We start from the raw sequence: 57,671 nt of genomic DNA on the forward strand, positions 1-57,671 counted from the left end.
TGAAGAGCCGGAGCAAAATAAGTTGCAACATTTTGTGGCAGTTCCGTTGGAGATCACCGAGGGCCTGGAGGCTTATTATAGTTTTGATAATGGTGCTATTGATTACAGTATCAATGGGTTTAATGGGAAGGACGTTGGTGTGCATTACCAGAACGATCCTCGGCGTGGTATGGTATCTGTCTTCGAGCGTGAAAGCTACATTGAGCTTCCCAAAGCTGAAGATCTCAAGCTTCGGGATCATGATTTTACCGTTTCGGCTTGGGTGAAAGTGGGGGCATACGACAAAGATAATCGAGATATCAGTATTATCGGAACCAAGGGGAGTTCGTATCAGCAATCCATTCACTTGGTGCTTCGTAACCGGAAACCTTATTTCGGATTTTATTCCAATGACCTGGAAGGTAAGACCATTATTGAAGCAGGGCGATGGTATCATTTGGTGTGGAGGTACAATAAGTTAACCGGAGAGCAGGCTATTTTTGTCGATGGGAAATTGGATAGTCGGTCGTTGGGACATCCTACTTACAAAGGCCGCGAAAATATCTATTTGGGAATGGCTGGTTATGCTGCCAGTGCTCATATGGATGGTGAAATAGATGATTTGGTGATTTGGTCGCGGACGCTTGGCGAGGAGGAAATTTGGAGTCTGAGTAAAGACTTGGTCGATTTGGCCCAAAGCCGGAACTTGTTTTTGCGTTATCCTTTGTTATCTAAAGTTGGGATAATTATTCTTGCTCTGATCGCCTTGCTGTTGGTTTATTTGAAGCTGCCTGCACGATTGGGGCGCAAACGCTTCTTGCCATTGGATAAACTCAAGGAACTCGATGATACCCAGTATGATTACCCGGATAAGAATTTCATTCAGCTTTTTGGTGACTTTCAGGTAGTTGATGCTGACGGGGCTGATATTACAGGGCAGTTTACTCCAAAGATTAAGCAGCTATTTTTGCTTATCCTTCTTTATTCGCAGCATAATCGCAAGGGCATATCGACGAAAGAGTTATCGCGTATTCTTTGGCCTGATTTAAGCTATCAGAATGCAAAAAATAGTCGTGGGGTGACAATCCGTAAGTTACGGATCATTTTAGAGCGCTTGGATATGGTGGAGGTTGTCTTTAATGTCGATCGTTGGACCATTCAATTCAGTAAGGCTGTTTATTGCGATTATGTGCAATGCTTGAAGTTGCTCAATGAAAATAAGGATAAGGATCCGGATTTTTACCTGGACTTTTACAAAATCATTCGCGGAGGGGAAGTATTTAAAGATGAATCGCACGATTGGCTCGATGACTATAAAGGCAATGTAGGGAATAATATTGTCGATAATCTGTTGAAATTTATTCATCTCTTAGAGCCTGATAATGATCATGAGTTGATTTTGAAACTGGCGGATCGGATATTGGTTACCGACCCAGTTAATGATCAGGCGTTATCTTATAAACTTCGTGCTTTGGTCATTCAGGATAACCTGAACACCGCAAAATACACCTACGAAAAGTTTGCATCGCTCTATGAAGAGCTTTATGGAGAGAAATTAGAGCTTACTTTTGATGATCTTCTCAAATCATGATCTCAATTTTATTTAATCGGGTTAATTTTTTTTATTAATCCTTTAAGTGTCTTGTTTTATGTAAGATGTATTCTTCATCTTTTGTGTGAAACGTTGAAATTAACCCACTTATTAACCCACGAGTAACCATTGTCTAAGTCTGGGTTAAAAGGTGGGTAACTGCATTCGTTTAGATTCGGTTCACTGATTTTACCAAAAAACTATAATCGAACCTGAATGAAATTGAAGTTTAAAAAGATGTGGAGTGGCAAGAGGATTTATGTCGGTTTCATATTCATAGGCATTCTTGCATGTCTTGTCGTTATTAATTTAGGAAACAAGGCAATAGAGTATACTGAAACTGATGATTATTGTATGTCTTGTCATGTTCATCCGCATGCTGAGCAGAGTTGGAAACTTTCAACGCATTATAATAACAGTGCGGGGGTAATTGTACATTGTGTCGAATGTCATCTTCCTCCTAAAGGGCACGGGCATCTGGCCGCCAAAGCCAAGCATGGTTTTAAAGATGTCTATGGTTTACTGTTTAAGGACAGCGCCGATTATCAATGGGAAGAAAAGCGAAAGCTTGAAAACGCAAAAAGCTTTGTTTATAAAGATGCTTGTCTGAAATGTCACCAGAACTTATTTCCCACCACACTTTCGCCTGAAGGCGATGATGCGCACTTGTACTACGTAACAAGCAAGGAGGAATTGCGTTGCATTAACTGTCACCTGCATGTGGGACACTACGATCCGAATGCGAAACACGAGCACAACTTAAGTTTTGGCAAGATTGCTGATGCCGATACCGAAATTTATCAAGAGCCAACTCCGGTTAGTTCGTTTGAGAATTTCACTGAGAAAATTCCGGGTACCAGTGTGTCGTTTGCGATGGTTGCCGTGCCGGGAGGAACTTTTCAGATGGGTAGCCCCAAGGATGAGCCTTTGCGCGACAAGGATGAAGGGCCTGTCTTTACTGCTAAGGTGTCTAACTTCTGGATGGGGAAAGTAGAGGTGAGTTGGGATGAATACCTGGCCTTTTTCAATGCCACTTCATCGCAAGGACGGAAAGAAGCCGTTGATGTTGATGAAGAAGTAGATGGCATTACGGGGCCGACGCCTCCATGGGGTGCGCCGGATCAAGGCTGGGGGCGTGGCTCAAAACCAGCAATTACCATGAGTTGGAAAGCAGCAAACACGTATTGCCGATGGCTGAGCCAGGTGACGGGTAAAAAATATCGTCTTCCTACTGAAGCCGAGTGGGAATATGCCTGCCGTGCTGGAAAAGAAACGCCCTATTCCTTTGAGGGAAGTCCGAAAGATTATTCGAAAACTGGAATTTTCAGAAAGATCTTTTCGCCCGACACAGCGATCATCAACTCCTATGTTGCTTATGAGCTGAACAGCGATGGAAAGACTAAAGATCCGGAGGCCGTTTGGCCCAATGCCTTTGGACTGAAAAACCTTTCGGGAAATGTGGCGGAATTCTGCCTGGATTATTACGATCCGACGATTTACCAGGAATATGCCAAAGAGAAACTTGTGGTTAATCCCGTAGGGCCTAAGAAAGGTCGGGAGCATGTGGTGCGTGGCGGATCATTTAAGAGTGATGCGAAAGACGTGCGGAGTGCTGCCCGCGACTTTACGAAAACCAAAGCGTGGTTGATGACTGACCCACAGATGCCAAAATCAATTTGGTGGTACTCTGATGTCGTTGAAGTTGGGTTCCGCGTAGTGTGTGAAGTAGATGAAATAATTGAGCAATAAAATACAATTGAACCATGACTAATAAATCAAAAAATATTAATCGGCGTCGGTTTTTGGAAGCCACAGCATTCGCAGGAATTGGCGTAATTGGAGCCGGAGCAGTTTTGTCTTCATGTAAAAACACCAAAGATATTCGGACCTTAGGGTTGCCGCCAATTCTGAAGGCGGCTCCGGCAGGCAAAAAGCTACGTGCTGGCCTGGTTGGTGTTGGGAATCGGGGCACCGGTGCTGCCATAAACTTTATAAGCGCAGGTCCCGACCTGGAGATTGTTGCGTTGGCCGATGTTTTTCAGGATAAAATTGATGCCTGTCGGGAACGATTTGCTGGCTTTAAAAGACCCATTCCGGAGGAAAATTGTTTTGTGGGATTTGATGCTTACAAAAAACTGATGGTTTTGGAAGAAGTGGATGTAGTATTGCTGGCCACGCCACCGCAATTTCGACCTGAGCATTTCAAAGAAGCGGTGAAGCAGCAGAAGCATGCTTTTCTTGAGAAACCAATGGCTGTCGATCCGGTGGGCATTCGTTCGGTAATTGCTACGGCTAAAAAGGCTGAAGCTATTGGCTTGAATGTGGTTACTGGCACACAGCGTCGTCATCAGGAAGATTATATTGAGACTTTTAAACAGGTGGCTAACGGAGCCATCGGAAAAATCACATCAGCCAAAGCGTTCTGGAATCAAAACCACGTTTGGTTTCGCACCCGCGAAGAGGGCTGGGATGATATGACTTACATGATCCGAAACTGGAATAACTTCTGCTGGCTGTGTGGCGATCATATTCTGGATACGCACGTGCACAACATCGATGTTATTAACTGGTTTGTTGGGAAGGAGCCCGAAAGCGCGATTGGTTATGGTGGCCGTGCCCGCCGTTTGACTGGGGATCAGTACGATTTTTTCAGCATTGACTTTGATTACGGAAACGGTGTGTGTTCACACAGTATGAGCCGTCAGATTGATAATTGTGCCAATGGAACCGGCGAAATGGTTATGGGCACCGAAGGATATACTAATTGCCAAAATACCATTTGGAATCTAGACGGAACGGTGAAGTGGCAATTCGAATATCCGGAAGGAGAGGATGGTCAGCCAATGACGAAGGTGAAAATTCCACCCTATGTGCAGGAGCATATGCATTTGGTTCATGCTATTCGTACGGGTGAGTATGTGAATGAAGCGGAGCAAACCGCCAATTCAACCTTGACCGCAATTATGGGGCGTACGGCGGCCTATACTGGTCAGAAAGTGACTTGGGATGAGATTTTTAAATCAGATATGGATTTGGGACCAAAGGAAATGAAATTTGGTCCGGTAGACATGGAATTTCCTGTTCCTGAACCAGGAACAGCACACAAAGCTTGATATTACCTAAGCCAATTAAACCACTATTTACCAAGATAGGGGAGGCAAATTGCTTCCCCTATCAACCTAAAAAAGTGGTATGAATTGTGTAAACTAAAAAATAGCCTATGGTCTCACTAGTCATTCCAATTTTCAATGAAGAAGAGCTTATTGATGAATTAGTTCCCCGGACAATTAAAGCGCTGGAGCAAATCCCGGATGACTTTGAGTTGATCCTGGTTGATGATGGAAGTGCGGACAGCAGTTTGCAGAAACTGGTGAGTCATCAGCAAAAAGACCGAAGGATAAAGGTCATCCAGCTGTCCAAAAATTTTGGTCATCAGGCCGCTTTTACGGCCGGGCTCGAAAATGCTTCGGGCGCATATGTTGCTATGATGGATGGTGATCTGCAGGATCCTCCCGAGTTGCTGCTGCAGATGTATCAAAAGCTTGTTCATGATCAGTACGATATTGTGAATGGCCGGCGTTTGGCCCGCAAAGGGAATAGGGCAAAAAACTGGATGACCGGGGTGTTTCATCGCTTGTTTAAGGTAATGACTCATATGGAAGTGTTGGAGAATGCCGGCAACTTTTCAATGATGAATCGCAAAGCATTGACGGCCCTCTTGTCGATGGAAGAGCGGGTTCGGTATTTGCCTGGCTTGCGCAGTTTTGTTGGGTTTAAACAGGGATTTGTTGACTATGTTCGTGAAGATCGGTTGCAGGGTGAACCCAAAATGACGCTCGGCAAACTTTTTCTGCTGGCTGCCGATGCCATTTTCTCATTTTCCAAATTCCCGATTCGCTTGTGCCTTATTTTAGGTTTGATAGGAACCGTTGTGTTTTTGTTGGCTGGGATTTATGTGCTGGTCGCTAAGTTTATGGGATTTGCACTGTTAGGATGGTCTTCTACCGTGCTAAGCATTTATTTCTTAGGTTCTATTCAGCTGATCTTTTTAGGGGTTGTTGGCGAATATGTTTATCGGATTTATAAGGAATCGCAGAAACGACCACTCTATTTTATCAAAACAATTTATTCATCTGAAGACTAATAAGCATGCGTGAACGTCACCTGAAAATAGTGTTTTATGTTTCGGCTTTTGTTATGCTGGTGAGCTTGTTGTTCATCAGCCGCGATGCCGGTATTTCAGGTGATGAGGAGGTTCATTATTTGCATTCGGAAGAGGTGTACGAGTACTTTGCCACCTTCGGCAAAGACCGTGATGCCTTGAATACACCCCAAACGCATCTTCAGTATTACGGGCAGGCTCCCGACAATATGGCGACCATTTTAATTCACTGGTTGGGTATTGAAGATGTTTATGGCTTTCGCCATCTGTTCAGCAGTTTTATTGGTTGGCTGTGTATCATGGTGGCGGCCGTGTTTGCGGTTTGGCTCAAGGGCTACCGTGCCGGAGTCATTACCTTGTTGCTTTTTGCAGTTTCGCCCCGTTTTCTGGGGCATTTACAAAATAATTTAAAAGACATTCCTTTTGCTCTGGCCTATATTGCCGGTGTATTTTTTACACTGAAATTAACCTATGCCAGTTTTAAGCCACGCTCAACGATTTCGATTTCACTTTTAATTGCGAGTATTGCTTTTTCCGTCAGTATCAGGGCAGGAGGAATCTTATTAGCCTTTTATCTGCTCTTCGCCGGAGTGCTCTTCTATTTGATTGAGTTCTTCGACCGGAGGCAGGTAAAATGGGCTGACATTCAGCGGACTTTTATAAAATTGGTGGTGTTCTCTGCCGCCGGTTATTTGCTTGGGCTTCTACTTTGGCCTTATGCTCTTCAAAATCCGTTGGTCAACCCATGGGAATCGTATCAGGTGATGACCGATTTTCCGACCACCATTCGTCAGATCTTTGGTGGTCAATTTATTTGGTCTGATTTTAAGCCGTGGTATTATTTGCCTAAATACTTGTTAATCACCATTCCCTTGGTGATTTTTGGAGGCTTGATTTTATTTGCGATTTATGGTAAGTCCATCATTCGCGAGAAGCACCGGTTGACGTATGTATTTTTGATCTTTACAAGCGGATTTCCTGTTTTATGGGTGTTGCTGCTAGATTCAAATTTGTATGGCGCCTGGCGCCATTTTCAGTTTATCTATCCTGGCTTGGTGATTTTGGCGGCAGTTGGCTTGAATGAGGCGCTAGTGCGGATGAAGTTGAAATGGGTGAAACGGCTTGTGTTGCTTCTTTTTGTGGTAGCGTTGGTGCACCCTGTTCGGTTTATGGTTAAGGCGCATCCTTATTATTATTTGTATTACAATCAGCTGGTGGGCGGCTTGAAAGGAGCGTATGGCGAGTATGAATCCGACTACTATTATCATTCTATGCGCAGTGGGGCCGAATGGTTGGGAAATTATCTGGATCGAAATAAGTTAAAGGGAAGGGTTGTTGTTGGGAGCAACTTTCCGGTGAAGTGGTATTTGAAAGATCATCCGAATCTGCGGTTTGACTATTTTCAATATCAATTTCGGAGTGATAAGAATTGGGATTATGCCATAGTAGGAAATAGCTATATTCGACCGGAGCAATTGCGCAATGGCAATTTTCCGCCCGAAGGAACCATTCATGTGGTTAAGGTAGATGATGTGCCTGTTTGTGCCGTTGTAAGGCGCAAGTCAAAAGCTTCGTATTTTGGGGTGGAAGCGTTTTGGGGTAGGGATTATCTTCAGGCTGAAGAGCGGTTTAAGGAAGCCTTGATACACTATAAAAAAGACGAGCATATTTACTATCGATTAGGAAAAAGTTTAAGTTTGCAGGGAAAAGACGACGAGGCTAAAGAAGCCTTTGTGAGGTCCTTGAATGTGAATCCAAACTATGAGCCTGCCTTGAAGATGATGGGGCAGCTGGCTTTCCAGGAAGACGACATGGTGGTTGCGAGGCATTATTTTGAGCACTTGCTCGACGTTAATCCGAAGTATTTTAGTGCTTACGTTGAGTTGGCTAAGGTTTACGATCAGGTGCAGCCAGAGAAAGCTCGAGAGTTGCTAAAAACATGCTTGCGGCTAAACCCCCGTTATAAACCAGCTATTCGAGCATTGGCTGAAACGTATCAGGAGTCGCATCCGGAGATTGTCGATAAATATTGGGAGTATCTCAATAGCATGGAATAGAAACAAAGAGAAAAGGAGAGGATGGCAATCAGTGCGATCTGCCGAATCTTTAACGAAGAGATTGATTAGTATCTAAAACGATAATAACTAAAAAGTAGAATAAGATGAAACGATTACTATTGATTTTAGCTTTGTTCGGTATGATGGCCGTTGGAGCATTTAGTCCTGTGGTAGCACAGGCGCAGGAAGAAGACTTGTTTGAAATGGAGGATACCCTGTCGATTGATGATATGGATCCGGTGTTTTATGAAGCCGAAGAAGAGACTAGTGGCAGCAATACTACAGCTATTGTTGGTATAGCTGCTGTGATTGTTCTTGGCGCAGGTGTTTATTTTGTGATTAAGAAGAAGAAAAAGTAATTGCAGGATTATTGACCTTGCAAACTCAAAGCTCCATGATGACTCATGGGGCTTTTTTTGTCATTGTGAGATAAAATAGGGGGAAATGCTTTTAGATTGTAGTTTTGGGCTTGCGAGGTGAACAATATATGTGTCGTGTGCTTCGTGTCGTGTCATTTGTATTGTTGAGATCGATGTTTTGGCTTTCAAATTGAAAGTTGTTTTCTTCTCTTGCTTGAAACCTGAAATTCATTTGGCTTTTTTCTTGTGTTTTTGCTTTAAAAAAGCTTTTGTATATCCCTTTAATAAAGAGAACGTGTTCTAGAGCATATTTTTTGAAAACTATAAGGTTTTTGGCTTGTCCTCTTGCTGTAGCTCATTTAAGTTTCCTTTTTTGTCAATTTTTGTATTTATTGAATGAGTTTTTGCTTTCAATTTGAAAGTTGATTCTTTTTAACAAAAATGAAACATGTGATTTGTCAGGTTTTTGGGTGTTTGCCCTTCCTATTTTTGCCGGTGTTAAACAATCACTATTTAAAACAATTTGTCATGAAAAGGATTAACAGAATTATCGGCTTCTTATTTGTTGCTTTGTTTGTATGTTCTTTAAATGTTATGGCTAGCGGCGAATCAACTTTTGTTGATGATTATAGAATTTCCTCTAAAGAAAACTTTGAACCAAGCAAGACTTTCCAGCAAAGTTGGGAAATCACTTATGGAGAATCGAAAAGACCTGTTCAGGTTTTGTTGAGAGAAACCAAAAAAGGAGAAGAATATATTATCCGGACCAATTACTTCGAAGTGAAGTATGTAAACACGGGAAAGGGTTTCGGCGCACGTTCGATGAAAACAGGTGAAATGCTTGTTCCTGAGAGCCTGAACGCACAGGTTGTTAATGCCAGCCAATTGCACAATCAGGAAATTATCTCCATGTCTCGTGTTGAGCGGGAGAAGGTTTTGGGTTTGATCGCCGGATTCCTTCCGGAGTTGGTCAACGAAAAGTATAAGAACATTCTGAACTAGACCTCATTGAAATAAATTAACAGCAGAAATCAAAAAGCCGCTTCCCCCCAGAAGCGGCTTTTCTATTGCTTTAAGAGTGGGTGGAAATCTCCGGAAAGTCCCTTAATTTGGCTGTTGCGGATGTGGTGTCCCAGTTCGATGCAGGCCCTTGCGTCGTCTAATCCAAAGCCCTGTCCGTTCAGGAGGTGCCGGTAAGCTTGGGTGTGTAAATCGGTGAAGCCACCACTGAATTCAATTTCTTCATTCTCAACGGTTATTGATCGATAGGTGCGCATGCCTTTGTCTTTCGCTTCCTGAGGGATATCTTCGAAATCGAGGCTCAGAAGCCAGCGTACGCGAGCCTTCTTGAGGTGTAGAAAGCCAGCGGCCTTATTCGCTTCGTGCATGTGTACGGTGCTTTGCTCCATCTTGCCAAAAATCCACTGAAGCATGTCAAAAAAGTGAATCCCGATATTGGTGGTAATTCCGCCTGATTTTGACGGGTCTCCTTTCCAACTTTCGTAGTACCATTTTCCGCGCGAAGTGATGTAGGTTAAGTCGATGTCGTAGATTTTATCAGCCGGAGCCTGATTGATTTTTTCACGCAGATCAATAATGGCTGGGTGCAATCTTAGCTGAAGTATGTTGTAGATCCGTTGATTGGTGTCTTTTTCTAGTTGTTGTAAGGCATCCACATTCCATGGATTTAATACTAGTGGTTTCTCGCAGATGGCATCCGATCCGTTGCGCAGTGCCATTCGGATGTGTGCATCATGCAGGTAGTTGGGCGAGCAGATCGACACAAAGTCAAGCGGCTGACCGTTACGCTGCCGTTTATACAGATAACGATCAAAGCGTTCGGGTTCCGTAAAAAAATCGGCCTCGGAGAAGTAGCGATCCAGAATGCCAACACTGTCGAATTTATCCAGAGCTGCACACAGTTGTCCGTTATTTTCCTTGATGGCATTGATGTGCCTGGGGGCGATGTAGCCGGCAGCGCCAATTAATCCAAATGTTTTTCGTGTATTCATTTTATTCTTTTAGGGGGAATCTTAAACTTAGTTGCTCGTTCTTAAGTTGATAGTGTTCTCCTGTTTCAGGACAAATTAGTTTTTCATTCAGGATAGCTCCCGCGCGGCTCACCCAGCCTTTCTGAATTGCCGGAACACCAACCATCAGGGCGTATGGCTTAATATCTTTTGTGACCACTGCGCCTGCGCCTATGAAGGCATATTCTCCAATGGTAATTCCGCAGACTAAAGTAGCATTGGCCCCGATTGAAACGCCCTTCTTTACTCGGGTTTCCATGTATTCCGTTTTGCGTTCGACAAACGAGCGCGGGTTGATGACATTGGTAAATACGCAGCTTGGGCCGCAAAATACATCGTCTTCCAGAATTACCGAGTCGTAAATACTTACATTGTTCTGTATTTTTACCCGGTTGCCAATTCGAGCTTTCCCGCCGACAAAAACGTTTTGGCCTAAAATGCAGTCTTCTCCAATTTGGGCTTGAGGCATGACATGGCAGAAATGCCAGATTTTGGTGCCTGATCCAATAATTGCACCTTGATCAATATGGGCTGTTTTGTGTGCAAAGTAGTTTGTCATCCTTGTATTTTTTGCGTTTTACCGCCTCTGCGGTTATTTTTAATCACCAAAAAATTGCAGATTCTTTTCTGCTTATTGGTTTTCCTGTAGAGCTTCTATTAATGTTTGGGCGACGAATTCAATTTCTTCGTTTGTAATAAGACCATGAATAGGCAAGGAAAGAACGGTTTCTGCCAGTAATTCGGCCACTTCATATTTTTCATCTGTCAGTACATCGTCGCGGAAAGCTTCTTGCTTAGGAAGAATAACCGGATAGTGCACTGCAGTTGGAATATTTTTTTCAGCCAGCTTTTCACGCACTTGATTACGATTTTCAAGCATAACGGTAAACTGGGCCCAAACGTTTCTACGGCCTTCAGCTTCTTCCGGCAGTAATACGTGGCCTTTCAGTAGTTGAGAGTAGCGATAGGCAGCTTTTTGGCGGGTTGCTATTTCACGTTCGAAGTAGTTTAGTTTCACCCGAAGAATGGCTGCCTGAAGGGTGTCTATTCGACCGTTAATTCCTATTTGTTTATGAATGTAGCGTTTTTCCTGTCCGTGTGAACGCAGCATTTTTAAGTTTATAGCCATGTCTTCGTTGTTGGTGAAGATGGCTCCTCCATCGCCATAGCATCCTAGGGGTTTGGCCGGAAAAAAGCTGGTTGTTGCCACGTCAGTTAGCGAGCCAGAGCGTTTGCCGTTGTAAATTGCTCCAAACGATTGAGCACCGTCTTCAATTACCCAAAGACCGTATTTCTTCGCAATAGCATTGATCGGATCGAAATCGGCACATTGGCCATAAAGCGAAACTGTAATAATTCCTTTGGTTCGGGGCGTGATCTTGGCTTCAATTTTTGCCGGATCAATATTAAAGTCAATGGGTGAAACATCAACAAAAACCGGGCGGGCTTTGTAAAAGCTAGCCATCGAGGCGGAGGCAATGAAGCTAAAGGCCGGGCAGATAATTTCATCACCGGGTTGAACATTCAAGGCCATGAGCGATAATAGCAAGGCATCGGTGCCGGAGCTGCAGGCAATGGCGTGTTCTACACCTGCAAAATTGGCCAGCTCCTTCTCAAGTAGTTGAACTTCTTGACCGTTGATGAATGATGACGAATCAATAACTCCTTGAATAGCGGCATCAATCTCAGATTGGTATGCTTTGTATTGTTTGTTGAGGTCGTTGAATTGCATAGGATTTTGAATAGTTTTACAAAAATAATGGAATTCAGGTAAGATTATTACATTTGCTCAACAAAGTGATCCATGAAGAAAGTCCTCATTATAACTTATTATTGGCCACCCAGTGGGGGAGCCGGTGTGCAACGCTGGCTGAAATTCACCAAATATTTATCGTCGTTTGGAATTCAGCCCATTGTGCTGACTGTTGATCCGGGGCGGGCAAGCTATGCTCAGCGCGATGAGAGTCTAAAAGATGAGGTGGCAGACGAGCTGTTGGTTTATACAACCAAAACCGTTGAGCTATATGATTTATACAAAAAGCTGATTGGTAAAGGTGAAATTCCTTATGGTGGATTTTCGAACCAGCAAGAAGAGTCCGTTTTGCAGAAAGTGGCCAAAGTAGTTCGCGGAAACTTTTTTATTCCCGACCCTCGAAAAGGCTGGAATCGATTCGCTTATCAGAAAGCTGTACAGCTGATTCGGGAGCATCAGATTGATACGGTTATTACCACCAGCCCGCCGCATTCGACTCAGATGATAGGATTGAAGCTGAAAAGACAACTTGGTATTCGTTGGATAGCTGATTTGCGCGATCCCTGGACGGATATTTATTATTATGGCGAACTTTATCGAAGCTCTTGGGCAAAGAGAAGGGATCAGGTGCTGGAGTTGAAAGTACTTCAGGCGGCAGACCAGATTGTAACGGTAAGTAAGGCATTAAAGCGTTTGTTCGATGAAAAACTAGGAGGCACAACTGGTTCTAAAATATTAGTGGTTCCTAATGGCTATGACGAAGATGACTTTGACGTAAAAGTGCCGGTAAGTGATGACAAGTTTGTGATAACCTATACCGGAACGATTTCCACAGCCTATGACATGGACGGTTTGTTGAGAGCTCTTCGTGAATTGGATGAACAACAGCAAAAGGGCATCTTATTTCGTTTGGTTGGAAATATACCTCCGGTAATTATAGATCGAATTCGGCACGAACTTCCGTTGATTGAGTTGGATCTGGTCGGTTATGTCGATCATGCCAAGTCTGTTAGCTATTTGCTGAAATCTTCAATTCAGTTACTGATCATTCCCAAAATCGAGAATAATAAGGGGATTGTTACCGGTAAGTTTTATGAATACCTGGCTTCTGGGAAACCGGTGCTAGCCATTGGGCCGATGGGGGGTGACCTGGGGGAAGTGATCATGGAGACGGCATGTGGCCTGTTGTTTGATTATAGCGATTCGGAAGGCATAAAAAAGATGTTGACGCAAAATTTGCAAGGAAGCTTTGAGATCAACCGGGATCGAGCTACAAAATATTCCCGAAGGGAGCTTACCCAAAAATTAGTACAGGAGATTGTTCTATGAAAATATTGATGTTGCTGGAAAATAATTTTCCACCGGATACCCGAGTTGAGAATGAGATTCATTCGCTGCAGGAAGATGGGCACGAAGTACATATTGCATGCCTGAAAACAAAAGGAAATAAAAAAACAAATAGCTTTGGTTCAACGGTTATTCATCGGTTTGAGATTAGCGAATTTGTGCGCAAATCAAGTGTCGGGGCTTTGGCTTTTCCGTTCTATTTTTATTTCTGGAATAAACGTGTTTGTCGTTTGTTCGCTGATTATAAGTATGATGCTATTCATGTGCATGATTTGCCTTTAGCTGCCGTTGGTTTCAAAATTAAAAAGCGCTTTGGTGCGCGGTTCGTATTGGACTTGCATGAAAACTGGCCTGCATTACTGAAAATTTCAGAACATACTAAAACATTTTTGGGCAAGTTACTGTTTTCGGTCAGGCAATGGAAAGCCTATGAAAAAAAATACCTTTTTCGTGCAGATGAGGTGATTGTGGTGGTTGACGAAGCCAAAGAGCGGGTAGTTGCTTTGGGGGTGGATGAAGTAAAGGTGCACGTTGTTTCGAATACACAAAACCTGGAGGAGTTTGCTTTTGAATCGCATCTTAAGCCTGATTCTAAAATCCGATTTGTTTATGGAGGCGGAGTGACTTATCATCGTGGCTTGCAGTATGTGCTTCAGGCTGCAGCGCGAGTACAGTCGGGGAATTTTGAGATACGGATTGTAGGAGCCGGGCGTTACTTGAGAAAATTACAGGAGCTGACCAGGGAGCTGAATATTGAGAATAACGTATGCTTTTATGGGTGGCGCGATCGACAGGAATTATTGAAATTGATTGCCGAATCTGATGTGGCGCTTATACCGCATGTCAAGAGTGATCATACCGACACGACCATTCCACATAAACTATTTCAGTACCTCTATACTGAAAAACCAATTTTGGCATCCAACTGCCGACCCATTGAGAGGATAATAAAAGAGACGTGCGGCGGATGGATTTATCCGTTTTCGGATATCAATCAGTTAGCTGGGGTGATGCAGCAGATTATTGATGGAGGCTATGATTTGGATGCATTTGCAAAGGGGCGTCCGTTGGTTGTTGAGAAATACAATTGGGATAAAGACAAACTTAAATTGCAAGCGATTTACCATGAATAAACTCAAGTTATTTCGGTTTGAGAAAACCGAGGCATTTCTGAATAAACACCTTTCGAAAGAGCTTCGGATTTTGGATTTAGGTACCCCGAATGAATTATCTGACTACATATCCGCTCATGATTATCAAACTCAAAGTGGACATGGTTTCGATTTTGATTTAGAGCCCGAGAAGGTGAATGATTATGACTACGAGGTGCTCACTGCCTTTGAGGTGCTGGAGCATCTGGTTTCGCCCTTTTCCATCATGCAGCAAACAAAAGCCCGAAAATTGGTGGTCACTGTTCCCTTGAAGCTATGGTTTGCAAAAGCGTATCGAAATGCCTCTGATCCTTACGATCAGCATTATCACGAGTTTGAGAGCTGGCAGCTGGACATGATGCTGGAAAAAGCAGGCTGGGAAATTAAAGCGCGTGAAAAGTGGGTTCCTCCTTTTCAATTCAACGGTCTGCGCTCAATCTTAAGAGCGGTGACACCGCGTTTTTATGCGGTGTATGCCGAACGAAAGATGTAACTGGCTACAACGCGTTTCCAGTTGAATTAGCGCATTCGCATTTTAAAGAGCTTATTTCCCATGTTGCTGATGTCGGGCGATACCGGAACCAGATAAATGAATATGGCTGTGCCGAGTGTTATCAATCCTCCCCGAAGGATAATGTCCCAGAGGAGAACTTGCTGAGGGATAAGAATTTGTGTCAGGTAGATGGCTGTGTAGTAGGTGGCAATTAAGAGAAACTTGCTGTTGAAAGGCTGATATTTATACTTCTTAAACAGAAAGGCAAACCGCATCAGGTTGTTCAAGAGCAGGGCTGCAGCCACGGCCATGCCAGCTCCGGTAATGCCCCAGATTGGAATTAGAAGAAAAAGCAGGCTGATCACCAGTACGATCAGAATGATAATAAAAACCAAGGCTACTCGGTAGTAGTTCGAGTAGGCAATTACTTGTGCATTGGCGCCGGTTAGCATGTCGAACAGATAGCCCAATCCGATGAAAAAGATGACCCACTTCGATTGGAGGTAGTCTTCACCTAAAATAGCCAGGATGTTGTCGATATTGGCCCAGATCCCAAGAAATAGAAAACCGCCAATAATGAATTGGTTGATACAGCTTTTGTAGTATATGTCTTTGATTTGATTCAGGTCATTGCGTTTCCAGGCATCGGCAATCAGCGTCCCCGATATTTTGAGTAGTGGCCGGGAAGGAATAACCACCAAGGTTCCGAAGTAAAAAGCAATGGTGTAAACTCCTGTGTTCGATAGGTCGAGCAACTGGTTTACAGCAATCTTATCAATATTGAAAACAAAGATAGAGCCCAGGCTGGCGAGAATACTGTAGACTGCTACGCTTCTGATTTCCTTTTTCAGTTTTGATGTGATGAAGTTAAGCTGTGAGTGCAGATTAATCTCTCCTTTTTGCCATAGAAACAGAAAGAGAAACAGACCTTTCAAACAGACGACAGCCGAGTAAGACCAAATTAATGTATTCAGGCTGATGAGGTTGGTGGCAAACAAAACAACGATGGCAAATAGCAAAAGGCGTTGCACGAATTCCTGCAAGAATGTTCCGGTGACAGCATCGTAAAGCATTCGGTTGTACGAATCCAAAAACACGAAGGCCATAGTGAAAAAGGTTAGCGGAATAAGCAGGTGGACATACTTGGCAAAAAGCATTGATTTCTCCAGATTACTTTCAACTAGCAAGGGTTTGAGCCAATAATAGGCGACCAGAAAAACGGCAAATCCGATGATGAAAACCAGCGAGGCTAGAAAGAGAAAACCATTATGTCCGGAGTTTCGATCTCGAAAATAGGGAAACAAGCGAGAGGTTACACCTTGAAAACCCAAAAGGAAAAATTGGCCGGTCAGGGCTGCGTAGGCTGCCAGTAGTCCAAAAAGCCCAACCAGCTCGGTGTTAAGGTATTCGGTGTATAGGTAGGTTGTGGTTACAAACCCAATGGCGACGCCTAAATACGACCAGATACTTCCCCTGATGGATTGTTTTATGATAATGCCCATTCGTGCCGGATTCAGTAATTATTTCCTTACTTTTGTTTCAATTTGAAACCAAATAAGCTTGAATTCATGATGACAAAGATAAAAGCCAATCGCAATATTTTCATTGGTTTTGGAATTATCCTCCTATTTATTTTAATCTCGTTTACATATTTCTCGCCCCAGCTCGAAGGGAAGCAGCTTGATGCACATGACTTGAGCACTTTTAGAGGGGGATCAAAGGAATTAAACGACTACCGGCAAGAAACCGGAGATGAAGCGCTCTGGACCAACAGTATGTTTGGCGGAATGCCGTCTTTCCTGTTATCGACCAAATATCCCGGAAACTTACTAGCAAAGGTTCAAAGCCTGGTCGATGCAATTCCACGTCCGGCACGCTACCTGATTTTGATGTTTAGCATGTTTTTCGCCTTGCTTCTTATTTTGGAGGTAAAACTTTGGGTCAGCGCAGTTGGAGCGCTCGCCTATGGTCTGTTTTCGTTCTTTTTTGTCATCATAGACGCGGGGCATATGACTAAGGCTCATACCCTGACGTATATGGCTTTGGTGGTTGGCGGTGTGTTGTTGGCCTATAAACGAAATGCCTTTTGGGGGAGTTTGCTGGCCGCGTTTTCGTTGTCTTGGATGCTGAGTGCCAATCATCCGCAGATGACGTATTATACGGGAATAATGGTGGTCATCATTGGTCTGACTTATTTGGTTGCAGCGATCAAAGAAAAAAAACTTCCTTCTTTTCTGAAAACTTCTGCACTATTGTTGTTAGCGGCTTTGTTGGCTGTTGGGACTAATTTCTCGCGTTTGTCTACCACTTATGAATATGGGAAATATTCTATGCGTGGTGAGTCGGAATTAACGTCAACCGATGACAACCAAACTTCAGGGCTTGATAAAAGTTATATCCTGGATTATAGCTATGATTTTGGAGAAGCGATGACCGCTTTCATTCCTCGTTTTAAAGGCGGTGGAATGGCTGAACCTTTGGGCGAAGAGTCGGAGGTGTATCAGTTCTTCGCTAAGAATCAGGGCAAAGCGCAAGCCCGGCAAATTAGTCAAAACCTACCTTTGTACTGGGGAACGCAACCCATCTCGAGTGCTCCGTTTTATTACGGCGCGGTGCTTTGCTTTTTGTTTGTGCTGGGTTTGTTTGTGTTGAAGGGAAAAGATAAATGGTGGATTGTTGCGGTGGTCGTGGTTTCTTTTCTGTTATCGTTGGGGAAAAACTTCGGTTTCTTGAGTCACTTTATGGTCGACTACTTTCCATGGTACAACAAGTTTCGCGATGTGAAAAATATTATTGTCATTCAGCAATTTGCCATGGCGCTGATGGGTGTTTTAGCGGTGAAGGAGCTGTATCTGAATCGTCAGAATCAAAAAGAGTTAACTCAGAAATTGAAATATGCCTGGTTTATTGTGGGAGGTTTGGCGTTGGTGTTTGCGGTACTTCCCGGTTTGGCCGGCGATTTTCGCACGCCCTCTGATCTCCGATTGGTGCAGGCAGGCTGGCCCGATCAGCTCATGGAGGCATTGCGTGCCGACCGACGCATGGTTTTACGGACCGATGCATTTAAAACCTTCCTTTTTGTTACTATTGCTGCCGGTGTGATTTGGCTGTACCTCAAACAAAAAATTAAAGCAACTTATGCTTTGCTTATTTGGGCCTTATTGATTTTCGTTGACCTATGGCCGGTGAATAAACGTTATTTGAACAGCGATGATTTCATTGCTGCACGAAAAGCCGAAGTTCCGTTTACGCCAAGTGTGGCTGATCAGGAAATTTTGAAGGACAAAAGCCAGGAATACCGGGTGCTAAACATTGCTGTCAGTCCGTTTAACGATGCTTCAACTTCCTATTTCCATCATTCCATTGGTGGTTATCATGGGGCCAAAATGCAGCGTTATCAGGAATTGATTGAATCTCAGATCTCTCCGGAAATACAAGCACTCGGTTCGCGTTTGCAAAAAGCGGAAACACAAGCAGATGTCGAAGCTGTTTTTGACGGGCTTGATGTACTCAATATGTTGAACACCAGATATGTCATTTACAATCCGAAAGCCGGACCATTATTTAATTCACAAGCTTTGGGCAATGCTTGGTTTGTGGAGGATATCAGCTTGGTAGAAAATGCCGATGAAGAAATTGCTGCGCTGGATGCTTTTGATCCGGCAACTGAAGCCATCATTGATGGACGCTTCTCGGATGCGCTTACCGGAGTGAGTCTTGACTCGGGCGAGCAACCTACGATTGAGTTGAAAGAATATCAGCCCAACTATTTGAAGTACGAAGCCACTGTTGCCAAGGGAACGCCGCTGGCTGTGTTTTCCGAAATTTATTATCCTAAAGGCTGGAATGCCTACTTGGATGGTGAGTTGGTAGATTACGTGCGGGCCAATTATGTGCTGCGGGCCATGCCGGTTCCGCAGGGCGTTCATCAAATTGAGTTTAAATTTGAGCCCCAATCTTATGTCTTCGGTAATAAGGTGTCTCTGGCGAGTTCATTGATTCTTATTTTTGCCTTGTTGGCTATTGGCTTTGTCGAATTTAAAAAGAAGACGAGAAATGAAGAAGAAACGTCCAGCGAGGCTTAAACGTCGATTAATCAAATCTTATCTGACGTCAACCATCAGCATTACCTTGGTTTTGTTTTTGGTGGGCATGATGTCTTTGCTTATCCTGAATGCGGAGCGCTTGTCGGATTATGTACGCGAGCATGTTGGGTTTACCTTGGTGCTGAATGATGATGTGCGTGAAGCGGAGATCTTGCGCCTTCAAAAAATACTAAGTGCCACCGACTATGTGAAAGCGACTAAGTATGTCGATAAGGAAGAGGCTGCCCAACAATTGACCAAGGAGCTGGGCGAAGATTTCGTTGGTTTTTTAGGCTTCAATCCATTATTTTCATCGGTTGATGTGAAGTTGCATGCCGACTATATGCAGCAGGATAGTTTAGCTATTTTGGAGAATAGTTTTCTGGCTTATCCGCAAGTTAAAGAAGTCTACTATCAGCGCGATTTGGTGCGAATTATCAACGAAAATGTAAAGCGTATTAGTTTTTTCCTGTTGGTTTTTTCTGTTCTGTTGCTGTTTATTTTTTCAACACTGATAAATAACACCATCCGGATTGCGATCTACTCGCAACGCTTTATTATTCATACCATGAAGTTAGTGGGAGCCACACGTCCTTTTATTCGTCGACCCTTTATTCTGAAAAATATTTTTTACGGGTTATTGGGTGCTTTGTTGGCTAATCTCAGCATTGCTGGATTGGTGTTTTCCTATCGGCAGGACTTTGAAGGGATTCTGGATTCGCAACAATTTGACACCATGGGGCTTGTGTTTTTAATCGTCCTGGTATTTGGCGTGTTGATCTCCTGGCTGTCGACTTATTTCTCCGTGAATAAGTATCTTCGCATCCGGTATGATGAACTTTTTTACACGTAAGTTGTCCGGGACAAGTAGTGAAAAAATAATATTTGCGGGCTTCATCAGCAATAATTGACTGGCTCAGACCGATTATTAGAAATAGATTTTCTACTTTCGTACGAGCAAAAATACGTAGCTATGTTAAAGGAAAAAGAGGAAACGAAAAATCAAACTTTCGCCTTAGGGAAAGAAAATTATAAATTGCTTTTGATTGGCTTTGCAATCATCGTCTTCGGTTTTATTTTAATGGTTGGAGGTAAAAGTGAGGACCCTTCGGTATTTAATCCTGAAATTTTTAGTTTCAGAAGAATTACCCTGGCTCCACTCATCGTATTGTTTGGCTTCCTGTTTGAAATTTATGCTATTATGAAACGCTCCAAAACCGGAAACTAATCAATGAATGTTTTTCAGGCTTTCTTATTAGGGATTATTCAAGGATTGACTGAATTTTTACCCGTCAGTTCCAGTGGTCATCTGGAAATTGGTCATCATTTGTTAGGCGTAAAAGGGCACAATAATTTGGTGTTTGCTGTGGTAGTGCACGGAGCTACCGTATTGAGTACGCTGGTTGTTTTCCGGCGCGATATTTTAGCTCTTTTTAAGGGCTTGTTTGCTCTTCGGTGGAATGAGGAAACGCAGTATGTTTCACTCCTGTTTCTTTCGGCCGTTCCGGTTGCTGTTTTGGGGCTTTTCTTCCGCGAGCAAATTGAAGAGCTGTTTACTGGGAACCTGGTTTTTGTAGGGAGCATGCTGATTGCAACGGCTAGCTTGCTGGCTTTTACTTATTTTGCCAAATCAAAAGGAACGTCTATTGGTTGGCTCGATTCTTTAACTATTGGCGTTTCACAGGCAATGGCTGTTATGCCGGGTATTTCGAGAAGTGGATCAACCATTGCTGTTGGCTTGCTGCTAGGCAAGAAGAAAGAGGACATGGCCCGCTTTTCATTTCTGATGGTACTGATTCCGATTATTAGTGCCAATTGTATCGATCTTTTTAGCCATAATTCAAGCCCCGAAAGTGCGGTTGGCGCTTTGCCACTTGCTGTTGGCTTTATTGCTGCTTTTGTTTCAGGTCTGCTGGCTTGTAAGTGGATGATTAAAATTGTGAAGCAAGGCAAATTGATTTATTTTGCGGCTTATTGTCTGGTTATCGGCTTAATTGCTATCTTTGCGGGCTGAAAAATAGACTTCCAAATTCGGAGTAATACTAATTAAATTTATTTTCGCAATGGGGGAGGAACCCAAAAAATTTGACTTCATCAAAGGTGAAGTATTGCTTTTTGATAAAGCCTTGGACTGGACTTCGTTTGATTTGGTACAGAAGGTACGCAATAACCTTTGCCGAGCCATGAAAATTAAAAAATTGAAGGTCGGGCATGCGGGAACCTTGGATCCCAAAGCCACTGGACTTATGATTTTGTGTACCGGAAAAGCGACAAAGCAAATTGAGAGTTTTCAAGCTGGAGAGAAAGAGTATCTGGCCACGTTGAAGCTTGGAGCTACAACACCCTCTTTTGATTTGGAAACTGAAGAAGATGTTCAGTTTGAAACAAACCATATTACGAAAGAGTTGGTCGACACGGTTGTAAAACAATTTGTGGGTGATATTGAGCAGGTTCCACCGATTTTCAGTGCGGTAAAAATTGATGGTCAGCGGGCCTATACTCATGCTCGTAAGGGTGAAGATGTAAAAATGAGGTCCCGAATGATCCAAATACGGGAATTGGAAGTGTTGGATTTTTCGAATGAAAAGCTGGAAATCCGGGTGGTGTGCAGTAAAGGCACTTACATTCGATCACTGGCTCGTGATATTGGGAAAGCGCTGAATAGCGGAGCATATCTTGTCGGGTTGAAACGGACCAAAATTGGCGATTTCAACCTGGAAGAAGCCTATTCGGTCGACGACTTTCTGAAAAATATTGACAATTTTGTAACAAATTGAAGATCGCCCCGTAAAAGGGGGTTCTGAATTATCGAATAAATTTTCATCTATGAAGTTATCTAAGTTCAAGTATAAACTGCCTGAAGAACAGATTGCCTTGCATCCATCTGATAATCGTGACGAGTCGAAACTGATGGTTTTACACCGTGATAGTCGAAAGATTGAGCACAAGTTATTTAAAGATATTACGGAATACTTTGACGACAAAGATGTCATGGTATTCAATGATACGAAGGTTTTTCCGGCACGTTTATATGGAAACAAGGAAAAGACTGGTGCAGAAATTGAAGTGTTTTTGCTTCGGGAACTGAACCGCGAGCAGCGGCTTTGGGATGTGTTGGTTGATCCGGCGCGTAAAATCCGTATTGGTAATAAACTTTACTTTGGTGAAGATGACATGTTAGTGGCTGAGGTGATTGACAATACCACTTCGCGCGGACGTACTTTGCGTTTCTTGTTTGACGGGCCTTATGATGAATTCAAGAAAACACTTTACAGCTTAGGTGAAACACCGCTTCCAAAGTTTATCCAACGACCTGTTGAAGCTGAAGATAAAGAGCGTTATCAGACGATCTTTGCGAAGCATGAAGGAGCTGTTGCAGCGCCAACAGCTGGACTTCATTTTAGCCGCGAGCTGTTGAAACGCCTGGAAATTATCGGTGTTGATTTTAGCTATGTGACGTTGCATGTTGGATTAGGAAACTTCCGGAGTGTTGATGTGGAAGATCTGACTAAGCATAAGATGGATTCAGAGCAAATCTGGATTAAAGAAGAAGCCTGTGATGTCGTGAATAATGCCAAATTGGAGAAGCGTAACATTTGCGCGGTGGGAACCACAGTTATGCGGACACTGGAAAGTTCCGTGTCGACTCAAGGCCATTTAAAACCGTTTGAGGGATGGACCAACAAGTTTATCTTTCCTCCATATGAGTTTAGTGTTGCGGACCGAATGATTACCAACTTCCACTTGCCGATGTCGACTCTGTTGATGATGGTTGCTGCTTTTGGTGGATACGATTTTGTGATGGATGCCTACCAACAGGCCATCAAAGAAGGTTATCGATTCGGAACATATGGCGATGCCATGTTGATTCTGTAAACGAAAAGAGCACAATATTTTCCGAAAGGCTGTCAAGTAATTGATGGCCTTTCTTGTTTTCCTAGTCTTGTTATTGGCGGTTTTTCCATCTTCAATATTTTTGTACCTTGAAAAGCCATTAAACATCCTGATTTATTTTTCAGAATTAGCTTGTTATGAAAAAGCGTATTGTCTTTGCTCTTGTTGTTGCTGGTTTATTCGGTGCTGTTTATTTTCTGAATTTGCTACTGCCTGTTGTTACCGGTTACGCGGCAAAGAACCTTGCATCAGGTGTTTTTGTTTCTGGCAGGAATCAGGATGCGCTGGAAAACGAGGATCTCAATTTTTCGGTAATTGCCTTCACAAACAATACGGTTGATTTTGAAAAGCGCGAAGTTGTCAGCCGTTTTTTGTGGGGTGAATCAAAAGCGATTTATATTGATGGTTATGGATGTATCTTGGTACAAGATTTCTCGGAAGATGAAATTCGAAACAGGTCGTATCAGGCGGTACAGCCACTTTCTGCCCGGGGCGATACGTTACCTTGGCCTGCGGGGGATTTATTTGCTGACAGCCTTCCCAAGGGGCTGGATCGGGCAAAGCTGAATGAGGCGGTAGAGCAGGCCATGGCTGACACCATCCCTTTTAAGGGCAGCTTTGCCGTGATGGTGGTTTATAAAGGGCAACCGGTAGCAGAAGTTTATCGGGATGATTTTTCTGCCAAGACCCGCTTTCTGAGCTGGTCGATGGCCAAAAGTATGACCAATGCGTTGGTTGGTTTGCGCGTTAAAGATGGTGCGCTGGATATTCATCAGCCTCTGCCGATTGAGGCATGGCAGGAGGATAACCGAAGTGCCATAACACTGAATAACTTGATGCAGATGAACAGTGGGCTAGCCTGGAATGAAGGGTATGGCAGTCTTTCCGATGTAACTGTTATGTTGCACAAGGTGGGTGATATGGGTTTATACACGCAAGAGAAAGCCTATGAGTTTCCTGCTGATTCCGTTTGGGAATATTCTTCCGGATCCACCAATTTGGTATGTCGTGAGCTGCGTCGTTCGTTTAATAGCGATGAAGCTTATTTGGCCTTTCCGCGTCAGCGGCTGTTCAATCCGCTGGCGATGACTAGTGCGGTGTTTGAAGTAGATGCCTCCGGAACTTTTGTTGGCTCATCGTATGTGTATGCTACTATGCGCGATTACGCGCGCTTTGCTATGTTGTATTTAACTGATGGCAAATGGCTGGGCAAGCAGATTTTGCCTGAGGGCTGGGTTGGTTATACGACTGAGGTGGCTAATGGCTCCGATGGTCGTTATGGTTCTTCTTTTTGGCTCAACCAGTCGGGTGAATTTCCGGATGCACCTCGTGACCTATTTCTATGTAGGGGGCACGATGGTCAGTTTATCTGTATCATTCCCTCTAAAGAGGTGATCGTTATTCGTACCGGTTATTCCAAGAAAGGCGAATTCGATCTGAATCTATTGCTGAAAGGCGTGCTGGAAAGTCTGGAATAATGAAGGATATATCAGGTTAGGATGTAGCCTGTTTATTTGATTCTGATCTAAATTCTTTTCGCCTTTGAGCAGCCTTTGGCTATTCCACCTGATAGTTGTAAAAACTATTGTCTTGGTTTCCAACAACAAGGTTGAAATAAGAATTGGAGCTATTAAAGTAGCCAATGGTGAAATCGGTATTGCCATGCAGAGGGAAGCCTTCATATAGGCTGCCATCGGAGTTTACCAGGTACACCCTGTTTTCGGCCTGACAGACAACGCCAATTTTTCGGTCGTTGTTGGCAAAGGTGTAGCTGTTGGGTTTGCTCGAAATTGGGCTGTTAAACTCTCGTTTCAAGATTTCTTCCCCTCGATCATTGAGTACCCATAGCTGATTGCCGTCAGCAAAAATGAAATCCGTTTTGCCATCAGCGTTCAGGTCTGCTGCTTCAAAGAAATGATCCTTTCCAAACTTCTCGGTTTCAATTGCTTTGTGTTCACCGTTAAAATATTGCAGGTGCACTAATCCGTTTACATCGGTAGTTGCAATGGCTGCCTGCCCGGCTTGTACCAGAAATAGATCATTCCCCGAGTGTTCAAAATTGGCAGCGGTCTTTACGCGAGTATTGCCTCTCCGATCCAGAATGTAGGTTTTGTACTGATCGGCACAAACAAGGTAGTCTTTGGCTCCTACTCGGAAGTGCTTTATCGGGTTGGTCACCAGTCCATCGGTTCCTTTAAAATCCCAGCCTTTCACCAGCTTGCCTTCATGGTTGTAAGCATAGATTTGTTTATTGTCACTGGCTACGAAAAACCGGTAGTTGCGGTTGTTGTCGTAGTCGAAAACAGCGACTCCGTTGGTGGCAGGAGCCCGAAGGTTGATGGGGTAACGTGCTACATTATTACCTTCTCGGTCAATGATGTGCAGTTTGTTTTTTGTATTGAAGAGGTATTGCAACTTACCGTTTTTGTAGTAATCGATCTGGAAAATCTCGCTCATGATTTTGCCGGGAAGCTGTACTTTCCACAAGCTTACTCCTTCTTTATTGATCAGGTAGAGTTGGTTTTTATTATCCTGAATGATAACTTCTTTGTTGGCTTTATCCGTGTGATTAGTGACTAGTTGTGGTTTTATGGCAACGGTGGATTCCAGCTTGCTTTGCCAAACCGTTTGCGGTTCTTCTTTCAAAACCGGGTCGTATTTCAGATACAGGTTATTAAGAAATTGTCCAGAGTTCTCCGAAAATTGCCAGCTTAGCGCATGAAACTTTCGGATGGATTGTTCATTGTCGGTAAGTGATTGGGCTGCTTCTTCATTCAAATAATAGTTGCCCAGATAAAAGGCTTTTGAAAAGTTGAGGTAGCTGTTAAGCGTTGACCGGCTGGCCAGTTGTTCGCTAAATTTCTGGAACTGGATATCATTTTCCAGGGTTTCTGAAAGAACCAGGTTGTGCAGGTAATTTTTCAGCGCAGTACTGTTGTCGGCAAAAATGAGGTAGTTGTCGTAAAAGCTTAAGAAATGACTTTCGGTACCTGAAAAGACCTCTCCAAAGAGTAGCTCTGGCAGGTTGACAAAGGGAAATTCATAAATGGAAAACGAATGGGCATTCTGAATTTTATACTCGCTTTGTATTTCCGACAAGGTTTTTTTGTTCGCTTTGGCATAATTCTCGAGCACCGGGAGTAGTTTTTCACGGGCAAGTGACTGGCCTTTTACCTCGGCAATAAAAAAGCGGTTGTTGGCCGGATCATTTTGGGTCACCGTTCCGAAGGTCAGCGCAAATTCATTTTTGGCAATCTCTGTAAACAGTTTCTGAAAGGGAACCTTGCTGTAGCGTTCAATCTTTTTTAGTTGGGTTTCGCGCGCGTAAAACAAACCTTGTTTCTTCAGGTATTCTTCGTAGTTGATGTAGAAGGTATTCAGGTCGTCTAGTGCCAGATTAATAAACAGACAGGTGTTGGCCGAAATGGCCTTGGTGATGCCGGATCGGATGGGCTTTTGTCCGCGAAGGGCCGACAAATAGTTGTGGTTGTTCTGATTGGAGAAGCTGAAGCCATTGAGCAGGAGCTCGGTATTTTTGATGTTTACGTCCAGTTCCGTCCAGTCGGAAAAACTACCAAACAATTGCAGCTGTTTTCTGAAAGCACGTGGTGCAAGCTTGGAAATCAAGCCCGGCAAGCGATTGTGTTGAATGTAAAGGTTAAAATCTGAATTGGAGCTTACGGTAGCATAAAGGTCTTGCAACTGCTGGTTGTGGGTGAGGTTCTCCACCGTCATTTGGCGGATGGCTTCTTCCACAAACAGTGCATAGCGGCTAAGCAGCAGCACGCCGTCTTTGAATGCGAAATTCAGCGTGGTTTTACCGGTTTTTAATTGATAGATTTGCTCCTGGTCGTATTCGCGCGAGCTGATCTTGCCACTTTTGGCGGTCGGCAGGCTGTTAAAATAATCATGTATTGTTGCTTTCTCTTTGCGGTCGTTCAAACTGGCGACAAACAGGCAGCCCACATTATTTTTCCCTTCAGCATTAAAAGCGACCAATGCTGATTTGCCGGCTAAGACTTTCCGAAACGGAGCATTTGTTTCAAATTGATTTTTTAGCTCCTTAATGTCTGCAAAAAAAGCGTCCAACTCCCTGAACTGTTGCAATTCGGCAACTAGCGGGCTTGTCGGATCCATTTTATCAAGCAAGGCATCCAGTTCCGGGACTTCGATGATCAAGGGTGTTTTGACCGGGATGGCACGAAAGGCGGAATTGTCGTTGTAGCTTTTGGATTGACTTTCCATTAAAATGAAGGCGGCTCCGGCTATCAGGACTAAAATAAGCAGGATCGGGATGATGAGCTTGCGCATAATCTGATTTTTTATCAAAAATAACAAGAAAGTCAGGCAGCGACGAAATATTTAGGCCTTGAATTTCGAATGACTTATTAACGATGCATTCTTAATTTTCTTGTAATGATCAATTTATTTTCGCTGGTGAACTTCACTGGCTGGAACAATTTTGTATAATTTATCGGAACGGCGAATGGTTTGGTCCAGTTTGATGGAGAACCGTTCGCCTCGTTTGGTTTCCTCAACAGGCTTTAAATCAACACGTATTTCTTTTACTGTAGCTTCCACCACGCCGGAGGTTGGGCCGGTAATCAGAATTTCGTCGCCCACCTGAAGTTTGCCGGTTTCCATTTTAAATTCGGCCACGCCCAACTTCGAGAAATAGTTCATACCCTTACCCAAATATAATTTGCGCTTGGTGGCTACCGATCCGTAGTTTTTGCTCCATTCGCCCAGGCGTTGCCCCAGGTAATAGCCATCCCAAAATCCGCGGTTGAAAACCGTTTGCAGGCGTGCGTCCCAAGTACTGATTTTTTCATCGGTAAACGAGTCGTCAAAATAGGCGTCCACCGCTTCGCGATAGCATTCCACAACTGTTTTTACATATTCGGGAGAGCGTGCCCGCCCTTCAATCTTCAGAACCGAAACGCCGGCATCGAGCAATTTATTCAGGAAATGAATGGTTTTTAAATCCTTGGGCGACATGATGTATTCGTTGTCGATATCAAGTTCGGCACCGGTTTCCTTATCCTTTACGGTGTAGGCCCTGCGGCAGGTTTGCATGCAACTGCCACGGTTGGCCGACGAATTCATTTCGTTGAGGCTGAGGTAGCATTTGCCCGAAACAGCCATGCATAAGGCACCGTGCACGAACATTTCAATTTGAATGAGTTTGCCTGCCGGCCCTGTTATATTTTGTTCTTTGATTTGCTTGCTGATTTCCCATATACGTCCCACGTTCATCTCGCGCGCTAGCACCACCACATCGGCATATTGCGCATAAAATTTTACCGCTTCAATGTTGGTGATGTTCAGTTGAGTGGAAATATGGACTTCTACGCCAACGCTGCGAGCATAGGTAATAGCGGCAATGTCGCTGGCAATAATCGCCGTAATACCGGCAGCCTTGGCTGCATCAATTATTTCGTGCAATTTGTCCAATTCATTGTCGAACACAATGATGTTGACGGTGAGGTAGGTTTTGACGCCATGTTTGGTGGCGGTTTCTACAATCTTTTTCAGGTCCTCGAGGGTAAAGTTGTTGGATGAGCGCGAACGCATGTTGAGCTTCTCCACTCCAAAATAAACCGATCCAGCGCCTCCCTGAATGGCCGCTGCCAATGATTCGTAGGAACCTACTGGCGCCATAATTTCAATATCTTTTCTTTCCATCCCGCGTGTTTAATTGATGGGCAAAAGTACTAAAAATTAGCTTCAGAAGGAGAAGAATCAAGAGGTTGACTTTAAAGATGTTTTAGTAATTAGTACTTTTTGTTTGACGTTTCATGAAGAGTATGCGATTTAATAGCAAAAAGGAAAGAATACGTGAAACTGGGAAGGTTTTCCTGATTCGCTAGATGGAGTGGAATGGATCGGCTTGTTTTTTGGTTTGGTTTGGTTTGATTTGCCAATGAAAGTCCGCAATCGCAAACAATCTATTTGCCCTTTTATTTGGGCAGAAGATAATCGAAGCAAGAAAAATTTGATAGCTGAAACTTCTCTATATCACCATGCAGGTGCTGCGGAGTTATCGTAATCTTTTAACAAGGCAGTTTGTTGCTCAGGTTTCTTGACGAAAGAGCTAATAATAATGACGTTTCTGTTTCGTATAAAATAGAACCAAGCCTCATTTGTGTTCGTATATATTATTGAAAGTTCCTTGATCGTTAAAGACTGAAAGTCTGGTGACATGAACCGTGTTCATTTCCTTTTTCTGAAAAGGATACTACTGCATCTCCTGCTTTAATTACTTTTTACATGCTTCGATTCTCCGATTGATTACAAATGAAAAACCAAAAGTTATGGAAGTCAAGAAATATCCATCTTGTGATTTAAATTGTTATCGAAATCTGTTGGTTGAGATCGGTCTGGTATTGGCACTGGGAATTATTCTGCTGGCTTTTGAATTTAAGACCAATGTGAAGAAAGCGGAGTTTTCAGGAACCATGACCATGGAGGATGTTGAGAATGAGATTATTCCGATTACAAGGCAAGAAGCCGTGAAACCTCCGGAACCACCACCTCCTCCTTTGGTTGTGGAAGTGCTTAATATTGTATCCAATGATGTTGAGATTGAGGATGAGTTGGAAATTATGGATAGCGAAGCGGATGAGGAAACGGAGATTGATGTGAGTCCAATTGTTGTTGATTATGCTCAAGAAGAGCGAGAGAAGGTAGAAGAACAAGTCTTTTATATTGTGGAGGAAATGCCCGAATTTCCGGGTGGTGAGTTGGCTTTGCGCAAATTTATTGCCGATGCGATTAAGTATCCGGTAGTTGCTCAGGAAAATGGTGTGCAAGGAAAAGTATATGTTTCGTTTGTTGTGGGCAAAGATGGCCGGGTGACGGATGCCAGAATTATTCGGAGTGTAGACCCATCTCTGGATAAAGAAGCCTTACGAGTGGTTAATAGCCTGCCCGTTTGGAAGCCTGGTAAACAACGAAACGAACCAGTGCGAGTGGCCTTTAGTGTACCAATTAGTTTTGTTCTGCAGTAGTTTATGTTGCTTGGAAGCGTATTTGAAAATCAGGGTTTGCCATTTGGATAGATCCTGATTTTTATTTGCTGGGTGCGTGGAAAATATTCGTCAGGCAGATTCCCTATCTTTGATTTTTATAGGAAAATAGCTTTGTTTGTCACGATGGCAAAATACAAATAGGAGCAAAATCGATAGCGCTTCGGTTGGGAGCTGGTCAGTCGATGGCTATTATCAACGCATCGGGAAATGATACAACAAGGCGAGTACAGATCGAATTAAGCTCAAGTGTTTGGTTTCTGTCGAGCTGGGAAAGCCAGATGAAGGAATCTTTGACTAAAAGAATAATCAAAAAAGGAACGAAATATGGAATTGAATCAACAGCAGACAGACGCCTGGCATCGGGCAGCGGCACTTTGTAGCCGGGCCGAAAAATGCTCAGGAGATATGCTGAGAAAACTAATGGAGTGGGGGTTGGCAGAGGATGAGGCGGCGAGGGTGATCGATTTGTTGGTTGAAGAAAAATACATTGACGATGAACGGTATGCAAGAAGTTTTGTAAAAGATAAATTTCGGTTTAATAAATGGGGGAGGGTAAAGATTATTTATCAGCTTCGTGCTAAGCAGGTTCATGCCGGAATAATAGAGTCGGCTTTGGAGGAGATTGATGAGGATGTTTATCGGGAACGACTGACTGATTTATTGAGGGAAAAGAATAAGAGTGTAAAAGCAGCGACCGATTACGACCGGAAAGCTAAGTTGATTCGTTTTGCGCAAGGACGTGGATTCGAGCTGGATTCTATTTACCCGGTGTTGGATAGCTTGTTAAAAGAGTGTTAAGGCAAAACTTTGAGGAGCTAATTGATGCGAGGTGATTTTCTTGCATCTTGCCTTTTTGAGCTTCTTTCAAGCAGCGGTTGAAAGATCGTGATGGAAAATTCACGATTCATTTTTAGAGCAACGGCACATCTTTTTCCCTTTTTTCATGTTTTATCAACAGGGGTTTCATGAGCAGAATGAAAAACGTAATTTTAGCTCTCTGAATTTTCAGAGGGCGATGAAATAGAAGACAGACAAAACGAATTGAAAATGATTCCTTTCACACATTTACACGTACACTCACAATATTCAATATTAGACGGAGCCGCTAGCGTAAAAGGGCTTGTGGCCAAAGCCAAAGGCGACGGGATGAAGGCGCTTGCTCTAACCGATCACGGAATGATGTTCGGGATCAAGGAGTTTTATGATGTCTGCAAACGAGAAGGGGTTAAGCCGATTCTAGGCTGCGAAACCTACGTGGCTTCGAGGACCATCGAAAATAAAAGCGACAAGGTGGACCGATCGGGTGATCACCTGATTTTGTTGGCCAAAAATCTGAAAGGATACCGCAACCTGATCAAATTAATTTCCATAGCCAGCAACGAAGGGTTTTACTACAAGCCGCGTATCGACAAAAAGGTGTTGGAGAAGTACAGCGAAGGTCTGGTCGTTTCTTCGGCCTGCTTGGGAGGTGAGGTTTCACAACATATTATGAAAGCATCGGTTGCTGATGCGGAAGAAACCATCAAATGGTATAAATCGGTTTTTGGTGACGATTATTACCTCGAATTGCAACGTCACCAGTCTGATGATCCGCAGCGTAATGAGGATGTATATAAAAATCAGGTGCTGGTCAATAAGGCGATTCTGGAGTTGGCAGAGAAGTATCAGGTTAAAGTGATTGCCACCAATGATGTACACTTTATCAATGCAGAGGATGCGGATGCGCATGATTTGCTGATTTGCCTGAACACGGGCAAAGATATTGATGATCCTAATCGGATGCGCTACACCAAGCAGGAGTGGTTTAAGACTACGGCCGAGATGAACCAGCTGTTTGCTGATGTGCCGGAATCGTTGTTCAATACCCAGGAAATTGCCGACAAGATTGAAGAGTATGAGTTGAACTCTTCACCCATTATGCCTGAATTTCCCATTCCAGAGGATTTTGGAACAGAAGAGGGGTATGCCGAGAAATATACGGAAGATCAATTAAAAGAAGAGTTTAAAGATGGAGCCTTTGAGCGATTGGGAGGATTCAAAAGTGTTCTTCGGATTAAGTTGGAAGCTGATTATCTGAAGCACTTGGCTTACTTGGGAGCTCAAGAAGATTACCGCTATGGAAATCCGATTCCGCCGAGTGTGTTGGAACGATTGGATTTTGAGCTGGAAACCATTAAAACCATGGGTTTTCCTGGCTACTTCTTGATTACGCAGGACTTTATTAATGCAGCCCGCGATATGGGTGTTTTGGTTGGCCCGGGACGTGGATCGGCCGCTGGTGCTGCGGTTTCATTTTGTGTCGGAATCACCAATATCGACCCGATTAAGCACGATTTGCTATTTGAACGTTTTCTGAATCCCGACCGGATTTCCATGCCCGATGTGGATATTGACTTTGATGATGATGGACGACAGTTGGTGCTGGATTGGGTGACTGAAAAATATGGTCGCGATCGCGTGGCTCACATCTGTACCTTTGGTACGATGGCAACGAAGCTGGCCATTCGCGATGTGTCGCGGGTGTTAAAACTACCGCTGCCTGAAGCTGACCGGCTGGCAAAACTGGTGCCCGAAGCACCCAAAATGAGTTTTGTCAAGGCCTATAAGGAAAGTCCGGAACTTCGGAATGAGAAAAAATCGGATAACCCACTGATTGCTTCTACCTTGAAGTTTGCGGAGACTTTGGAAGGTTCGGTTCGACAAACTGGTGTGCATGCCTGCGGGATACTGATTGGGCGCGATCCGCTCGATGAGCATATTCCGCTGATGCCAACCAAGGAAGAAGATTTATTTACCACCCAATACGATGGACGTTATGTAGAAGATATTGGTTTGCTGAAGATGGACTTTCTGGGACTGAAAACCCTATCTATCATTAAGGAAACCTTAGAGAATATCCGATTGTCCAGGAAGCTGGAGGTCGATATTGATGCTATTCCGGGCGATGATGAAAAGACATTCGAGCTTTTTAGCCGGGGCGAAACAACAGCGATCTTTCAGTTTGAATCTCCTGGGATGAAAAAACACTTGCGCAATCTGAAACCCAACAGGTTTGAAGATTTGGTGGCCATGAATGCGCTTTATCGTCCGGGACCAATGGAATACATCCCAGACTTTATTGACCGGAAGCATGGGCGCAAGAAAGTGGAGTATGACCATCCCATGATGGAAAAATACCTGAAAGATACCTACGGTATTACGGTCTTTCAGGAACAGGTGATGTTATTGTCACGCCACCTGGCCAACTTTACCCGAGGCGACTCCGATTCTCTGCGGAAAGCGATGGGTAAAAAGATTAAGGCCATGATGGATAAACTGAAGGTGAAATTTATTGATGGCTGTAAGGCAAATCCTAAGTTTGTTGAAGGCTGTGAGGAGATGAAGAAGGAGCCTGACGTGATCATCGAAAAAATATGGAAAGACTGGGAGGCTTTTGCATCGTATGCCTTTAACAAGTCGCACTCGGTGTGTTACGCCCATATTGCTTACCAAACCGGATACCTGAAAGCACATTTTCCCTCCGAGTTTATGGCGGCAAACATGAGTCGCAATTTGAGTAATATTGTTGATATCACCAAACTGATGGAGGAATCGAAGCGGATGGGAATTAATGTTTTGGGACCTGATGTGAATGAGAGTTTTAATAAGTTTATGGTGAACCGCGAAGGTGATGTTCGTTTTGGAATGGCTGCCATTAAAGGTGTTGGAGCTGGTGCTGTATTCGACATTGTACGTGCGCGTGAAGGGGGCTTGTTTTCCTCGGTTTTCGACTTTGTAGAACGGGTTAACCTGCATACGGTCAATAAAAAGAATATTGAAGGACTGGCCATGGCTGGTGCTTTCGACAGTTTTGGCTTCAAGCGCAGCCAGTTTTTTGCCAGCATGTCGGATAATGAACCCACCTTTATTGAACGACTGACTCGGTATGGGCAGCAAATGCAACTGGAGAGTAACAATGCCCAGCAATCCTTGTTTGGCGAGGCTATGTCGGCACAAGCTGTAAAAACCCCTGATATACCCGAGGTGCCTGAATGGCCTAAGATTGTTTTGCTCGAAAAGGAAAAAGCCCTGATCGGCATTTATCTTTCGGCACACCCGCTGGATGACTACAAGTTAGAAGTGGATAACTTTACGAGTCATGAATTTTCACTGAAGGATGTCAATAATAATATTGATGCACTTCGTGGCAAAGATTTGACATTTGCCGGAATGGTGACTGAAAGCCGGGAAGCAGTTGGGAAAACGGGGAAGCCATTTAGTACGATGACTTTGGCTGATTACACCGATTCGTATACCTTTTTCTTTTTTGGGAAAAACTATGTGGAATTTTCGAAGTTCTGCAAGACCGGTCTCTTTCTGATGATCAAAGGGCAGGTTCAACCGCGATTTAATTCAGAGCAGCTGGAGTTTAAAATCCGCAGTATTGAGCTCTTGTCCGAAATTCGAAAAAATAACATTAAGTCCGTTACATTGCAACTGCCGCTTCAGAAGGTTACTCCGGATTTAATTCAGGAAATTGAAACCATTAGCGTTAAAAATAAGGGAAAAGCCTTGTTGCGATTTAATATATGGGATGCAGAAACAAAAAGTATGGTCAACCTGTTTTCTAGGAATACTCGTGTGGAGATGACTCATGAGCTGGAAGATTTTTTCAGGAAACATGAGTCTCTGACTTTTAAAATAAATTAGCTTTGCAGGCTTAAATAGAATAATAGATTAAAAAATATTGATTATGGCACAAGAAGTAAATGATGCAAATTTCGAAGAAGTTGTTCTTCAGTCAGACAAACCAGTTTTAGTAGATTTTTGGGCTGAATGGTGTGGTCCTTGCCGCATGGTGGCTCCAGTTGTTGAGGAATTGTCGCAAGACTATGACGGGAAAATATTAGTCACCAAAGTGGACGTGGATAGTAATCCTGAAACAGCCATGAAGTTTGGTATCCGTAATATCCCAACCATTTTGTTTTTTAAAGGTGGAGAAGTGGTCGATAAGCATGTTGGTGCAGCACCTAAGGCAGCATTGGCAACGAAGGTTGATGCTTTACTCTAATACGGAAACATAGATAAGAAAAGGGGCTGAACTTATTTAAGTTCAGCCCCTTTTTATTTGGGTCTGTTTTGTTTCCCTTTGCAGACAAAGAAAATGCTTATTCAGCTTTCTTTTCTTCTTTGTCTTCAGCAGCAGGTGCTTCTGCTTGCGGAGTTTCCTCAACGGCAGGAGCTTCTTCAGCTACAACCTCTTCAGCTGGCGCTTCTACTTCTTCAGGAGCGTTAGCTGCTTCAGCTTCGGCTGCTAATTCGGCATTACGCTTAGCAATGGCTTCAGCCCGGTCGGCGTTCACTTTTGCTTCAGCTTCTAATTGTTTCGCTTTCAACGAATCTGAATCTTGAGTTAAACGATCTTTTTTTGCTTGAACTTTAGCTTCTTTATCGGCTAACCAAGCGTCAAAACGACGTTCTGCCTCTGCTTCGTCAAAAGCACCTTTGGCAACACCACCCATGAGGTGTTTTTTGTACAATACTCCTTTGTAAGATAAAATAGCTCTTACAGTGTCTGTTGGCTGAGCACCTTTTGTAAGCCAGTCTAAAGCTTTATCAAAATCAAGATCGATCGTAGCAGGATTTGTATTTGGATTATAAGATCCAATCCTTTCAATTAAACGACCATCTCGTGGTGCCCTGCTATCAGCTACCACAATGTGGTAGAATGCTAAACGTTTGCGACCATGTCGCTGCAATCTGATTTTTGCTGGCATGTGAATTAATTTTAATTGATAAACAATTTTTTAATTGTGGCGCAAAGATATACTTTTATTTTTTCAAATGAAATAACCACTCTTGAGTTTTAAAAGGATAAGCGTTTTTTTGGAGGCGAAATTTGAAATTTAGACTTCCGACTGTGCCGCCCAAGTTTTGTAAGGGGCATTGAAGATACCAAGCTGGGGTCTTGGGGCAAAGCGTCAGCTAGTACTATTTAGCCGAAAAAAAATCAGCGGTTAGTGGTATTGGTACTCCGGGAAGTCGTTTCGTGTGTCAATGGTTGTGGTTTTTACAACAAAGCTAGTCATTGATCTGTTTGATTGCCAGTGTTGTATGTTGAGTGGTCTGTTGCTGTATTTAGTCGCTTTTGCAAATCAGGGTTAGCATGTTCCGATCGTTTCGTCGATTTTTGAAGATGAAAGCAGAAATTAGATTAGCCTTAAAAGACTCAGTATAGAACGATTTAAATTTTTATTGTTTGATTTTCGCAATCGATAGCTTTATAGATGGCTGTAATTGAGTTTCGTATCTGGGGGGGTGGGCGTGGTCGTCTGGCTTGGAAATAGATGTGTTGGAGAAAATTTGTAAAGAATTTAATTGCTGGCCGCAACCTTTTGCCTCGTTGTCCATCTATCTTGAACATTTAAAACAAAATTTATAGAATTTAGAACACTATGAAAAAATTTATTCCTATTGCAGCAATTGCGATGATGTTTGGATTCGTTGCTTGTGAATCAGAAGAAGTTGCATTTGACTCTTCATCTGACGCGTTTGTGATTTCCAAAACAGTAGAGACAGAGAATGAAGTAGATACATTGTACGGATTGGCGTTGCACGTATTTGCAAATAAACCAATTAAAAGTGTAAGTGTAACATCGGATAATGACACTGAATATACTTTGGAAGCTTTTCAAGGTTATAGTTTAGATTTCTATTACCAGACTCCAGAGGACGAATTTACGACTGAAAAGCCACTCGTGGGAGCTTATAACTTCGATATTCTAGCTGAGTCTGCCGAAACTGAAAAGGCAATTGATAACTTGACTGAGGATATGATTTATCCAACGGATGGTATTGCGTACACGTTTGATACTGATAAGGTAGAAATGACCTTAAGTTGGACTGAAATTGAAGGTGCTGATTACATTGTTGTTAAAATGTATGAGAATGACGAAGACAAGACGCAGATCTTCCAATCTCCTAATGCTCTCAAAGGAGACACTGAAGAGTTCGTTGTTAAAGCATCAGGTTCAGGATGGGCTAGTGATTTCACTCCGTCATTGGATGAGAGCTATACTATTGAGTTGCACGCGTTTAAATACGAGCCGGGGCAGTCAGGTGTTAATATGCAAGCGAAAGCAGTCACTACTGAGGTCGTAGTTTGGAACGAGTAAAACCCAATATACCTATTTTCAAAACGGGCAGCTTCCTGAAAAGGACTGTCCGTTTTTTTATTGATTAATCTCGGGCGTTTTCCTATTTTTGTGATCAATCAAAACAGATAATCATGATTCAGAAAGAGCAGCTTAGAGAGCTAGCAGAGCGCAGAGATGCTCTGAGGAGGCATCTTTGACTACGATGCAAAATTAATTCAACTACAAGAAGAAGAACTCAAAACACAAGATCCGGATTTTTGGAATAATCCCAAAGAAGCTGAGAAGCAGATGAAAACGATACAATCCATCAAAGTATGGACCGAAGGTTTTCAGAATGTGAGGCAGGCTCTGGAAGATTTGCAGGTGCTCTACGAATTCTTCGAGGCCGACGAGGCCAGTGAAGAAGAGACAGAAGTACAGTTTCAAAAAACGCTACGTCATATTGAGGATCTGGAAACTCGCAATATGCTTCGGAAAGACGAAGATAAGCTGGGGGCCATCCTTCGGATAAATGCCGGAGCCGGAGGTACCGAAAGTAATGACTGGGCCGAAATGTTGATGCGTATGTATATGCGCTGGGGTGAGAAAGAAGGCTATAAGGTGACTGTTTCTGAGTATAACGCCGGCGATGAAGTGGGCGTAAAAAACTGCACCATTGAGTTTGATGGAGATTATGCTTATGGCTATCTGAAAAGTGAGAACGGAGTACACCGCTTGGTGCGCTTGTCGCCTTTCAATGCCCAGAATAAACGAATGACTTCTTTCACCTCGGTGTTTGTGGCCCCGCTGGTGGATGATTCCATTGAGATTGAAATTAGTCCGGCAGATATTAGCTGGGACACGTTCCGATCGGGAGGGGCCGGTGGCCAGAATGTAAACAAGGTAGAGACCGGTGTGCGCTTGAGGCATGCTCCTACCGGCATTGTTATTGAAAACACCGAAAGCCGATCGCAGTTGGCCAACAAAGAAAATGCCATGCGCTTGCTAAAGTCACAGTTATACGAGTTGGAACTTCGCAAACTGCGGGAAGCGGAAATGCAAATTGAGTCGACCAAGAAAAAAATAGAGTGGGGATCGCAAATCCGCTCTTATGTTTTACAGCCCTATAAAATGGTAAAAGACACCCGGACCAGCTTTGAGACGGGTAATGTTCAGGCTGTCTTAGACGGGGAAATCGATGGGTTTATGAAAGCCTACCTAATGGAGTTTAGTAAAGACTAATTGAGACTTGAGTTTTATGGGCGGGGACGAATACCAAGCGAATTCTCCCCGCCGGTGAAGCATTTGTTCAGTAAAAAAAACGCTACTTGAAAAAGAATATATTTGCTGCTTTGTTGGCTCTACAACAGGCGAATATGTCCGCTGTCCATCCAATCGTACTTTTTAATAGTGAACACGACGGCTGTTTTGTGCGTTAGTTGCTTGACTGATGACTTTGGCATATTTTGCATAAGTCGCTTGCTGAGCTTCGCGTTATTAAATGAGAGGATGCCTCCATGTGGGGAAGTTGATTTGTTTTTTTTTGGCAAGTCAGAAGGCTCTTCCGATGGAATTTATGCTATCTTCTGACATTCGAGCTTGAAACGAACTTGCCTTGGATGTGAAAAATGCAGAAACTTTTTTGCATCTTTAGGTAAAGATAAATTAATACCTTCACCCTAGGCAGGCTATCCTCTAAAATGAATTAGAATATGACAAAGAAAAGCAACCCATATATCAATCGCGAAATTAGTTGGCTTTCTTTCAATGCCCGTGTATTGCAGGAAGCCGAAGATCCCACAGTTCCACTTTTTGAGCGCATTCGTTTTATTGGAATTTTCTCCAATAATCTGGATGAATTTTTCCGCGTACGGGTAGCTTCGGTGAGGCGGATGGTTGATTTTGGCAATGATGAAACACTTATTGGTAACATCAAACCGGAAGAATTACATGAAAAGATCATGGAGACTGTGGTTTCTCATCAGAAACGGTCGCAGGAGATATTTCGGAAAATTATACAGGAGCTTCGACGAGAAAATATTCTGATAATCGATGAATTAGATTTGTCTCCAGGGCAGGTTGTTTTCGTCAAAAACTACTTTAAAGAGAAGGTGCTGCCCAATCTGATTCCAATCATGTTGAGCAAGGAGAATAAATTTCCGTATCTGCGCGATCGGTCGGTTTATTTGGCCATTAAGCTCTCGCGAAAAGATCGTCCTGAGAAGTTTGCTTACGCTTTGATCCGTGTGCCCAATATTTCGTTGTCACGCTTTTTGGTGTTGCCCGAGAAAGATGGACGAAAATATGTGATCATGCTGGATGATGTGATCCGCTTCAGCCTTCCGGATATTTTTCCGCTATTCAATTACGACCATTTTGAGGCTTATACCATCAAGGTAACTCGTGATGCTGAGCTGGATCTGGATGATGATATCTCAAAAAGCTTTGTTGAAAAGATGGAAGCCAGCTTGAAAAAACGGAAAGTGGGGACACCTGTGCGGCTCTTGTACGATAAGGAAATTCCAGAAGACCTGCTGACCTTTATTGTTAAAAAAATGAAACTGGATTCGGATAATCGGGTTCCAGGAGGTAAATATCACAACCATAAGGATTTTATGGACTTTCCGGAGATAGGACAAGCTCATCATTATTATAAACGACTGACGCCGATTCGGCATAAAGAGCTGAAGCAGCATGAAAGTATTTTAAAGCGTCTGCGCCAAAAAGACGTCATGCTTCATTATCCGTATCAAAGTTTTAGTCATTTTCTTGATTTGCTTCGTGAAGCAGCGATCGATCCGAAAGTCAAAGAGATTGGCATTACCATCTATCGGGTAGCCGACAATTCAAGGGTGGTTAATGCCCTGCTCAATGCCATTCGGAATGGGAAGAAGGTGACGGTGGTGATTGAATTACAGGCTCGTTTTGATGAGGAAGCCAATATCTACTGGTCCAACAAATTGCAGGAAGAAGGAGCGCACGTGGTCAATGGGGTTCCCGGTCTGAAAGTACATAGTAAGGTGGCCTGGATTCGGCGTAAGGAAAAAAACGCATTCCGAAATTACGCTTATGTGGGGACCGGAAACTTTCATGAGGGCACGGCCCGGGTTTATGGTGATGATGGTTTGATGACTGCCGATCCGCGAATAGCCGATGAAGTGGCTCGCCTGTTTGGATTTTTTAAGCACAACTACCGGATTAGCAATTACAAGCATTTGGTGGTTAGTCCATTCTCGATGCGTAGCATTTTTACAGAAAAGATTGATCAGGAAATAGCCTTGGCAAAAGCAGGCAAACGAGCGTATATGCTGCTTAAAATGAATAGCCTGATCGATCCGGAAATGATGGATAAGTTATATGAGGCAGCCCGTGCAGGAGTCAAAGTTCGATTAATTGTTCGCGGTATTTTTGGTTTGCTTACAGAGTTGAACGAGGTGCATGAAAACATTGAAGCCATCAGTATTGTTGATAAATACCTCGAGCACTCCCGGATTTTCTTGTTTGGAAATGGTGGCGATGAGCAACTTTTTATTTCATCGGCCGACTGGATGCCACGTAACTTGAACCGAAGGATTGAAGTGGCTTGCCCTATTTATGATCCGGATTTGAAGGCAGAATTGCGTGAAATGCTTAAGATACAGTTGCGTGATAATACGAAGTCGCGGATTCTGGACAATGGATTGTCAAATACCTATAATAGACAAGATATGGAAGGGAGGTTCCGGGCGCAGGAGGATTATTACCAGTACATCAAACAAAAACATCAAGTAACCATGAAAATTTACCATAATCCAAGATGTTCAAAGAGTCGTGCAGGCTTAAAATACCTTGAAGAAAACGGCTATCAGATTGACGTAAGAAATTACCTGAAAGAAGGTATTAGTCCCGAAGAGATTAAGTCGATTTTGTCTAAGTCGGGCATGATGGCTTTTGAGCTGGTCCGGACTCAGGAAAGCTTGTATAAGCATGAATACAAAGGAAAGTCCATTCCCGATGAAGAGTGGATCGATATTTTATCGAAACACCCGCAACTGCTGCAACGGCCTATCGTGATCAACGGGCGCAAAGCTATTCTGGCTCAGCCTCCCGAGCAGATTGAGAAAATCCGCTAATCAGCAGCCTTCATGTTTTAACGAAATTGTTCGTAGGCAGGTACTATTTGCCGGTGATTCAAATAATGCTTACTTTAACCTGAGCCCAGCAAGACTCAAGGCTTAACCCACTTTAGATTGAAGTGACTGAATTTCTTTCTCGAGCTTGGCTTTACGTTTCAGCGCTTTTGATAAATTCAAGGCATCTTTCATGGCTTGCTTGTCATAGTCTTCCAGAATGATGTAGTAGTAGCGCGAACCCAGAAATACGGCTTTTAAATTACGGTCTGCATGTTCAGCTATAAACTCAATTACACCATTGTCGGCCCCATCGCGAAAGGTGACTTTTTCCCATTTGGTCTCCAGAAAATCGCTGCGGTGGTTGAGTACATTGTCCAGTGGTACTTTCTTCGTTTTAGCCTGAATGTCGTTGTCGTATACCCGAAGACCAGTATGTTCAAGCCATTGGTCGCCATAGTAGTTGCTCGAAATGTACAACTCCCCCCGCTCATCCAGGTGGATCTGGATAAATGATTTATTCCAGCGTCGTTTGAATTCCTGTCGTTTATGAATGTATTGCGTGTAGCGGTCAAACTCCGTTTTCTCGGTTACAAACTTACCCTCCAGTTCCTCTAGAATTACTTTCATCGAGTCCATCTCATCCTGCTTCTTATAAAACAGGTCACCATAAATTTTCTTCCTGAACTTATCGGCTTCCACCAGCGCCTGAATGGCTCCTTTGTACTTCAGTTGCAAGGTGTCCAGCTGTTGTAAGGCCTCTGTGGTATCTCCATTTTGGTAAAGGCGTTCAGCAAAGGAAAGCTTCTCAGCAGCCAGTTCTTTCTCCGATTTTCCACAGGAAAACAGGAGGCAGGCAAGCGTAACGATCAAAAAAAATCGATTCCGGATCATGGAAAAATGCATTTTCATAAGTTTCTTCGTACTTTCAATACTTCAAAGAAAATTAATAAATGTCAGGATGGAAACAAATTCAGTCGCTTTTTTTCAGTCACAGCATTATCCCGAGCCAGCTCATAAGCCGATTGTTGCGGCTCTGAAAGTTAAGAACCCGCAAAATGTGGGAAGTTTGATGCGCTTGGTGGATAATGTTGGTGGAGATACCTTGTACTTATTGGACGATGAGAATCCCAAGCGCGAGAGCAGCATCAAGAAAACAGCTGGCTTAAGCTATAAAAACGTTAAGTTGGTAGCAGTGAGTTCCGAGGTGTTTTTTCAATCTATTCCGAAGGATTATGCCCTTGTTGCCATTGAAACCAACGAGGAGTCCACCAATGTCTTTACTACGAAACTGCCTGATAAAATAGCTTTTCTGCTTGGAAGCGAAATGCACGGTCTTCCGGAAAAACATATTGCTCGCTGTGCTCTGAGTGTCCACATTCCCATGACCGGGCGGTGTAAATCCATGAATATATCTCACGCGTTAAGTGTTACTCTTTTTGAATGGTTACGTCAGCAACTTTTCATTAATTAAGTTTACTTCTTGTCTATTTTTCCTATTTTTAGCAAGTAGCAAGTTTAAATAGGAAAAACCATGATCACATTAACTCAGTTGGAATACATTGTTGCTGTTGATACGTTTCGGCATTTTGGTCGCGCTGCCGAGCATTGCTTTATCACGCAACCAACCCTCAGTATGCAGATTAAAAAGCTGGAAGAAGATTTGGAGATTATTATCTTCGACCGAAGCAAACAGCCGCTGATTCCGACCGATGTTGGCAAACGGATCATCGAGCAGTCCCGAATTGTTTTGCAGGAATCAGAGCGGGTTAACGACATTGTAAAAGATCACAAAAATCTAATTTCCGGAGAACTGAAGATTGGCATTATTCCCACGCTGGCTCCTTATTTGCTGCCGCTCTTCATTGGCAACTATAAACGTAAATACCCCAATATTCTGATTACAGTTCAGGAACTCACAACTGAGAATATAGTGGACCATTTAAAACGTGACTTGTTGGATGTGGGGGTTCTGGTTACTCCGCTTAAGGAAGATAAGATTAATGAACGACCGATCTTTTACGAGGAAATGATGCTTTATTCTCACGAAGGTCATCCGCTATACAGTAAAGAGAAGGTAAAGGTGAAAGACATTGCGACGCCTGAAATCTGGCTGCTGAGCGATGGACACTGCTTCCGTCATCAGGTTATCAACCTCTGCTCCTTTAAAGGAGCGTCGAACCAGGAGCTCCCTTTTCATTTTGAAGCGGGCTCTTTGGAAACACTCATGAACATTATTGACAAAGAGGGAGGCATCACGCTGATTCCGGAATTGGCCACGGTGGATATGTCGGAAAATAGGAGGAAGCACGTTCGGAATTTTTCTGATGTCACGCCTTTACGCGAAGTAAGCTTAGTGTATTCACGCCATTTTGCTAAGAATAAGCTGGTTGACTTGCTCTGGAAAGAGATGGCAGCTGCGATGCCCCAAGAGCTGTTGAATTGCGAGCGAGGAACAATTGTAGAATGGAAGTAATTTTTTTCATTTTTTGTTTTGAAGTTTGAAAAATCTTCCATTTCTTTGCATCGCTGAAATCAAAAAACAGCCACCCTAAAAGTAGGGCAGCCGATTTCAGAGAGAAAATTCCTGACAAAATATTTGGAGACTAAAAAAAAAGATTTACTTTTGCAGCTCCAATTTCAGGAAAACAAAATAATGGCCCGTTCGTCTAGGGGTTAGGACGCCAGGTTTTCATCCTGGTAGCAGGGGTTCGAATCCCCTACGGGCTACTAATTATTTATTCAGAAGAAACAGAAAATGGCACATCATCAATCGGCTAAAAAAAGAATTCGTCAAGACGAAAAAAAGAAAGTACAGAATAAGTACTTTGCCAAGACTATGCGTAATGCGCTTCGTGATATTCGTGCAATAAGCGAAAAGGAAGCAGCTGTTGCTCAACTTCCTAAGGTTGTTTCTATGATTGATCGGTTGGCTAAGAAGAATTTGATTCACAAAAATAAAGCAGCCAATTTGAAGTCAAAGTTAGCTTCTCACGTTAGTAAGTTATAAGCAAACACAAGATATTAGGGAAGCCTCTTCGAAAGAAGAGGCTTTTTTTTTGCTCTGAACCGAAGTCGTGATTTCATTATTTCTATCATTCTTCATAACTTGGTTTATTGCAAATGTAAAACCATGTATAAGAAACCAAGCATCAAGGAGTGGGCTGTTGAAGACCGCCCCCGGGAAAAGTTGCTAATCAAGGGGACGCGCTCCTTGTCGGAGGCCGAATTGCTGGCTATTCTGATTGGCTCGGGCAATACGAAAGAATCGGCTGTCGAACTTTCACGCCGAATCCTGGGAGCAGTCAACAATGACTTATCGACCTTGAGTAAAAAAGATGCCTCTTATTTACTTCGTTTCAATGGCATTGGAGAGGCCAAAGCGGTGAATATTATGGCTGCTCTTGAACTGGGGCGACGAAGAAAGGAACAAGGCACTTCGGCCAAGACCATGATTACCAATAGCAGTGATGCTGCCAATTATTTCCGTCCTTTGTTAGAAGATCTTCCTCATGAAGAATTCTGGATTCTGCTTCTTAATCGATCCAATACGGTCATTGATAAATTTATGGTTAGTCAGGGGGGCATTACCGGAACGGTGATTGATGTGAAGCTGATTTTAAAAATAGCACTCGAAAAATTAGCTTGTTCTATGATTTTATGCCATAACCATCCTTCGGGGAATTGTGCAGCCAGTGAAGCCGACAAGAATGTAACCCGGAAAATAAAGGATGCAGCAACGCTAATGGAAATTAGTGTGCTTGATCATATAGTTATCGCCCAAGATCAGTATCTTAGCTTTGCTGATGAAGCTTTACTTTAAGACCAAATCATGCTGCTTGTATTTGCTCAGGAAATAACCAATCGCGTACAGTACACCTTCGATTTCATTTTTAAGGAAATTTTAGGCGTTCCTTTTGCGCTTACAACGGATCTCCAGGAGTTTAATACCAGCCAATTTCCGAAGATTAATTATTCTTTGCTTCCACTCGATTGTCCGCTGAAGATGCATCCACACCCGATTCTTTTTCAGCATACAATTAATTTCCATAGCCTCGAAGCAGTGAATTATAAGGATGAAGTGTATTTTTTTGAATCTTCGGCTGATTCCTTTTTCCCGTTTGATCCGTTTGCGGCCAGCTTTTATTTGCTTAGCCGATATGAAGAATACCTGATGCGGGAGCTGGACGAACATTGCCGTTATCCGTCGCATCACAGTGTGTTGTATCGAAATCATTTGCTCGATAAACCGATCGTCAACCAATGGGCAAAGCTCATCGCTCAAAAAATCAGTAGCCAATACCCCGGCTTTAAGTATGAGTCACCTCGTTTTGATTTTCTTTCAACCATTGATATTGACAATGCCTGGGCTTATAAAAATAAAGGCTTATTCCGAACGGCAGGTGCGTTGGCTCATAGCTTGCTGCTGGGAAACGCGCATCAGTTTATGGAACGATTGCGAGTTCTTTACGGCGAAAAGCAGGATCCATATGACACGTATGATTTCATTCGTGAGTTGTATGCGGAGCGAAAGGACTTACTTCATCTTTTTCTTTTGCTGAGTAAAAAAAGTAAATACGACCGGAATGTGTCGCCCCAAAATGAGCAGCTGAGGAAGCTAGTGAAAGATTTGAGCGCCGACTTTCAGCTGGGCATTCATCCTTCTTACCGATCGACCAAAAGAAAAAGGGAACTCAAACAGGAAATTCGTAATCTGGAGACCATCACCCAGCAAAAGGTGCGGGCTTCGCGTCAGCATTTTTTGCGACTGGAACTTCCCACCACTTACCGACGGCTAATAAAGGCTGGCATTCGGGATGATTACACCATGGGCTATGCCGATCAGCTTGGTTTCAGGGCTGGCACATCAAGCGCATTTTGGTTTTATGATCTGAAAAAGGAGGAGCAGACCAAGCTCCGAATTCATCCTTTTCAGCTGATGGATGTGACGCTTAAAAATTACCTGAAGCTTTCGCCCGACGAAGCCTGGCTGGTCATCGGAAAATTAATGCAGGAAATTCGAAAATGCGGGGGAACTTTTATATGTTTATGGCATAATGAAAGTCTGAGCGACCGAGGGGAATGGGAGGGATGGCGGACAGTGTTCGAACAAATGACAGAACAGGCGATTAAATACAAGGATGAATCAGAAAAAAATTATTTACATAAAACATGAGGAGATGGATACCGATCAATGGGATCGGTGCATGGATGATGCGCCGAATGCCTTGATTTATGCCCGCTCGTGGTATCTCGATAAGGTTTGCGACCGTTGGGATGCATTGGTGATAGGTGATTATCGTTATGTAATGCCGCTTACTTTTCGTCGAAAGCTTGGAATTAGCTATTTGTATCAACCCTTGTTTTGTCAGCAGTTGGGGATCTTTCCAACTCCGACCAAAGAAATCAGTCAACAGTTTATTCAGGAAGTGGCCCGGCTATTTCCATTTGCAGAAATCAACCTGAATGCCATGCAGCTGCCAGTTGAAAGTATTGGAGCGTATGAAGAGCGCGAAAACTTGATGCTGTCGCTGCAGAATCGTTACGAGCTGATTGCCGGAAACTATTCTAAACATGCCAATCGTAAGTTGAAAAAAGCCCGTAAGCAACAACTGAATTTGGTGAGAAGCATTTCGGCCGAAGAATATATTCGTTTCAAAAAGAAAAATTTGCAGGTCCGCTTGTCGGAGAGGGAATTGCAGAAGCTACGAAACATTCTGGCTTTTTCATTAACTCGCAGTTTGGGGCAGATTTATGGTGTTTACTCTTCAGACAACCAACTTTGTGCGGCTGCTTTTTTCATTCGGGATAAACACCGAGTGACCTACTTGAATGCCGCCAACAGTGCGGAAGGCAAAAAATATCAGGCGATGTATTTTCTGATCGATCGGTTCATTCAGGAAAATGCCGGCAAAGACTTTCTGTTAGATTTTGAAGGATCGCAAATTCCGGGAGTTGTCCGGTTGTATAAAGGTTTTGGGGCCACCCCCGAAAAATACCATCACTATCGGTTTAACCGGTTGCCATGGTGGCTAAAATGGTTTAAAAAATGAATTTTAAAAGCAAAATATTAACGGTGGCAGCCAAGCCACTTTCCGTTGCCCGTTTAAGTTCGGGGGAGGAGGTGCCTGTGTTGCTTCCTTTTTATCACTTAGTGAGTGATCGGAAACACCCGTTTCAGTACAACTACCGTTTTCCATCCATCAGTCGTTTCAAAAAGGATTTGGATTTTTTACTGGATCATTTTGAACCCATATCGCTTGATGAGCTACATAAGGGACATAGTCTGAGGAATACTTTTCACCTCAGTTTTGATGATGGTTTGCGGGAGTGTTACGAGGTTATTGCCCCTATTCTAAAAGCGAAAGGTGTGCCGGCTACTTTTTTTATTAACCCGGCTTTTGTTGATAATCACGATCTTTTTCATCGGTACAAGGCCGCGGTGCTCCATCAATTCTTTGCAAAGCAAGGGGTTTCCTCTGATTTGCAAAATACGTATGCCGACTTGCTGTCGCTGGATCAGATGGCGGAAGATGTGGGGTTGGATTGGGAGGCGTATTTGCAAAAGGAAAACCCATACATGACTTTAGAGCAGTTGCAGCAACTGGAAAAGGATGGCTTTACGCTGGGGGCTCATAGCTGGGATCATCCGGAGTTTTGGCTGTTGGACGAGGAGCGTCAGCTTGATGAAATAAGAGAAAGTATGGAGTGGCTGACCGCTAATTTTTCGCCGGCGATTAAGGCGTTTGCTTTTCCGTTTACTGACGATGGTGTGTCGCGTTTTGTATTCGATGCCATTAGGCGGGAGCGCTTGTGCGACTTGACTTTTGGAACGGCCGGACTAAAGCTCGATCCGGAAAAGAAACACTATCAACGATTGGCCATGGAGCAGGAGGGGTTTGATTGCGCCAGCCAACTGGTGAAAATGGAATTTTTGTCGTTTCAGCTGAAACGATTGGTCGATAAACATGTGGTAAAACGAGAATAGATAATGGAATTGAAAAAGATTCGGTTGCGGGAGTTAGAAACTTTCTTGGGGAGTGATTTTTTTCGGGAATTGGAAACAAAACCCATCAGTCCTGCCCGGGTAGCTTCTTACGTTAATAATCCGCATGCGGAGGCGGATGATCCGGTTCTTTACCTGTTTCACGATGACAACAAACTGATTGCCTTTCGATCCCTTTTCTCTGCCGGCTTGATGAATCAAAGCAAGCGAATTGCCTGGCTGAGCGGCAGCTGGGTTCATCCTGATTATCGACGTAGGGGGTATTCCACACAATTGCTAGCTGAGGTAATGAAAGATTGGGGTGACCGATTACTGTTCACCAACTATGCACCCGCTTCGCTTCAAGTCTATTTAAAATCGGAACAGTTTACGCCGATTTTTTTGGAAGATGGTCAGCGTTTTTATTTTTTTGTCAGAACCGCTGATTTGTTGGGTGACCGTTTTAAAGGAATGACTTTTCTCTTTAAGATCGTTGATTTTTTCATTTATCTCTTGGCTAGCTTGATGCGCTTATTGTACCATCCTCGTCGCTGGAAAAAGCTTAATATTGATGTGTTAGATTTTCCGGATGCGGCGTGTTACAAATTGGTAGAAGCTAAAAAGGATGGTTATTTGTTTGAACGGGGGCAAAAAGAGTTGGAATGGATTTTTGCCTATCCCTGGGTTTCAAGTTCGAATAAGGAATTGATTGCAGATTATCCATTCTCGTCTTTTGCCAGGCAATTTCATTACAAGACTGTAAAATTCATGAAGGGGCGACGTCTGATTGGCTTTCTGATCTACTCCATTCGCGACGGACATTTAAAGACGGTTCATATGCAGTTACCTCCGGATTCGCTTCGGGTTGCCGCGCGTTTCCTGATTCAACTATCGGTCAGGGAAAAAATTGAAATGCTGACAATTTTGGAACCAAAACTGGCTAAAAAGATTCAGAAACATGCGAACCCATTTCTGTTTCATAAAAAAATAGAACAAGGAATTTATTCTTCTTTCCCTATTTCTGCGGCAATGCGTAAGATTCAAGATGGAGAAGGGGATTTTATCTTCACGTAATCTCCTCCAAGAAGAAAAAAATCGTTATTTTCGGCAAAATTTTTTGGACATGAAAGTTATCAACCTGAGCGAATCGAATTCCATTTTCAATCAATACATTGCAGAAATACGTGATCACGAAATTCAGAAGGATCCTCTTCGATTTCGGAAGAACTTGCAGCGTTTTGGCGAGATATTTGCGTACGAAATCAGCAAAACACTAGATTTTAAAGTAAAAGAAGTTAAAACACCACTAGGTGTAGCTAAAGTTCCGACGCTGCAGCAGCAGCCGGTATTGGCAACTATCTTACGGGCCGGCTTGCCTGTTCAGCAAGGGTTGCTGAATATTTTTGACCGGGCTGAAAACGCGTTTATCTCTGCTTACCGCAAGTACGACGATCAGGGCAAGTTTCATATTGAGTTTGAATACCTGGCATCTCCCGACTTGAATGAAAAAGTGGCGATTCTTTCCGATCCCATGCTAGCTTCAGGTGCATCTATTGAAATGGGGTATAAAGCGCTTTTGCAGAAAGGTGATCCTACTCATGTACACTTGGTTGTTATTATTGCCAGTAAAAAAGGAGTCGAATACGTTCAGGAAAATATAAAGGCTAAGAATGTAACACTTTGGGTTGGTGCTATTGACGATGAAATGACCGTAAAGTCATACATCGTTCCCGGATTAGGCGACGCCGGTGATTTGGCTTTTGGACCCAAAGCTGATTCACACTAGAAAATAGCGAACAAACAATATAATCGTTTATAAAAAGAAAAAACCGGGATCTTCCCGGTTTTTTTATGTCTTCAATTGATTGGATCATTTTTTTACTCGGTCCGTTCCTGAAATTCGCCTAGCTTTTTAACGAATATATAAATGGCGAAAATCCCCAGCAGGGTATGTGCCGTGAGTGTGTACATGATGTACTCCGGGTGCCCTGCAGATTCATAGATTCCCATCAGCCAGGTATAAACACCACTGAGTGTGGCCCCGATGAAGGTGGCCAGAAAATTGGTACCCATGTATAGACCCGCTTTTTCTTTGGGGGCAATCCACATGATGTATTCCTGAATTCGTGGTGAGGAAATCATTTCGCCTACCGCAAATAAAAATACACCAAGAAATACCAGTCCACTTGCAGAAGTCACGGAAAGTCCCAGCACGACAAACCCGGAAGCTGCAATCAGCATGCCTATCATAAAGGATGGAATGGCTGCTCGTTTTTCAAAAATTCGAGAAATGAGCAGTTGAAAAACAATGATGATGTAGCCGGTGTGCGAGATGGCTTCTGCGTTAATCCGCCATACGCCGTCTTCTTGACTCGAGATGAACTGTGCGATTCCGGTGCCGGTTACCATGCGAACGGATTCGTAAAGCGAGACGGTATTCAGGTATTCGTTGATGTAAACTGCCAGCACATTGAAAAAGGCCCAAAAGGGAAGCCAGAAAAAGACTCCCAGCAGGATTAGAAAACTCAGGAATTTGATGTCGGAAAGCGCTTCGCCCATCTCTTTGAACTTTTGGCGAAGGGTAACTCCTTCCAGTTCCCGGTCGGGTTCTTTATAAAAAAGCAGGGTAATAATAAACATTAACCCCACGGTGGCGGCAGCGGTGTAAAACACATAATCCCATGACCAGCCGCGTAGTTTCCCCATCACGATGGGACCAAAGGAGGCGCCCAGGTTAACCATCTGGTAGAAAATGCCAAAGCCCAGCGTCTTGTTGGTCGAGTCGGTAGTAGCTCTTACCGTAGAAGAAATCAGGGGTTTAAAAATACCGGCAGCAAAACCAATGGTCAGCATGGTCAGGGCAATCCCATTGAACGTTTGGGTTAATATAAGCAGTAAAATGGCCGGAAGATAGGCCATGTACGAAATAATCAGCATCTTTCTGAAGCCGTACCGGTCAGCAAAAGTTCCTGAAAACAGCGGGATCAAATAGGAAAGAGCCAGGAAAATACTTTGAATGGCACCTAAGTCTCCTTTAGAGAATCCCAGTTGGCCCAGGTAAATTCCAAAACTCATGTAAATACCATAGTAGGCAAAGCGTTCCAACACTTCAATGGTGTTTGCTACCCAAAAAACTTTAGGGAATGGTGTTCGTTTGGCCATCGCGTTTTTTTAAGATTTTAGTTCGAACTAGTTGTTTAGCGCAACAAGTTAGTATTTTTTTGAAAGAACTTATTCTGAAGGAAAATGGAAATGTTTGCTGTGTTGATGAATCAGGCTTCCAGTTTTTTGACCGCCAGCTGGTCCGGGCATTCCGAAAGCAGCTGATCCACTGTTTTTTTGAAAACGGGATGAATGAATCCGGGGGCAATTTCAGCCAGCGGTGCCAGTACGAACCTACGTTCGCCCATGCGTGGATGTGGGATTTCAAGCGTAGAACTTTGCATCTCGAGTTGATCGTAAAGCAGGATGTCGAGGTCTATTAGGCGCGAGCTGTATTGCTCCGCATGACGCACCCGCCCCAGACTATGTTCAATCTGTTGAGTTTTTTCAAGCACGGTCTTAGCTTCTAAGTTGGTTTCAAGCACCACTACTTGGTTCCAAAACAAATCATCCGACTCAAACCCCCAGGGTTCGGTCTCATATATGGATGATTGTTGGACGATTTGCCCAACCGATGCTTCCAACAGCGCAACAGCCTGATTGAAAATCATTTTTTTGTTTCCTAAGTTACCTCCTAAAAGCAAAAAAACCTTCGCCATGTTTAGACTATTATTGTTACGAATTGTGTATTTTCGTACATATCCATAAAAAATACAAAGTTAGAAACGACAAGATATAATTTAGCATTATGAAGAGTTTTTTGAAGTACACGCTGGCAACAATTGTGGGTGTGATGATTGCCGGGTTTTTAATGACCATTTTATCCATTGGGATTTTATCGTCTTTAGTTTCTATGAGCGAGAAGACTGTTGCGATCAAAGATAAGACCGTTCTGATTCTTCGCCTGGAACAGCAAATTGTAGAGCGAACCAATAAAAGTCCTTTTAGCGATCTGGATCTCCCCGGCTTTTCAGGTACTAAAGAAATTGGCTTGGATGATATTCTGAGCTGCATTCAGAAAGCCAAGACAGACAATAAAATTAAAGGGATTTACCTTAATCCATCAATGGTAAATGCCGGTCTGGCTACTGTGGAGGAAATACGGAATGCCTTGCTGGATTTTAAAGAAAGTGGCAAATTTATTTACGCCTATGGCGAAGCGTTGTCGCAAAAAGCTTACTACCTGGCATCGGTGGCCGATCAGGTGGTGATGAATCCGAAAGGTATGTTAGAACTGAAGGGGCTGAGTGCCCAGCGCTTGTTTTTTAAGAATGCGCTTGAAAAAGTAGGCATCGAAATGCAGGTGATCCGCCATGGGAAATTTAAAGCGGCTGTTGAGCCTTACCTGCTGGAAAAGATGAGTCCTGAAAACCGCTTGCAGACAGAGAAATACATTGGCAGTTTGTGGAGCCAGATGTTGGAAGATATTTCTGCTTCACGCGGAATTTCGGTGGAGAGACTGAATGACCTGGCTGACGGGGTGACGACCTTTCAATTGGCCGATTACCTTTTAGCAAATGGCTTGGTCGACAGCTTGAAATATAAGGATCAGGTAATCGATGATTTAAAACAACTGACGCGAACCCGTGAAAGCAAGGATGTCCGCTCGATTGATGTGGATGATTATGCGCGGGTGCCTGCACCAACGGACGGAAAAGGCTTGGCACGTGATAAAATTGCCGTGATTTATGCCAGTGGTGGTATCGATATGCCCGGTTCCGGAACGGAAGGGGTTGACTCGGAGGAATTGTCCCGCGCTATTCGTCAGGCTCGTCGCGACAGCTCTATCAAAGCCATCGTGTTACGCATCAACTCACCCGGAGGAAGTGCCTACGGTTCGGAGGTGATTTGGCGGGAGGTAAAACTGGCTGCGGAGACCAAGCCAGTAGTTGCATCGATGGGGGATGTGGCTGCTTCAGGCGGTTATTACATTGCTGCTGCTGCCGATACCATCTTGGCCGATCGGACCACCATTACCGGTTCCATTGGTATTTTTGGGGTGATTCCGAATGTCGGTGAGCTGATGACCGATAAGTTGGGTATTACGCAGGATGTGGTGAACACCAATGCGCATTCCGATATCTTATCGCTTACCCGTTCGCTTACAAACTTCGAAAAAGCACTGATGCAAAACTATATTGAAGAAGGTTACCGAACGTTTACCGGGCGCGTAGCCGAAGGTCGAGACATGACTATGGAGGCGGTTGATGAAGTGGGGCAAGGACGGGTGTGGGCTGGTCCTGATGCCTTGGAAATTGGCTTGGTTGATCAGTATGGTGGCGTGAATGATGCCATTCAGCTGGCGAAAAAATTGGCCGGTCTGGATCGTTATCGTATTAAGTCGCTGCCCGAAATTAAAGATCCTTTTGAAGAATGGTTGAAAGAGATGTCGGGATCGGCACGCATGTGGTTAATGCAGCAGGAGCTGGGCGAAGCTTATCCGGTTTATCAGCATCTGAAACGTATTAAACAAACGCGCGGTGTGCTGGCCCGCATGCCATATGATATTCAGCTAGACTAAGGTTAACTTGGGCAGGTTCGGTTTTTTTAAGTGTTGGCCCAATAACTATTCCGGTTGGTAAACAAGACTAAAATGAGAAGTTGTTCCCGTAGCAGCTTCTTTTTTTATGTGCGAATTTTAATAACTTCGTAGAACAAAATTCAACTATGCTAAAAATTTTATTATACCCTTTTTCATGGATTTATGGTTTAGTCGTTTACATCCGAAACAGCCTGTATGATTACAAAATATTCAAGTCAACCGAATTTGAGATACCGGTTATTTCCATTGGTAACATTACTGTAGGAGGAACCGGTAAAACGCCTCATACCGAGTATCTGGTGGAGTTGCTGAAGAAGCATGTACAGGTGGCTACGCTTAGTCGGGGTTACAAACGCAAGACCAAAGGGTTCCGGCTGGTGGAAACCAGTTCGCAAGCCCGGGAAGTAGGAGACGAGCCGCTTCAGATTAAGCAAAAATTTCCGGAGGTAACAGTAGCTGTTGATGAAAAGCGCGTGCGCGGAATTCAGGAATTGCTGAAAGATGAAGCCAATTCACCTGATGCTGTTTTGCTCGACGACGCCTTTCAACACCGCAAAGTTAGTCCGGGAATTAACATTTTGCTGATCGACTATAATCGTCCGATCGATAAGGATGAACTGCTGCCGGTGGGCCGCTTGCGCGAGCGTAAGTACCAGCGCCGGCGAGCCAACATCATTGTGTATACCAAATGTCCGGATGAAATTACACCGATTACCCGACGGATCATCATGAAAGATGTCAACCTTCGGCCTTATCAGTCCTTGTATTTCACCACCATGGTTTACGGCGATCCCATGCCCGTATTTCCGGATAGTGTTCAACAACCGCTTGATGAGGAAGAGTTAAAGCGGCCGGTTATTCTACTGTCGGGGATCGCGAATCCACAGTTGTGGCAGAAGTACGTAGCCGGGCGGTTTGCGCTTATTGATGAGCTGATCTTCGGTGATCACCATCATTTTACAGCCAAGGATTTAAAAATGATTGAAGAGCGATTGGCTAAGTATCAGGATCGAAATCCGCTTATTCTGACAACGGAAAAAGATGCCATGCGACTTCGGGATGAAACAAGCTTTCCGGATGCGATTCAAGCCCAGTTCTATTATATTCCACTGAAAATTAAATTCCTTGATCACGAAGGGAAAAGTTTTGACAAAACAATTGTAGGCTATGTTAAAGACAATAGAAGTAACCGCGAATTACATAAGCGAACGTATCGAAGGCAAAGTTGAAGTAGGTATCATTCTGGGCTCCGGATTGGGCGGCCTGGTGAATGAAATAGCCATTGAAAAGAAGTTCCCCTACAAGGATATTCCGAACTTCCCGGTATCGACGGTTGATGGACACAACGGCACCTTAATTTATGGTGAGCTGGGGGGTAAGAAAATTCTGGCTATGCAGGGACGTTTTCATTATTATGAAGGCTATTCCATGAAGGAAGTGACCTTCCCGGTGAGGGTGATGAAGAAATTGGGTGTCAGTAACCTGATTGTTTCTAATGCCACCGGAGGGCTGAACCCCGACTACAAAGTGGGCGACCTGATGATTATGAGCGACCACATCAACATGTTTCCGGAGCATCCGCTGCATGGCAAAAATGAAAATGAGCTGGGGCCACGCTTCCCCGACATGAGCCAGGTATATTGCAAAGAACTGCGCGATCAAGCCAAATTCATCGCCCTGAAAAACAAAATTGAAGTGAAGGAAGGGGTGTATCTGGGGGTGCAGGGACCAACTTTCGAAACACCGGCCGAGTACAAAATGTTCCGCATTTTGGGTGGCGATGTGGTGGGCATGTCCACCGTTCCCGAAGTTATTGTTGCCCGCCACATGGATATGAAGGTGTTTGGCATCTCCATCGTAACTGATAGCGGAGTGCCTGGCGAAATTGTTGAAATATCGCACGAAGAAGTGCAGGAAGTGGCTATGCGTTCTGAGCCTTCCATGACCTTGATCCTGACCAGTCTGATTGCCCGTATGGGATAATGATGTATGGAAACCGGAGAAGGGAGAAAGCTGAACCTGAAACTAAAAACAACAACAAAATCAAATACAACCGATGAGTACAATAAAAGTAGTTGCCCGCTTTGCGGTAAAGGATACCCAATTTGATCCTTTCTTAAACTTAGCGAAAGAGCTGGTTCAGGGGACCTTAAAAGAAGAAGGATGCATCAACTATGAGTTGGTGCAGGACCGCCAAAGCCCCGAGGTGCTGATGATGGTGGAAGAATGGGAAAGCAAATCGCTATTGGATAAACATATGGCGTCGGAACATTTTACACGAATTGTTCCCCAGTTGGTCGGCTTGGCGGCAGCAGAGCCTGTTATTCATGTTTGTAAGAAACTGGCATAGGGCGGAGAGCAAAGCGGAATTGACGATTCCCGGAAGAAAGGAGAAAGGAAACCTGGCATCTTCTGTACTTGTGCACTAATAAACGTAAACAAGGCTCAGGCGAAGGCACTGGAGAGTTGACGCTTATATTCTATTTCTTGCGTTGAGTGGATCAAATATTCTTAAGTCTAGTGTCTAAAATCTAGTATCTAAGAGTCTTAGTTCTTATTTTATGAAATTACCCGATTACACAGATGTGGTTCAAGCGCATGAAAGGATTCGGTCCCTGGTGCATCGTACGCCGGTGCTCACTTCCTGTTCGCTTAACGCAATAACTGGTGCCCAGCTGTTTTTTAAGTGTGAGAACCTGCAAAAAGTAGGTGCCTTTAAATTTCGGGGAGCCTGCAATGCGGTGTTTTCATTAAGCGACGAGCAGGTGGCGAGTGGGGTATGCACGCATTCCTCCGGAAACCATGCGGCAGCTTTGGCTTTGGCAGCGCGGATGCGAGGAGTCCCCGCTTACATTGTGATGCCCCGCAATGCCCCTTCCATCAAGAAAAAGGCGGTGGAAGGCTATGGTGCTCAAATCACCTTTTGTGAACCTACGCTGGCCAGCCGCGAATCAACACTGGCCGAAATAGCGGCTAAAACCGGAGCGACAGAAATTCATCCGTACAACAATTTTGAGGTGATTGCCGGACAAGGAACAGCGGCCAAAGAACTGCTGGAGGAAACAGGGCCGCTGGATATTCTGCTCTGCCCCATTGGTGGAGGTGGCCTGTTGAGTGGAACTTCCATTGCCGGGCGCGAGCTGAACCCCAAAGGCTTGGTGATTGCTGCCGAACCCGAAGGAGCCGATGACGCCTATCGCTCGTTTCATGCCAACAAGCTGATTCCGTCAGTCAACCCCAAAACCATTGCCGATGGCTTGCTGACCTCGGTTGGCGAAATGAATTTTAGCATCATTCAGCGCAAGACCGATGAGATTGTCACCGTTTCGGAACGTGGCATTGTGCAGGCCATGCGCATGATTTGGGAACGTATGAAAATCATTGTGGAACCATCTTCTGCTGTCCCCTTGGCAGCCATTCTCGAAAACAAGGTCGTTGTAACCAACAAGACGGTAGGAATCATCCTTAGTGGCGGAAATGTAGACCTTGACAATTTGCCGTTTTAAGCGCAAGGTTTTTCTGAGGCGTTGGTCCCAACCATACCCCGAATTGACCATTTGTCTTTGTTGCACTTTGCAGGGGCACGATCATCGTTCAAAAAGAAGCGGATCGGCTGGCCTTTTATCCAGGAAATCCTATTTTTGCCTCATAAAGCAAAATAAGAAAAATGAAAACGAGCCTATTTGTCTTTTTGTTGACAGCCCTTTTAGTGGGCTGTACTCCAAGTTCAACAACCGAATCTGATTTCGACCCGCTGCAGTATGTCGATCCCTTTATCGGGACCGGTTTTCACGGGCACACGTTCCCCGGGGCAACCGTTCCATTCGGGATGGTTCAACTGAGTCCCGACACCCATATTATGGGATGGGATGCCAGCAGTGGTTAT

The 57,671-nt window shown here is 43.7% G+C and carries 49 protein-coding genes and 1 tRNA gene (2 of these 50 running past the window's edge); 40 read left to right on the forward strand and 10 right to left on the reverse strand.

The genetic code is table 11. The features are described from left to right. From ACUNWA_RS00575 to ACUNWA_RS00605, 7 genes are all read left to right on the forward strand, one after another. Nucleotides 1-1,570 carry the 3' portion of a LamG-like jellyroll fold domain-containing protein gene (locus ACUNWA_RS00575; protein WP_445589923.1) on the forward strand. It extends 992 nt beyond the left edge of the window, so the window shows 1,570 of its 2,562 coding nt (coding positions 993-2,562); its start codon lies off the left edge, out of view; its stop codon occupies nucleotides 1,568-1,570. Between the two features lie 216 nt (nucleotides 1,571-1,786). Continuing rightward, entirely contained in the window at nucleotides 1,787-3,319 is a 1,533-nt protein-coding gene (locus ACUNWA_RS00580; RefSeq protein ID WP_445589924.1) for an SUMF1/EgtB/PvdO family nonheme iron enzyme, read from the forward strand. Between the two features lie 14 nt (nucleotides 3,320-3,333). Continuing rightward, a complete protein-coding gene (locus tag ACUNWA_RS00585) occupies nucleotides 3,334-4,683 on the forward strand; it encodes a Gfo/Idh/MocA family protein (protein ID WP_445589925.1) in 1,350 nt (449 codons plus the stop codon). A 107-nt stretch (nucleotides 4,684-4,790) separates the two neighbouring features. Further along, nucleotides 4,791-5,714, forward strand: coding sequence for a glycosyltransferase family 2 protein (locus ACUNWA_RS00590; protein ID WP_445589926.1), 924 nt, complete (start codon nucleotides 4,791-4,793; stop codon nucleotides 5,712-5,714). A gap of 5 nt (nucleotides 5,715-5,719) precedes the next feature. Next, complete coding sequence (locus ACUNWA_RS00595; protein WP_445589927.1) at nucleotides 5,720-7,789, forward strand: hypothetical protein; 2,070 nt, start codon at nucleotides 5,720-5,722, stop codon at nucleotides 7,787-7,789. A 104-nt stretch (nucleotides 7,790-7,893) separates the two neighbouring features. Continuing rightward, a complete protein-coding gene (locus ACUNWA_RS00600) occupies nucleotides 7,894-8,148 on the forward strand; it encodes an LPXTG cell wall anchor domain-containing protein (RefSeq protein WP_445589928.1) in 255 nt (84 codons plus the stop codon). A gap of 528 nt (nucleotides 8,149-8,676) precedes the next feature. Beyond that, on the forward strand, nucleotides 8,677-9,150 hold the full coding sequence (locus tag ACUNWA_RS00605) for a hypothetical protein (protein WP_445589929.1): 474 nt from the start codon (nucleotides 8,677-8,679) through the stop codon (nucleotides 9,148-9,150). Between the two features lie 62 nt (nucleotides 9,151-9,212). On the opposite strand, the gene ACUNWA_RS00610 is transcribed toward ACUNWA_RS00605, so the two are convergent. The 3 genes from ACUNWA_RS00610 to ACUNWA_RS00620 form a co-directional block, all read right to left on the reverse strand. Beyond that, nucleotides 9,213-10,160, reverse strand: a complete 948-nt coding sequence (locus ACUNWA_RS00610; RefSeq protein WP_445589930.1) for a Gfo/Idh/MocA family oxidoreductase — start codon at nucleotides 10,158-10,160, stop codon at nucleotides 9,213-9,215. Between the two features lies 1 nt (nucleotide 10,161). Beyond that, the gene (locus ACUNWA_RS00615; protein ID WP_445589931.1) at nucleotides 10,162-10,737 is read right to left on the reverse strand and encodes an acyltransferase; all 576 of its coding nucleotides are present in this window, start codon (nucleotides 10,735-10,737) and stop codon (nucleotides 10,162-10,164) included. A gap of 72 nt (nucleotides 10,738-10,809) precedes the next feature. Then, nucleotides 10,810-11,910, reverse strand: a complete 1,101-nt coding sequence (locus tag ACUNWA_RS00620) for a DegT/DnrJ/EryC1/StrS family aminotransferase (protein WP_445589932.1) — start codon at nucleotides 11,908-11,910, stop codon at nucleotides 10,810-10,812. 72 nt (nucleotides 11,911-11,982) lie between these two features. Here ACUNWA_RS00620 and ACUNWA_RS00625 point away from each other — a divergent pair, with 72 nt between their 5' ends. Genes ACUNWA_RS00625 through ACUNWA_RS00635 form a run of 3 tightly spaced genes read left to right on the forward strand, consistent with a single transcriptional unit; the run spans nucleotide 11,983 to nucleotide 14,922 of the window. After that, the gene (locus ACUNWA_RS00625; RefSeq protein WP_445589933.1) at nucleotides 11,983-13,260 is read left to right on the forward strand and encodes a glycosyltransferase family 4 protein; all 1,278 of its coding nucleotides are present in this window, start codon (nucleotides 11,983-11,985) and stop codon (nucleotides 13,258-13,260) included. Next, on the forward strand, nucleotides 13,257-14,411 hold the full coding sequence (locus tag ACUNWA_RS00630; RefSeq protein ID WP_445589934.1) for a glycosyltransferase family 4 protein: 1,155 nt from the start codon (nucleotides 13,257-13,259) through the stop codon (nucleotides 14,409-14,411). Before ACUNWA_RS00625 ends, ACUNWA_RS00630 begins: the two co-directional genes overlap by 4 nt. Further along, nucleotides 14,404-14,922, forward strand: coding sequence for a methyltransferase domain-containing protein (locus tag ACUNWA_RS00635; protein ID WP_445589935.1), 519 nt, complete (start codon nucleotides 14,404-14,406; stop codon nucleotides 14,920-14,922). Before ACUNWA_RS00630 ends, ACUNWA_RS00635 begins: the two co-directional genes overlap by 8 nt. Nucleotides 14,923-14,948: 26 nt before the next feature. On the opposite strand, the gene ACUNWA_RS00640 is transcribed toward ACUNWA_RS00635, so the two are convergent. Next, a complete protein-coding gene (locus tag ACUNWA_RS00640; RefSeq protein ID WP_445589936.1) occupies nucleotides 14,949-16,424 on the reverse strand; it encodes a lipopolysaccharide biosynthesis protein in 1,476 nt (491 codons plus the stop codon). Between the two features lie 66 nt (nucleotides 16,425-16,490). Between ACUNWA_RS00640 and ACUNWA_RS00645 the strand changes: the two genes are divergently transcribed. The 7 genes from ACUNWA_RS00645 to ACUNWA_RS00675 all read left to right on the forward strand — a co-directional run bounded on the left by ACUNWA_RS00645 (nucleotide 16,491) and on the right by ACUNWA_RS00675 (nucleotide 24,379). Then, on the forward strand, nucleotides 16,491-19,007 hold the full coding sequence (locus tag ACUNWA_RS00645; RefSeq protein WP_445589937.1) for a YfhO family protein: 2,517 nt from the start codon (nucleotides 16,491-16,493) through the stop codon (nucleotides 19,005-19,007). Beyond that, nucleotides 18,979-19,860, forward strand: coding sequence for a cell division protein FtsX (locus ACUNWA_RS00650; RefSeq protein WP_445589938.1), 882 nt, complete (start codon nucleotides 18,979-18,981; stop codon nucleotides 19,858-19,860). Before ACUNWA_RS00645 ends, ACUNWA_RS00650 begins: the two co-directional genes overlap by 29 nt. Before the next feature lie 120 nt (nucleotides 19,861-19,980). Continuing rightward, nucleotides 19,981-20,235, forward strand: coding sequence for a DUF3098 domain-containing protein (locus ACUNWA_RS00655; protein WP_445589939.1), 255 nt, complete (start codon nucleotides 19,981-19,983; stop codon nucleotides 20,233-20,235). A 3-nt stretch (nucleotides 20,236-20,238) separates the two neighbouring features. Further along, the gene (locus ACUNWA_RS00660; protein WP_445589940.1) at nucleotides 20,239-21,021 is read left to right on the forward strand and encodes an undecaprenyl-diphosphate phosphatase; all 783 of its coding nucleotides are present in this window, start codon (nucleotides 20,239-20,241) and stop codon (nucleotides 21,019-21,021) included. 49 nt (nucleotides 21,022-21,070) lie between these two features. Then, entirely contained in the window at nucleotides 21,071-21,784 is a 714-nt protein-coding gene (gene truB, locus ACUNWA_RS00665) for a tRNA pseudouridine(55) synthase TruB (RefSeq protein WP_445589941.1), read from the forward strand. A gap of 49 nt (nucleotides 21,785-21,833) precedes the next feature. Beyond that, nucleotides 21,834-22,883, forward strand: a complete 1,050-nt coding sequence (gene queA, locus ACUNWA_RS00670) for a tRNA preQ1(34) S-adenosylmethionine ribosyltransferase-isomerase QueA (protein ID WP_445589942.1) — start codon at nucleotides 21,834-21,836, stop codon at nucleotides 22,881-22,883. 155 nt (nucleotides 22,884-23,038) lie between these two features. Next, entirely contained in the window at nucleotides 23,039-24,379 is a 1,341-nt protein-coding gene (locus ACUNWA_RS00675; protein ID WP_445589943.1) for a serine hydrolase domain-containing protein, read from the forward strand. Nucleotides 24,380-24,458: 79 nt separating this feature from the next. On the opposite strand, the gene ACUNWA_RS00680 is transcribed toward ACUNWA_RS00675, so the two are convergent. Next, entirely contained in the window at nucleotides 24,459-27,212 is a 2,754-nt protein-coding gene (locus ACUNWA_RS00680) for an outer membrane protein assembly factor BamB family protein (protein ID WP_445589944.1), read from the reverse strand. 114 nt (nucleotides 27,213-27,326) lie between these two features. Then, a complete protein-coding gene (locus ACUNWA_RS00685; protein ID WP_445589945.1) occupies nucleotides 27,327-28,586 on the reverse strand; it encodes a peptidase U32 family protein in 1,260 nt (419 codons plus the stop codon). A gap of 629 nt (nucleotides 28,587-29,215) precedes the next feature. Between ACUNWA_RS00685 and ACUNWA_RS00690 the strand changes: the two genes are divergently transcribed. The 4 genes from ACUNWA_RS00690 (at nucleotide 29,216) to trxA (ending at nucleotide 34,982) form a co-directional block, all read left to right on the forward strand. Beyond that, nucleotides 29,216-29,911 (forward strand): TonB family protein, encoded by a 696-nt coding sequence (locus tag ACUNWA_RS00690; protein WP_445589946.1) that lies wholly within the window; start codon nucleotides 29,216-29,218, stop codon nucleotides 29,909-29,911. Between the two features lie 345 nt (nucleotides 29,912-30,256). Continuing rightward, nucleotides 30,257-30,730, forward strand: a complete 474-nt coding sequence (locus ACUNWA_RS00695; RefSeq protein WP_445589947.1) for a regulatory protein RecX — start codon at nucleotides 30,257-30,259, stop codon at nucleotides 30,728-30,730. 249 nt (nucleotides 30,731-30,979) lie between these two features. Beyond that, nucleotides 30,980-34,621 (forward strand): DNA polymerase III subunit alpha, encoded by a 3,642-nt coding sequence (dnaE, locus tag ACUNWA_RS00700; protein ID WP_445589948.1) that lies wholly within the window; start codon nucleotides 30,980-30,982, stop codon nucleotides 34,619-34,621. 43 nt (nucleotides 34,622-34,664) lie between these two features. Then, nucleotides 34,665-34,982 (forward strand): thioredoxin, encoded by a 318-nt coding sequence (gene trxA, locus ACUNWA_RS00705; RefSeq protein WP_445589949.1) that lies wholly within the window; start codon nucleotides 34,665-34,667, stop codon nucleotides 34,980-34,982. Nucleotides 34,983-35,079: 97 nt separating this feature from the next. On the opposite strand, the gene ACUNWA_RS00710 is transcribed toward trxA, so the two are convergent. Beyond that, nucleotides 35,080-35,688 (reverse strand): 30S ribosomal protein S16, encoded by a 609-nt coding sequence (locus tag ACUNWA_RS00710; protein ID WP_445589950.1) that lies wholly within the window; start codon nucleotides 35,686-35,688, stop codon nucleotides 35,080-35,082. Between the two features lie 678 nt (nucleotides 35,689-36,366). On the opposite strand from ACUNWA_RS00710, the gene ACUNWA_RS00715 reads away from it, so the two are divergent. The 3 genes from ACUNWA_RS00715 to ppk1 all read left to right on the forward strand — a co-directional run bounded on the left by ACUNWA_RS00715 (nucleotide 36,367) and on the right by ppk1 (nucleotide 41,159). Beyond that, a complete protein-coding gene (locus ACUNWA_RS00715) occupies nucleotides 36,367-37,086 on the forward strand; it encodes a hypothetical protein (protein WP_445589951.1) in 720 nt (239 codons plus the stop codon). A gap of 113 nt (nucleotides 37,087-37,199) precedes the next feature. Continuing rightward, nucleotides 37,200-38,289, forward strand: a protein-coding gene (gene prfB / locus ACUNWA_RS00720) for a peptide chain release factor 2 (RefSeq protein WP_445589952.1) whose coding sequence is annotated in 2 segments (ribosomal slippage) — nucleotides 37,200-37,262 and nucleotides 37,264-38,289 — 1,089 coding nt in all. Because the reading frame shifts where the segments join, the coding sequence is not laid out codon by codon here. A gap of 470 nt (nucleotides 38,290-38,759) precedes the next feature. Beyond that, nucleotides 38,760-41,159 (forward strand): polyphosphate kinase 1, encoded by a 2,400-nt coding sequence (gene ppk1, locus ACUNWA_RS00725; protein WP_445589953.1) that lies wholly within the window; start codon nucleotides 38,760-38,762, stop codon nucleotides 41,157-41,159. Nucleotides 41,160-41,261: 102 nt separating this feature from the next. Here the strand turns inward: ppk1 and ACUNWA_RS00730 are convergent, their stop codons facing one another. After that, entirely contained in the window at nucleotides 41,262-42,050 is a 789-nt protein-coding gene (locus ACUNWA_RS00730; protein ID WP_445589954.1) for a hypothetical protein, read from the reverse strand. Nucleotides 42,051-42,117: 67 nt separating this feature from the next. Here ACUNWA_RS00730 and ACUNWA_RS00735 point away from each other — a divergent pair, with 67 nt between their 5' ends. From ACUNWA_RS00735 to upp, 10 genes are all read left to right on the forward strand, one after another. Continuing rightward, nucleotides 42,118-42,630 (forward strand): TrmH family RNA methyltransferase, encoded by a 513-nt coding sequence (locus tag ACUNWA_RS00735; protein ID WP_445589955.1) that lies wholly within the window; start codon nucleotides 42,118-42,120, stop codon nucleotides 42,628-42,630. A gap of 60 nt (nucleotides 42,631-42,690) precedes the next feature. After that, the gene (locus tag ACUNWA_RS00740; RefSeq protein WP_445589956.1) at nucleotides 42,691-43,632 is read left to right on the forward strand and encodes a hydrogen peroxide-inducible genes activator; all 942 of its coding nucleotides are present in this window, start codon (nucleotides 42,691-42,693) and stop codon (nucleotides 43,630-43,632) included. Between the two features lie 182 nt (nucleotides 43,633-43,814). Further along, nucleotides 43,815-43,886 (forward strand) — tRNA-Glu (locus ACUNWA_RS00745). Between the two features lie 28 nt (nucleotides 43,887-43,914). Next, complete coding sequence (gene rpsT, locus ACUNWA_RS00750; protein ID WP_445589957.1) at nucleotides 43,915-44,166, forward strand: 30S ribosomal protein S20; 252 nt, start codon at nucleotides 43,915-43,917, stop codon at nucleotides 44,164-44,166. Between the two features lie 123 nt (nucleotides 44,167-44,289). Then, nucleotides 44,290-44,979: a RadC family protein gene (gene radC / locus ACUNWA_RS00755; RefSeq protein ID WP_445589958.1), complete on the forward strand. Its 690-nt coding sequence runs from the start codon at nucleotides 44,290-44,292 to the stop codon at nucleotides 44,977-44,979. 9 nt (nucleotides 44,980-44,988) lie between these two features. After that, nucleotides 44,989-46,332 carry a polysaccharide deacetylase family protein gene (locus ACUNWA_RS00760; protein ID WP_445589959.1) on the forward strand — a complete coding sequence of 448 codons (1,344 nt, stop codon included), beginning with the start codon at nucleotides 44,989-44,991 and terminating at the stop codon, nucleotides 46,330-46,332. Between the two features lie 4 nt (nucleotides 46,333-46,336). Continuing rightward, a complete protein-coding gene (locus ACUNWA_RS00765; RefSeq protein ID WP_445589960.1) occupies nucleotides 46,337-47,209 on the forward strand; it encodes a hypothetical protein in 873 nt (290 codons plus the stop codon). Then, nucleotides 47,206-48,144, forward strand: a complete 939-nt coding sequence (locus tag ACUNWA_RS00770; RefSeq protein ID WP_445589961.1) for a polysaccharide deacetylase family protein — start codon at nucleotides 47,206-47,208, stop codon at nucleotides 48,142-48,144. The genes ACUNWA_RS00765 and ACUNWA_RS00770 overlap by 4 nt, the downstream gene beginning before the upstream one ends. 3 nt (nucleotides 48,145-48,147) lie before the next feature. After that, on the forward strand, nucleotides 48,148-49,215 hold the full coding sequence (locus tag ACUNWA_RS00775; protein ID WP_445589962.1) for a GNAT family N-acetyltransferase: 1,068 nt from the start codon (nucleotides 48,148-48,150) through the stop codon (nucleotides 49,213-49,215). A gap of 49 nt (nucleotides 49,216-49,264) precedes the next feature. Next, nucleotides 49,265-49,927, forward strand: coding sequence for a uracil phosphoribosyltransferase (gene upp / locus ACUNWA_RS00780; protein WP_445589963.1), 663 nt, complete (start codon nucleotides 49,265-49,267; stop codon nucleotides 49,925-49,927). A 92-nt stretch (nucleotides 49,928-50,019) separates the two neighbouring features. On the opposite strand, the gene ACUNWA_RS00785 is transcribed toward upp, so the two are convergent. Further along, a complete protein-coding gene (locus ACUNWA_RS00785) occupies nucleotides 50,020-51,303 on the reverse strand; it encodes an MFS transporter (protein WP_445589964.1) in 1,284 nt (427 codons plus the stop codon). A gap of 110 nt (nucleotides 51,304-51,413) precedes the next feature. Continuing rightward, nucleotides 51,414-51,902: a 2-amino-4-hydroxy-6-hydroxymethyldihydropteridine diphosphokinase gene (gene folK / locus ACUNWA_RS00790; RefSeq protein ID WP_445589965.1), complete on the reverse strand. Its 489-nt coding sequence runs from the start codon at nucleotides 51,900-51,902 to the stop codon at nucleotides 51,414-51,416. Between the two features lie 89 nt (nucleotides 51,903-51,991). Here folK and sppA point away from each other — a divergent pair, with 89 nt between their 5' ends. The 6 genes from sppA to ACUNWA_RS00820 all read left to right on the forward strand — a co-directional run. After that, nucleotides 51,992-53,764 (forward strand): signal peptide peptidase SppA, encoded by a 1,773-nt coding sequence (sppA, locus tag ACUNWA_RS00795; protein WP_445589966.1) that lies wholly within the window; start codon nucleotides 51,992-51,994, stop codon nucleotides 53,762-53,764. Nucleotides 53,765-53,910: 146 nt separating this feature from the next. After that, nucleotides 53,911-55,014: a tetraacyldisaccharide 4'-kinase gene (gene lpxK / locus ACUNWA_RS00800; protein WP_445589967.1), complete on the forward strand. Its 1,104-nt coding sequence runs from the start codon at nucleotides 53,911-53,913 to the stop codon at nucleotides 55,012-55,014. Further along, entirely contained in the window at nucleotides 54,953-55,768 is an 816-nt protein-coding gene (locus tag ACUNWA_RS00805; protein ID WP_445589968.1) for a purine-nucleoside phosphorylase, read from the forward strand. The genes lpxK and ACUNWA_RS00805 overlap by 62 nt, the downstream gene beginning before the upstream one ends. Before the next feature lie 73 nt (nucleotides 55,769-55,841). Then, complete coding sequence (locus ACUNWA_RS00810) at nucleotides 55,842-56,135, forward strand: putative quinol monooxygenase (RefSeq protein ID WP_445589969.1); 294 nt, start codon at nucleotides 55,842-55,844, stop codon at nucleotides 56,133-56,135. Between the two features lie 211 nt (nucleotides 56,136-56,346). Continuing rightward, nucleotides 56,347-57,291 carry a pyridoxal-phosphate dependent enzyme gene (locus tag ACUNWA_RS00815; protein WP_445589970.1) on the forward strand — a complete coding sequence of 315 codons (945 nt, stop codon included), beginning with the start codon at nucleotides 56,347-56,349 and terminating at the stop codon, nucleotides 57,289-57,291. 161 nt (nucleotides 57,292-57,452) lie between these two features. Then, nucleotides 57,453-57,671 carry the beginning of a GH92 family glycosyl hydrolase gene (locus ACUNWA_RS00820; protein ID WP_445589971.1) on the forward strand. It continues 2,055 nt past the right edge of the window, so 219 of the gene's 2,274 nt are visible here — the first part of the coding sequence; its start codon is at nucleotides 57,453-57,455; the stop codon falls past the right edge of the window.

The sequence above is a fragment of the Sunxiuqinia sp. sy24 genome (assembly GCF_052677165.1).

Coding starts and splice junctions, on each gene's coding strand:
- lpxK (WP_445589967.1), top strand. CDS start 53,911: ATGCTAAAAATTTTATTATACCCTTTTTCATGGATTTATGGTTTAGTC.
- ACUNWA_RS00580 (WP_445589924.1), top strand. CDS start 1,787: ATGAAATTGAAGTTTAAAAAGATGTGGAGTGGCAAGAGGATTTATGTC.
- ACUNWA_RS00810 (WP_445589969.1), top strand. CDS start 55,842: ATGAGTACAATAAAAGTAGTTGCCCGCTTTGCGGTAAAGGATACCCAA.
- ACUNWA_RS00805 (WP_445589968.1), top strand. CDS start 54,953: ATGTTAAAGACAATAGAAGTAACCGCGAATTACATAAGCGAACGTATC.
- rpsT (WP_445589957.1), top strand. CDS start 43,915: ATGGCACATCATCAATCGGCTAAAAAAAGAATTCGTCAAGACGAAAAA.
- ACUNWA_RS00775 (WP_445589962.1), top strand. CDS start 48,148: ATGGAATTGAAAAAGATTCGGTTGCGGGAGTTAGAAACTTTCTTGGGG.
- ACUNWA_RS00585 (WP_445589925.1), top strand. CDS start 3,334: ATGACTAATAAATCAAAAAATATTAATCGGCGTCGGTTTTTGGAAGCC.
- ACUNWA_RS00715 (WP_445589951.1), top strand. CDS start 36,367: ATGAAAAAATTTATTCCTATTGCAGCAATTGCGATGATGTTTGGATTC.
- ACUNWA_RS00600 (WP_445589928.1), top strand. CDS start 7,894: ATGAAACGATTACTATTGATTTTAGCTTTGTTCGGTATGATGGCCGTT.
- ACUNWA_RS00640 (WP_445589936.1), bottom strand. CDS start 16,424: ATGGGCATTATCATAAAACAATCCATCAGGGGAAGTATCTGGTCGTAT.
- ppk1 (WP_445589953.1), top strand. CDS start 38,760: ATGACAAAGAAAAGCAACCCATATATCAATCGCGAAATTAGTTGGCTT.
- ACUNWA_RS00605 (WP_445589929.1), top strand. CDS start 8,677: ATGAAAAGGATTAACAGAATTATCGGCTTCTTATTTGTTGCTTTGTTT.
- ACUNWA_RS00740 (WP_445589956.1), top strand. CDS start 42,691: ATGATCACATTAACTCAGTTGGAATACATTGTTGCTGTTGATACGTTT.
- sppA (WP_445589966.1), top strand. CDS start 51,992: ATGAAGAGTTTTTTGAAGTACACGCTGGCAACAATTGTGGGTGTGATG.
- folK (WP_445589965.1), bottom strand. CDS start 51,902: ATGGCGAAGGTTTTTTTGCTTTTAGGAGGTAACTTAGGAAACAAAAAA.
- ACUNWA_RS00710 (WP_445589950.1), bottom strand. CDS start 35,688: ATGCCAGCAAAAATCAGATTGCAGCGACATGGTCGCAAACGTTTAGCA.
- ACUNWA_RS00680 (WP_445589944.1), bottom strand. CDS start 27,212: ATGCGCAAGCTCATCATCCCGATCCTGCTTATTTTAGTCCTGATAGCC.
- ACUNWA_RS00630 (WP_445589934.1), top strand. CDS start 13,257: ATGAAAATATTGATGTTGCTGGAAAATAATTTTCCACCGGATACCCGA.
- ACUNWA_RS00595 (WP_445589927.1), top strand. CDS start 5,720: ATGCGTGAACGTCACCTGAAAATAGTGTTTTATGTTTCGGCTTTTGTT.
- ACUNWA_RS00735 (WP_445589955.1), top strand. CDS start 42,118: ATGGAAACAAATTCAGTCGCTTTTTTTCAGTCACAGCATTATCCCGAG.
- ACUNWA_RS00645 (WP_445589937.1), top strand. CDS start 16,491: ATGATGACAAAGATAAAAGCCAATCGCAATATTTTCATTGGTTTTGGA.
- ACUNWA_RS00685 (WP_445589945.1), bottom strand. CDS start 28,586: ATGGAAAGAAAAGATATTGAAATTATGGCGCCAGTAGGTTCCTACGAA.
- ACUNWA_RS00615 (WP_445589931.1), bottom strand. CDS start 10,737: ATGACAAACTACTTTGCACACAAAACAGCCCATATTGATCAAGGTGCA.
- ACUNWA_RS00730 (WP_445589954.1), bottom strand. CDS start 42,050: ATGATCCGGAATCGATTTTTTTTGATCGTTACGCTTGCCTGCCTCCTG.
- ACUNWA_RS00815 (WP_445589970.1), top strand. CDS start 56,347: ATGAAATTACCCGATTACACAGATGTGGTTCAAGCGCATGAAAGGATT.
- ACUNWA_RS00655 (WP_445589939.1), top strand. CDS start 19,981: ATGTTAAAGGAAAAAGAGGAAACGAAAAATCAAACTTTCGCCTTAGGG.
- ACUNWA_RS00690 (WP_445589946.1), top strand. CDS start 29,216: ATGGAAGTCAAGAAATATCCATCTTGTGATTTAAATTGTTATCGAAAT.
- ACUNWA_RS00695 (WP_445589947.1), top strand. CDS start 30,257: ATGGAATTGAATCAACAGCAGACAGACGCCTGGCATCGGGCAGCGGCA.
- ACUNWA_RS00610 (WP_445589930.1), bottom strand. CDS start 10,160: ATGAATACACGAAAAACATTTGGATTAATTGGCGCTGCCGGCTACATC.
- ACUNWA_RS00590 (WP_445589926.1), top strand. CDS start 4,791: ATGGTCTCACTAGTCATTCCAATTTTCAATGAAGAAGAGCTTATTGAT.
- ACUNWA_RS00650 (WP_445589938.1), top strand. CDS start 18,979: ATGAAGAAGAAACGTCCAGCGAGGCTTAAACGTCGATTAATCAAATCT.
- truB (WP_445589941.1), top strand. CDS start 21,071: ATGGGGGAGGAACCCAAAAAATTTGACTTCATCAAAGGTGAAGTATTG.
- dnaE (WP_445589948.1), top strand. CDS start 30,980: ATGATTCCTTTCACACATTTACACGTACACTCACAATATTCAATATTA.
- radC (WP_445589958.1), top strand. CDS start 44,290: ATGTATAAGAAACCAAGCATCAAGGAGTGGGCTGTTGAAGACCGCCCC.
- ACUNWA_RS00660 (WP_445589940.1), top strand. CDS start 20,239: ATGAATGTTTTTCAGGCTTTCTTATTAGGGATTATTCAAGGATTGACT.
- ACUNWA_RS00625 (WP_445589933.1), top strand. CDS start 11,983: ATGAAGAAAGTCCTCATTATAACTTATTATTGGCCACCCAGTGGGGGA.
- upp (WP_445589963.1), top strand. CDS start 49,265: ATGAAAGTTATCAACCTGAGCGAATCGAATTCCATTTTCAATCAATAC.
- ACUNWA_RS00765 (WP_445589960.1), top strand. CDS start 46,337: ATGGATACCGATCAATGGGATCGGTGCATGGATGATGCGCCGAATGCC.
- queA (WP_445589942.1), top strand. CDS start 21,834: ATGAAGTTATCTAAGTTCAAGTATAAACTGCCTGAAGAACAGATTGCC.
- ACUNWA_RS00635 (WP_445589935.1), top strand. CDS start 14,404: ATGAATAAACTCAAGTTATTTCGGTTTGAGAAAACCGAGGCATTTCTG.
- ACUNWA_RS00785 (WP_445589964.1), bottom strand. CDS start 51,303: ATGGCCAAACGAACACCATTCCCTAAAGTTTTTTGGGTAGCAAACACC.
- ACUNWA_RS00770 (WP_445589961.1), top strand. CDS start 47,206: ATGAATTTTAAAAGCAAAATATTAACGGTGGCAGCCAAGCCACTTTCC.
- ACUNWA_RS00675 (WP_445589943.1), top strand. CDS start 23,039: ATGAAAAAGCGTATTGTCTTTGCTCTTGTTGTTGCTGGTTTATTCGGT.
- trxA (WP_445589949.1), top strand. CDS start 34,665: ATGGCACAAGAAGTAAATGATGCAAATTTCGAAGAAGTTGTTCTTCAG.
- ACUNWA_RS00620 (WP_445589932.1), bottom strand. CDS start 11,910: ATGCAATTCAACGACCTCAACAAACAATACAAAGCATACCAATCTGAG.
- ACUNWA_RS00760 (WP_445589959.1), top strand. CDS start 44,989: ATGCTGCTTGTATTTGCTCAGGAAATAACCAATCGCGTACAGTACACC.